54 protein-coding genes (2 of these 54 cut by a window edge) are annotated in these 55,721 nt (G+C 72.3%); 25 read left to right on the top strand and 29 right to left on the bottom strand.

The genetic code is table 11. The features are described from left to right. Positions 1 to 28, top strand: partial view of a response regulator gene (locus I4J89_RS22785; protein WP_196416048.1) — the 3' portion only. It extends 617 nt beyond the left edge of the window; only the last 28 of its 645 coding nucleotides appear in the window; the start codon falls outside the window, past its left edge; it ends in the stop codon at positions 26 to 28. Between the two features lie 78 nt (positions 29 to 106). On the opposite strand, the gene I4J89_RS22780 is transcribed toward I4J89_RS22785, so the two are convergent. After that, complete coding sequence (locus I4J89_RS22780) at positions 107 to 2,998, bottom strand: glycoside hydrolase (protein WP_196416047.1); 2,892 nt, start codon at positions 2,996 to 2,998, stop codon at positions 107 to 109. Between the two features lie 229 nt (positions 2,999 to 3,227). On the opposite strand from I4J89_RS22780, the gene I4J89_RS22775 reads away from it, so the two are divergent. Then, positions 3,228 to 3,728 (top strand): QsdR family transcriptional regulator, encoded by a 501-nt coding sequence (locus I4J89_RS22775; protein WP_196416046.1) that lies wholly within the window; start codon positions 3,228 to 3,230, stop codon positions 3,726 to 3,728. Positions 3,729 to 3,757: 29 nt separating this feature from the next. Here the strand turns inward: I4J89_RS22775 and I4J89_RS22770 are convergent, their stop codons facing one another. From I4J89_RS22770 to I4J89_RS22755, 4 genes are all read right to left on the bottom strand, one after another. Then, complete coding sequence (locus I4J89_RS22770) at positions 3,758 to 4,654, bottom strand: alpha/beta hydrolase family protein (RefSeq protein WP_196416045.1); 897 nt, start codon at positions 4,652 to 4,654, stop codon at positions 3,758 to 3,760. A 192-nt stretch (positions 4,655 to 4,846) separates the two neighbouring features. Continuing rightward, positions 4,847 to 5,227 carry a hypothetical protein gene (locus I4J89_RS22765; RefSeq protein ID WP_196416103.1) on the bottom strand — a complete coding sequence of 127 codons (381 nt, stop codon included), beginning with the start codon at positions 5,225 to 5,227 and terminating at the stop codon, positions 4,847 to 4,849. Between the two features lie 124 nt (positions 5,228 to 5,351). Continuing rightward, positions 5,352 to 6,131 (bottom strand): hypothetical protein, encoded by a 780-nt coding sequence (locus I4J89_RS22760; RefSeq protein ID WP_196416044.1) that lies wholly within the window; start codon positions 6,129 to 6,131, stop codon positions 5,352 to 5,354. Next, positions 6,128 to 6,691 carry an RNA polymerase sigma factor gene (locus tag I4J89_RS22755; protein ID WP_196416043.1) on the bottom strand — a complete coding sequence of 188 codons (564 nt, stop codon included), beginning with the start codon at positions 6,689 to 6,691 and terminating at the stop codon, positions 6,128 to 6,130. Before I4J89_RS22755 ends, I4J89_RS22760 begins: the two co-directional genes overlap by 4 nt. Before the next feature lie 138 nt (positions 6,692 to 6,829). Between I4J89_RS22755 and I4J89_RS22750 the strand changes: the two genes are divergently transcribed. Further along, positions 6,830 to 7,363, top strand: a complete 534-nt coding sequence (locus tag I4J89_RS22750; RefSeq protein ID WP_309238427.1) for a DUF6817 domain-containing protein — start codon at positions 6,830 to 6,832, stop codon at positions 7,361 to 7,363. On the opposite strand, the gene I4J89_RS51565 is transcribed toward I4J89_RS22750, so the two are convergent. From I4J89_RS51565 to I4J89_RS22735, 3 genes are all read right to left on the bottom strand, one after another. Then, on the bottom strand, positions 7,364 to 10,714 hold the full coding sequence (locus I4J89_RS51565; RefSeq protein ID WP_196416042.1) for a CHAT domain-containing protein: 3,351 nt from the start codon (positions 10,712 to 10,714) through the stop codon (positions 7,364 to 7,366). It lies immediately after the preceding gene. A 180-nt stretch (positions 10,715 to 10,894) separates the two neighbouring features. Beyond that, a complete protein-coding gene (locus tag I4J89_RS22740) occupies positions 10,895 to 12,487 on the bottom strand; it encodes a xylulokinase (RefSeq protein WP_196416041.1) in 1,593 nt (530 codons plus the stop codon). Continuing rightward, positions 12,488 to 14,701, bottom strand: a complete 2,214-nt coding sequence (locus I4J89_RS22735; RefSeq protein WP_196416040.1) for an aminotransferase class III-fold pyridoxal phosphate-dependent enzyme — start codon at positions 14,699 to 14,701, stop codon at positions 12,488 to 12,490. Between the two features lie 94 nt (positions 14,702 to 14,795). Between I4J89_RS22735 and I4J89_RS22730 the strand changes: the two genes are divergently transcribed. The 5 genes from I4J89_RS22730 to I4J89_RS22710 are packed head-to-tail and all read left to right on the top strand — an operon-like array spanning position 14,796 to position 18,546. Further along, positions 14,796 to 16,010 carry a PucR family transcriptional regulator gene (locus I4J89_RS22730; RefSeq protein WP_196416039.1) on the top strand — a complete coding sequence of 405 codons (1,215 nt, stop codon included), beginning with the start codon at positions 14,796 to 14,798 and terminating at the stop codon, positions 16,008 to 16,010. Between the two features lie 40 nt (positions 16,011 to 16,050). Beyond that, positions 16,051 to 17,163 (top strand): FAD-dependent monooxygenase, encoded by a 1,113-nt coding sequence (locus I4J89_RS22725; RefSeq protein ID WP_196416038.1) that lies wholly within the window; start codon positions 16,051 to 16,053, stop codon positions 17,161 to 17,163. Then, positions 17,156 to 17,488 (top strand): hypothetical protein, encoded by a 333-nt coding sequence (locus tag I4J89_RS22720; RefSeq protein ID WP_309238426.1) that lies wholly within the window; start codon positions 17,156 to 17,158, stop codon positions 17,486 to 17,488. Before I4J89_RS22725 ends, I4J89_RS22720 begins: the two co-directional genes overlap by 8 nt. Positions 17,489 to 17,491: 3 nt before the next feature. Next, positions 17,492 to 18,199 carry an MOSC domain-containing protein gene (locus I4J89_RS22715; protein ID WP_196416036.1) on the top strand — a complete coding sequence of 236 codons (708 nt, stop codon included), beginning with the start codon at positions 17,492 to 17,494 and terminating at the stop codon, positions 18,197 to 18,199. 44 nt (positions 18,200 to 18,243) lie between these two features. Next, entirely contained in the window at positions 18,244 to 18,546 is a 303-nt protein-coding gene (locus I4J89_RS22710) for a DUF1905 domain-containing protein (protein WP_196416035.1), read from the top strand. On the opposite strand, the gene I4J89_RS22705 is transcribed toward I4J89_RS22710, so the two are convergent. Continuing rightward, positions 18,541 to 19,518: a glutamine--fructose-6-phosphate aminotransferase gene (locus tag I4J89_RS22705; RefSeq protein WP_196416034.1), complete on the bottom strand. Its 978-nt coding sequence runs from the start codon at positions 19,516 to 19,518 to the stop codon at positions 18,541 to 18,543. The genes I4J89_RS22710 and I4J89_RS22705 overlap by 6 nt on opposite strands. A gap of 54 nt (positions 19,519 to 19,572) precedes the next feature. Next, the gene (locus I4J89_RS22700) at positions 19,573 to 20,175 is read right to left on the bottom strand and encodes a TetR/AcrR family transcriptional regulator (protein WP_196416033.1); all 603 of its coding nucleotides are present in this window, start codon (positions 20,173 to 20,175) and stop codon (positions 19,573 to 19,575) included. 66 nt (positions 20,176 to 20,241) lie between these two features. Between I4J89_RS22700 and I4J89_RS22695 the strand changes: the two genes are divergently transcribed. Next, a complete protein-coding gene (locus tag I4J89_RS22695; RefSeq protein ID WP_196416032.1) occupies positions 20,242 to 21,447 on the top strand; it encodes a cytochrome P450 in 1,206 nt (401 codons plus the stop codon). Beyond that, positions 21,444 to 21,638, top strand: a complete 195-nt coding sequence (locus I4J89_RS22690; RefSeq protein WP_309238425.1) for a ferredoxin — start codon at positions 21,444 to 21,446, stop codon at positions 21,636 to 21,638. Before I4J89_RS22695 ends, I4J89_RS22690 begins: the two co-directional genes overlap by 4 nt. On the opposite strand, the gene I4J89_RS22685 is transcribed toward I4J89_RS22690, so the two are convergent. Continuing rightward, positions 21,628 to 22,164, bottom strand: a complete 537-nt coding sequence (locus I4J89_RS22685; protein WP_196416031.1) for a hypothetical protein — start codon at positions 22,162 to 22,164, stop codon at positions 21,628 to 21,630. The two genes, I4J89_RS22690 and I4J89_RS22685, sit on opposite strands and share 11 nt — an antisense overlap. A gap of 203 nt (positions 22,165 to 22,367) precedes the next feature. Between I4J89_RS22685 and I4J89_RS22680 the strand changes: the two genes are divergently transcribed. Continuing rightward, entirely contained in the window at positions 22,368 to 23,210 is an 843-nt protein-coding gene (locus I4J89_RS22680; RefSeq protein ID WP_196416030.1) for a slipin family protein, read from the top strand. Positions 23,211 to 23,336: 126 nt separating this feature from the next. On the opposite strand, the gene I4J89_RS22675 is transcribed toward I4J89_RS22680, so the two are convergent. Next, complete coding sequence (locus I4J89_RS22675) at positions 23,337 to 23,954, bottom strand: NAD(P)-dependent oxidoreductase (RefSeq protein WP_196416029.1); 618 nt, start codon at positions 23,952 to 23,954, stop codon at positions 23,337 to 23,339. Between the two features lie 99 nt (positions 23,955 to 24,053). Here I4J89_RS22675 and I4J89_RS22670 point away from each other — a divergent pair, with 99 nt between their 5' ends. Next, on the top strand, positions 24,054 to 24,401 hold the full coding sequence (locus tag I4J89_RS22670; protein WP_196416028.1) for a winged helix-turn-helix transcriptional regulator: 348 nt from the start codon (positions 24,054 to 24,056) through the stop codon (positions 24,399 to 24,401). Here the strand turns inward: I4J89_RS22670 and I4J89_RS22665 are convergent. Together I4J89_RS22665 and I4J89_RS22660 are read right to left on the bottom strand one after the other, a co-directional pair. Next, on the bottom strand, positions 24,395 to 25,171 hold the full coding sequence (locus I4J89_RS22665) for a class I SAM-dependent methyltransferase (protein ID WP_196416027.1): 777 nt from the start codon (positions 25,169 to 25,171) through the stop codon (positions 24,395 to 24,397). The two genes, I4J89_RS22670 and I4J89_RS22665, sit on opposite strands and share 7 nt — an antisense overlap. Before the next feature lies 1 nt (position 25,172). Further along, positions 25,173 to 25,808 (bottom strand): DUF3159 domain-containing protein, encoded by a 636-nt coding sequence (locus I4J89_RS22660; protein ID WP_196416026.1) that lies wholly within the window; start codon positions 25,806 to 25,808, stop codon positions 25,173 to 25,175. 91 nt (positions 25,809 to 25,899) lie between these two features. Between I4J89_RS22660 and I4J89_RS22655 the strand changes: the two genes are divergently transcribed. Beyond that, positions 25,900 to 27,120 carry an FAD-binding oxidoreductase gene (locus I4J89_RS22655; RefSeq protein ID WP_196416025.1) on the top strand — a complete coding sequence of 407 codons (1,221 nt, stop codon included), beginning with the start codon at positions 25,900 to 25,902 and terminating at the stop codon, positions 27,118 to 27,120. Between the two features lie 16 nt (positions 27,121 to 27,136). Here I4J89_RS22655 and I4J89_RS22650 read toward each other — a convergent pair whose 3' ends face one another. Both I4J89_RS22650 and I4J89_RS49690 read right to left on the bottom strand, forming a co-directional pair. Then, the gene (locus I4J89_RS22650; RefSeq protein WP_196416024.1) at positions 27,137 to 27,511 is read right to left on the bottom strand and encodes a VOC family protein; all 375 of its coding nucleotides are present in this window, start codon (positions 27,509 to 27,511) and stop codon (positions 27,137 to 27,139) included. Next, positions 27,508 to 28,239: an arsenate reductase/protein-tyrosine-phosphatase family protein gene (locus I4J89_RS49690; RefSeq protein WP_309238424.1), complete on the bottom strand. Its 732-nt coding sequence runs from the start codon at positions 28,237 to 28,239 to the stop codon at positions 27,508 to 27,510. The genes I4J89_RS22650 and I4J89_RS49690 overlap by 4 nt, the downstream gene beginning before the upstream one ends. Before the next feature lie 86 nt (positions 28,240 to 28,325). On the opposite strand from I4J89_RS49690, the gene I4J89_RS22640 reads away from it, so the two are divergent. From I4J89_RS22640 to I4J89_RS22630, 3 genes are all read left to right on the top strand, one after another. Further along, positions 28,326 to 28,829, top strand: coding sequence for a hypothetical protein (locus I4J89_RS22640; RefSeq protein ID WP_196416022.1), 504 nt, complete (start codon positions 28,326 to 28,328; stop codon positions 28,827 to 28,829). Between the two features lie 120 nt (positions 28,830 to 28,949). After that, on the top strand, positions 28,950 to 30,548 hold the full coding sequence (locus tag I4J89_RS22635; RefSeq protein ID WP_309238432.1) for an ABC transporter transmembrane domain-containing protein: 1,599 nt from the start codon (positions 28,950 to 28,952) through the stop codon (positions 30,546 to 30,548). After that, on the top strand, positions 30,545 to 32,296 hold the full coding sequence (locus I4J89_RS22630; protein ID WP_196416020.1) for an ABC transporter ATP-binding protein: 1,752 nt from the start codon (positions 30,545 to 30,547) through the stop codon (positions 32,294 to 32,296). Before I4J89_RS22635 ends, I4J89_RS22630 begins: the two co-directional genes overlap by 4 nt. 10 nt (positions 32,297 to 32,306) lie before the next feature. On the opposite strand, the gene I4J89_RS22625 is transcribed toward I4J89_RS22630, so the two are convergent. Further along, a complete protein-coding gene (locus I4J89_RS22625; protein WP_196416019.1) occupies positions 32,307 to 32,693 on the bottom strand; it encodes an STAS domain-containing protein in 387 nt (128 codons plus the stop codon). Between the two features lie 256 nt (positions 32,694 to 32,949). Between I4J89_RS22625 and I4J89_RS22620 the strand changes: the two genes are divergently transcribed. From I4J89_RS22620 to I4J89_RS22610, 3 genes are read left to right on the top strand one after another with little or no spacing between them, the layout of a single operon-like run. Further along, positions 32,950 to 35,964 carry a glycosyl hydrolase 115 family protein gene (locus I4J89_RS22620; RefSeq protein WP_196416018.1) on the top strand — a complete coding sequence of 1,005 codons (3,015 nt, stop codon included), beginning with the start codon at positions 32,950 to 32,952 and terminating at the stop codon, positions 35,962 to 35,964. Positions 35,965 to 35,967: 3 nt separating this feature from the next. Continuing rightward, complete coding sequence (locus I4J89_RS22615) at positions 35,968 to 37,209, top strand: SGNH/GDSL hydrolase family protein (RefSeq protein ID WP_196416017.1); 1,242 nt, start codon at positions 35,968 to 35,970, stop codon at positions 37,207 to 37,209. A gap of 41 nt (positions 37,210 to 37,250) precedes the next feature. After that, positions 37,251 to 39,284: a GGDEF domain-containing protein gene (locus I4J89_RS22610; protein ID WP_196416016.1), complete on the top strand. Its 2,034-nt coding sequence runs from the start codon at positions 37,251 to 37,253 to the stop codon at positions 39,282 to 39,284. On the opposite strand, the gene I4J89_RS22605 is transcribed toward I4J89_RS22610, so the two are convergent. Beyond that, entirely contained in the window at positions 39,235 to 39,816 is a 582-nt protein-coding gene (locus tag I4J89_RS22605) for an NAD(P)H-dependent oxidoreductase (RefSeq protein ID WP_196416015.1), read from the bottom strand. The genes I4J89_RS22610 and I4J89_RS22605 overlap by 50 nt on opposite strands. Before the next feature lie 41 nt (positions 39,817 to 39,857). Between I4J89_RS22605 and I4J89_RS22600 the strand changes: the two genes are divergently transcribed. Next, positions 39,858 to 40,031, top strand: a complete 174-nt coding sequence (locus tag I4J89_RS22600) for a hypothetical protein (RefSeq protein ID WP_196416014.1) — start codon at positions 39,858 to 39,860, stop codon at positions 40,029 to 40,031. Between the two features lie 291 nt (positions 40,032 to 40,322). Here I4J89_RS22600 and I4J89_RS22595 read toward each other — a convergent pair whose 3' ends face one another. The 4 genes from I4J89_RS22595 to I4J89_RS22580 all read right to left on the bottom strand — a co-directional run bounded on the left by I4J89_RS22595 (position 40,323) and on the right by I4J89_RS22580 (position 45,230). Continuing rightward, positions 40,323 to 41,024: a uridine kinase family protein gene (locus tag I4J89_RS22595; RefSeq protein WP_230859390.1), complete on the bottom strand. Its 702-nt coding sequence runs from the start codon at positions 41,022 to 41,024 to the stop codon at positions 40,323 to 40,325. Positions 41,025 to 41,241: 217 nt separating this feature from the next. Next, positions 41,242 to 43,170 (bottom strand): ABC transporter permease, encoded by a 1,929-nt coding sequence (locus I4J89_RS22590; protein WP_230859389.1) that lies wholly within the window; start codon positions 43,168 to 43,170, stop codon positions 41,242 to 41,244. A 1-nt stretch (position 43,171) separates the two neighbouring features. Then, a complete protein-coding gene (locus tag I4J89_RS22585; RefSeq protein ID WP_196416013.1) occupies positions 43,172 to 43,912 on the bottom strand; it encodes an ABC transporter ATP-binding protein in 741 nt (246 codons plus the stop codon). A gap of 70 nt (positions 43,913 to 43,982) precedes the next feature. Further along, on the bottom strand, positions 43,983 to 45,230 hold the full coding sequence (locus I4J89_RS22580; RefSeq protein WP_196416012.1) for a glycosyltransferase: 1,248 nt from the start codon (positions 45,228 to 45,230) through the stop codon (positions 43,983 to 43,985). An 18-nt stretch (positions 45,231 to 45,248) separates the two neighbouring features. On the opposite strand from I4J89_RS22580, the gene I4J89_RS22575 reads away from it, so the two are divergent. Continuing rightward, the gene (locus I4J89_RS22575) at positions 45,249 to 45,722 is read left to right on the top strand and encodes a MarR family winged helix-turn-helix transcriptional regulator (protein WP_196416011.1); all 474 of its coding nucleotides are present in this window, start codon (positions 45,249 to 45,251) and stop codon (positions 45,720 to 45,722) included. Here I4J89_RS22575 and I4J89_RS22570 read toward each other — a convergent pair. Then, complete coding sequence (locus I4J89_RS22570; RefSeq protein WP_196416010.1) at positions 45,709 to 46,086, bottom strand: YccF domain-containing protein; 378 nt, start codon at positions 46,084 to 46,086, stop codon at positions 45,709 to 45,711. The two genes, I4J89_RS22575 and I4J89_RS22570, sit on opposite strands and share 14 nt — an antisense overlap. A gap of 34 nt (positions 46,087 to 46,120) precedes the next feature. Continuing rightward, positions 46,121 to 46,486, bottom strand: coding sequence for a hypothetical protein (locus I4J89_RS22565; protein ID WP_196416009.1), 366 nt, complete (start codon positions 46,484 to 46,486; stop codon positions 46,121 to 46,123). Positions 46,487 to 46,635: 149 nt separating this feature from the next. Between I4J89_RS22565 and I4J89_RS22560 the strand changes: the two genes are divergently transcribed. After that, positions 46,636 to 48,315 carry a SulP family inorganic anion transporter gene (locus tag I4J89_RS22560; protein WP_309238423.1) on the top strand — a complete coding sequence of 560 codons (1,680 nt, stop codon included), beginning with the start codon at positions 46,636 to 46,638 and terminating at the stop codon, positions 48,313 to 48,315. 12 nt (positions 48,316 to 48,327) lie between these two features. After that, on the top strand, positions 48,328 to 49,245 hold the full coding sequence (locus I4J89_RS22555; RefSeq protein ID WP_196416008.1) for a DUF6910 family protein: 918 nt from the start codon (positions 48,328 to 48,330) through the stop codon (positions 49,243 to 49,245). Here the strand turns inward: I4J89_RS22555 and I4J89_RS22550 are convergent. From I4J89_RS22550 to I4J89_RS22535, 4 genes are all read right to left on the bottom strand, one after another. Further along, complete coding sequence (locus I4J89_RS22550; protein ID WP_196416007.1) at positions 49,229 to 49,930, bottom strand: carbonic anhydrase; 702 nt, start codon at positions 49,928 to 49,930, stop codon at positions 49,229 to 49,231. The genes I4J89_RS22555 and I4J89_RS22550 overlap by 17 nt on opposite strands. 159 nt (positions 49,931 to 50,089) lie before the next feature. After that, positions 50,090 to 51,175: a carboxylate-amine ligase gene (locus I4J89_RS22545; protein WP_196416006.1), complete on the bottom strand. Its 1,086-nt coding sequence runs from the start codon at positions 51,173 to 51,175 to the stop codon at positions 50,090 to 50,092. Then, positions 51,172 to 52,119, bottom strand: coding sequence for a methyltransferase (locus tag I4J89_RS22540; RefSeq protein WP_196416005.1), 948 nt, complete (start codon positions 52,117 to 52,119; stop codon positions 51,172 to 51,174). The genes I4J89_RS22545 and I4J89_RS22540 overlap by 4 nt, the downstream gene beginning before the upstream one ends. After that, positions 52,116 to 53,111 (bottom strand): iron-containing redox enzyme family protein, encoded by a 996-nt coding sequence (locus tag I4J89_RS22535; RefSeq protein WP_196416004.1) that lies wholly within the window; start codon positions 53,109 to 53,111, stop codon positions 52,116 to 52,118. The genes I4J89_RS22540 and I4J89_RS22535 overlap by 4 nt, the downstream gene beginning before the upstream one ends. Before the next feature lie 74 nt (positions 53,112 to 53,185). Here I4J89_RS22535 and I4J89_RS22530 point away from each other — a divergent pair, with 74 nt between their 5' ends. Then, positions 53,186 to 53,410, top strand: a complete 225-nt coding sequence (locus tag I4J89_RS22530; RefSeq protein WP_196416003.1) for a CDGSH iron-sulfur domain-containing protein — start codon at positions 53,186 to 53,188, stop codon at positions 53,408 to 53,410. A gap of 30 nt (positions 53,411 to 53,440) precedes the next feature. Beyond that, positions 53,441 to 54,679: a sensor domain-containing phosphodiesterase gene (locus tag I4J89_RS22525; RefSeq protein ID WP_196416002.1), complete on the top strand. Its 1,239-nt coding sequence runs from the start codon at positions 53,441 to 53,443 to the stop codon at positions 54,677 to 54,679. A gap of 107 nt (positions 54,680 to 54,786) precedes the next feature. Here I4J89_RS22525 and I4J89_RS22520 read toward each other — a convergent pair whose 3' ends face one another. Beyond that, positions 54,787 to 55,721: the 3' portion of a sensor histidine kinase gene (locus I4J89_RS22520; RefSeq protein ID WP_309238422.1), read on the bottom strand. The gene runs 601 nt beyond the window's last position; only the last 935 of its 1,536 coding nucleotides appear in the window; its start codon lies off the right edge, out of view — the gene reads right to left on this strand; it ends in the stop codon at positions 54,787 to 54,789.

Below are 55,721 nucleotides of genomic sequence, written 5' to 3'. Positions count from 1 at the left end.
CCACCTGCTGATTCCCCGGCCGGACTAGTCCGTTCCGGACGATGGCCGCCGCCCCGGGCGGCGCGCGGCTCACCGCGCGACTGCCGCAACGGCCGCTCCTGAACCGTCACCTACCAGACCTTGACCGCGCGGGCTCCTTGGCCAGGACCTCGATCTCCGCGACGGTCAGGTAGCCGTTCGGCACCGCGGTCAACACCACGCAGACCGTGTCGGTGCGGCTGCCGACCGCCGCGGAGACGGCGAGTGGGCTCGCCGTGCCCACCGGCACCTCGGTGCCGCCGGCGCAGGTGCCGTCGGCTGCCGGAAGACCCACCCGCAGGCTCTGCGGGAGGCCGCCACCAGCCGCGTTGTCCCGGTAGAAGTGGGTCACCACCCGGGTCACGTCACGCACGCCGGACAGCCGGACGGTGATCGTGTCGGACGGGTTGCGGTCGTTCGGCTTCCAGTTCGACCAGGCCTTGTCGGTGGTGTCGCCGTTGGCCAGGCCGGCCGCCGAGTAGCCACTCTCGGTGAAGGACGCGGTGACCGACGAGATCTCGGCGCCACCCTCGACCGCCTCGGTGACCCGCACCCGGACCGTCGCCGGAACGGTCGTGCCGCCCACCACGGTCGCGGTGCCGGTCAGCGTCACCACGCCGACCGCGTCGAACGCGCCGGGCGGTGCGGCATCCCAGGTCACCGGCAGTTCGGCGCGGCCGCCGTGCCGGCCCAGCCCGGTCACCGTGGCCGGCAGCACCGGTTCGCCGCCGGCATAGGTCGTCGCGTGCGCCGGCCTGGTCCTGGTGAAGACGTCCACGACGACGCGCGCTTCGGCAGCGACCGGCCGACCGAGGACGTCGGTCGCGGTGCCACGGACAGTCACGGTTCCAGGCTTCTTCCACCGCCGTTCCGGCGGCAGCCGCCAGGTGACCGGCAAGGTCGCCCGGCCACCGCCGGCCAGGATGGCGGTCACGGTTTCCGGCAATTCAGGAACGAGACCCGGGATGGTGTACGCCGAAACGACCTCACTCCGCAGCACGGTCTCGTCGCGTACCGCCCAGCGCTGATTGGACCCGGACGTCGGCTGGTAGAGGCCCACCCGGCTACCGTCGGCGGTGGCCTGGCCAGGCACGTCGACCAGCCGCCGCGCCGCCACGTTGATCAGCGTGTAGGTGCCGTCACCGGTGGTCGAGAGCACCCACTGCGCGCCCTCGTCCAGCCCTGCCGCGGCGTCCTCGACGACCACCGCACCGCCCCGGACCGCGAGCCGCTGACCGGTGCCGGCGTTGCTGATCGCGTACCGCTCACGGTTGCTCAGCCCGTCACCCAGCGCGCGGAACGTCCACAGCTGGTCGGCCGCGGCCGGGTCGGTGGTCCGGATGGCGGCGCCGCCGCCGGCCGGCGCGAGCGACCGGCCACTCTGCACCCCTTCGATCCGGTACGCGTGACCGTTCCGCACGTGTCCCGCGGCTGTCCCGGACACCCCGTCGATCAGGAGGGTGGTGACCGACTGGGCCGGCACGGTGATCGCCGCCCGCCCGTCGCGCACCCGGACCGCGGCCTTCTCGACCAGCTTGCCCGCCGCGCTTGTCACGACCGGGGTGACCGTGGCGTTCCGGGAGATCCGGCCGAACTTCGACAGGTCCAGCGTGACGACCCGATCAGATGCGGTCTGGTTGGCGTGCACCGCGGTCGCGCCCCTGCCATCGGCCCGGATCGCGGCGGTGGTGGCGGTGTCGCTGACCTTCACCATCCGATCGCCCGGCCGGATGTAGTGGGTGAAGTTCCGGATAGTGTCGAACTTGGTGTTGGTCCGGATCGGGCAGGTCGTCAGATCATCGCTCTCGTCGCAATCGAACGGAACGTGAATCGAGCCCCACTGCAGGTTGCCCTCGGCCACCATGTTGTCGGCATCCTCGATCGGCTGCCACAGCGCCCAGGCCGACGGCTCCAGCTCGCGGATGTCGTCGATGATCCGCTGGGCCATGCCGAGGCCCGAGTCCATGCTCGTGTAGTCGTTGCCCCAGCTTCCCTCGACCTCGCTCATCCACAGCGGGCGCTGCTCGGCCTTGGCCACGTCCCGTGCCGCGGTGCGCTGGCCGGTGCCGTACGTGTGCACGTTGAGCTGGGCGACCGCGTCCTGGGCGGCCTGCGGGTAGCCGTACCAGTCGGTGACGAAGGTGCCCGGGTTGGTCTCGTCCGGCGCCGACACCTGGGCGTCGGTGGAGGCGGTCGCGAGGCGGTTCTTCAGCGCGGTCACCACCTGGGCCTGCAACGCCGGTCCGGCGTGCGCGCCCTCCTGCCGGCCGCCGGTGGGCTGCCCGTCCGCGCCGAGCGTGGTACGCCAGTAGTCGGTGTTCGGCTCGTTCAGCGGGTCGATCGTGTCGAAGTCGATCCCGTGCGCTTCCTCCAGGTGCTCGGTGACCCGGACCAGGTACTCGGCAAACTGGTCGACCCGGTCGGCGCGGATCTGGTCGGTGTTCGGGTCGAAGCCGCCGCTGACGTACCCGCTGACCGTCTGGAAGTACGGCGGGGAGTTGCTGAACGCCTCCCAGCGGGTGATCCGGTCCTTGATCCGGTCGACCCACCAGCGCTGGGCCGGGTCGGCGTCGAAGTTCCAGTGCGCCGGGTCCTCCGGGTTCCACCACTGTTTGTCCTGCGGCCGGTACGCCTGCGGGGCGTTCCAGAAGCCGGGCACGGCGCCGCCCGGGCGCAGATAGTCGCGCACCGTCGGAGCGTTGCCGCCGCCGATGTTGAAGCGCGCGATGTTCAGGTTCAGGCCGTCCGGGCCGAAGACCAGGTCGACGAGGCGTTCCCGGATCTCGTCCGGGTAGTCGCCGGTGGCCTCGGCCATCCAGACCAGGCTGGTGCCCCAGCCCTGGAACTCGGGCTGCTGATAGGACGGGTCGATGGTGACGGTGACCCCGGCGGCGGCGGCGGTGGTTTCCGGGGGAGCGGCCGTGGCCGGTGTTGCCGTGAGCGCCGCCAGGAGCAGCGTCGTGGCGAGTCGGACGATCATGGACGGCCCCTCATCGACGAGTTGTTTACGTAAACATGGACATGCGTCCTCATCGATGTCAAGGCCCCGGTTGATCCGGCGGCGACGTCTGGCCGTACCAGAAATCGGGCAGGAATGGGGAGCTCGCCGCCGGGTAGTTGTTTTCCGGGCGCGACGCGGCGAATGGGGGTGTGCCTTGCCTGAGAGCCGGCGTGTAATCGCACCGGATGTGTTGCTGCGCGGTGCCGTGATGCATTACCTGCATCATTCCGGATTGGACATGGAGGCGCTGGCCGGTGAATTGTCCATCAGTCGTGCCACGCTTTATCGGGCGGTCGGCAGCCGCGACGCGCTGCTCGGCGAGGTCTTCTGGGCACTCGCGCGGCTGCTCCTGGACGAGGCTCGCGGAGAGGCCACCACCACCGGCCCGGACCGGGTCATCGAGGTTTCCCGGGTGTTCGTGGAGCTGATGTTCTCGGCTCAGCAGCTGCGGCAGTTCGTGGCGGCCGAGCCGCAGGCCGCGGCGCGACTGCTGGTCACTCCGGCCACTGATCTCCAGCACCGGGGCGTGGAGGCGCAGCTGGAGATCTTCCGCGAGTCGGGCCTCACCGGGGACGAGGACGATCTGCGCCGGCGCGCGTACCTTTATGTCCGGCTGCTCGGATCGGTCATGTACAGCGAGTTGCTCGGCGTGGCGGACGTCGAGTTCGACCTGGCCGAACCCGCGCTGCGGGCGCTGCTGCCGGGATGACGGCGGCGCCGCCATCCCGGTCAGTCACCTCAGACGGCGAAGTTGGCGCAGGTGTTGCGGTACTCCTGGACGGCGAGCCCGGTGCCCGGCCCGGGGCAGACGAACTGCTGGTAGCGGGTGTCGTTGTCGACGAAGAGCTTCAGCCAGGCGATGCTGAACTTGGCAATCGTGGTGTTCGAGCTGTTCGGCGCGAAGTGGCTGGCGTTGTTCAGCTCGAGGTACGCCTTGCCCGGCGCGGCCGGCAGGCTGTCGTAGAACGGTTCGGAGTGGCTCCGGACCGACGCGATCGAGTCGTTCTCCGCGCCGACGATGAGCGTCGGCACGGTGTTGCGGCTCCACGACTTGGTCAGGTTCCACGGGGTCAGCGGGATCGCTGCCTGTAGTGACGGGCGGCTGGCGGCGGCCTCCAGGGTGCCGCCTCCGCCCATCGAGTGACCCACCACCGCGACGCGGGTGGCGTCGATGCGGGTCCGCACGCTGCTGCGACCGGTCAGGTAGTCGGCGGCGGCGAGCAGTTGCCGCCCGCGGCTGGCCGGCTGGTCCGACGTGGTCAGCGTGTCGATGTTGAAGACCACGAAGCCCTGCGAGGCGATCCGCGGGGCGATCCAGGCCATGCTCGACTTGGAAGCGGTGTAGCCGGGCGCGATGACCACCGCGCCGAACGTGCCGCTGCTGGTGTCGGTGGGGTAGTAGATGTCGCCACCACCGAAGCCGGACACGGTGGCTCGGGAGACGCTGGACTGCGCGGTGGCGAACGGTCCTCGAACCGCTTCGATGCTGCTGTTGCTGGGGGCCGGGCCCTTCGGGAAGGCGGTGGTTGCGGCGTTCGCGGACGGGATGAGGGTGATGCCGGCGGCGGTCAGGGCGGCTGCGGCGAGCGCGCTCACCACGGCCGGACCGCGCCGGATTCGGGTCCTGGAGGACAATGCTGCTCCCTTGTCGAACGGATTACGGCGGGGAATCGCCCCCCGCTCGCCAAGGGATCTTTGAACTTTCGTGATGCGATTTTCAACGGGTCGGGCGCGCTTTGAGACGGCGGTCCGGACACCAGGGCCGATAATTCTTTTTCTACGCGAAGTCCCATTCAATAAAATTGGAGCGCTCCCACGGCGGGCCTGTCAATTAGGCGTGAAGAGGCCCTGGACGCCCACCACGATCGCGATCACACCGAAGATCGCCAGCAGCAGGGCCCGTCCGGACGGCTCGTCCCGCGTGGCTCCGTCGAGCGGCTTGCGACCGGTGATCCGGTCCCAGAGCAGCGCGAGCCCGACACCGATGCCGACCACCTCGAAGTGGAACAGGTGCGGTCCGGAGGTCAGGTGCACGATCAGGTAGTAACCACCGGCGACCAGCGCCACCACGCCGATCAGCCAGGCCCAGCGGGCGATCCGGTCGGCGAACCGGCCGATGTTGTCGCCGACCGACGGCAGCCGGCGCAGCAGCGGTATCGCCAGCAGCAGACCGCCGAAGATGTTGGCGAGGTCGAGCAGCAGAGCCATCACGGGCTGGGTCCTTCCATCACGAACGTCGATCGGGAGCGTAGCCTTTCCGAACCTTCAGCCCGCCAAACACCGGTGGGCGCGGCCGGAGCCGCGCCCACCACCCCCGAGGTGTGTCGTCTGCTCAGCGCGGCCGCCACGGCTTGGCCGCCGGAATGATGGTGCCGTCGCGCAAGGTGAGGTCGACCGTGAAGATCTCCCGGAGGTGCGTCTTGTCGGCCCATTCGAAGGCCGGGCACGGCCACCAGACCACGTAGCGGCCGTTGCGCACCGTCGCCTGGACGGCGAGGTCACCGGTCCGGATGGTCACGCCGGTGACGTCGGGGCCGACCGCGCCGTCGGTGATGGAGGCCTCCTTGAAGTCGGCGATGGCGCCCTCCATGTACTGGCCGGCCGGCGCGATCTGGGACGGCCCGGAACTGCCGCCGACGCCCCATTTCACATCGTCCACGTCGTCGTCGCCGGGAACGTTGTGCGCCAGGCAGGAACCGGACACGTCCGGGTCGTCGGTGCGGTAGAGCATGGCGACGTACTCGCCGCGCCGTTCGGCGAGCACCAGCTTCGCCCGCTCGATGTCCAGGGAACCGTCCTTCAGGCCGTCCCGGCACTCCGGTCCGACCAGGTCGATCTCGGCGTCGGTCAGGGCGGTCGGCACCGGCGTCCAGGAGGCGTACGCCCGGCCGGCGCCGAGGTTGCCGGGCAGGATGATCGCCGCTCCGGCCGCGGCGGCGACGGCGGCCACCGCGGCGACGAGCAGGCGGCGCCTGGGACGGCGGGCCGGTGCGGGCCGGTCGAACGAGGTGGCCACGATCCGGTCCAAGGTGGCGGCCGCGCGTTCGTGGTCCTCGGCGGTCAGCGGGCCGGCGGCGTCCAGCGTGCGCAGGGTTGCGTCAAGATCGCTCACGACGGGTTCTCCATGGTGTCGAAGCCAAGGGCGGCCAGCGAGCCGGCCGGGCTCGTCTCGGCCTGGTGGAGGTGACCGCGCAGGGCGCGACGGGCACGCAACAGCCGCAGCCGGTACGACGCGGCGGTGATCCCCAGCACGCGGCCGGCCTGCGGTGAGGTGAGATTGTCGAAAACGGTCAGCGCCAGCGCCTCCTGCTCACCGGCGGTCAGCCGTTTCCAGGCGGCGGCCAGGTCCAGCCGCTGGGCGGCGGCCTCGTCCTCGGCCGCACCGGTCTCGGCGGGCGGTGCGGCCTCGGCGATCCGGACCGCCAGGGTGTCCTGCCGTCCGAGGCCCCGGTTGGTGTTGAGCAGACAGTTCCGCGCGATGCCGAAGAGCCAGGCACGCGCGTCGCCGGCCCGCGGCGGTGCCTCCTCCAGGCGGCGCCAGGCCACCAGGAAGGCATCGGCCACCACGTCCTCGGCATGGCTGGGATGGACCCGGCGCCGGGCGAAACGAAGCACGTCGGCGTGGTTGTCGGCGTAGAGCGCCCGGAAGCGCCCTTCTCGGTCTGGCTTCATCGTCCGCACACCCGGTACCTGTCCGGCACGACGGTCACTGTTTCACGTCCGCCGCCCGCACGTTTCGGCACGGGCTGTGACGAACAGCGCACCCTGCGGGGCGGCGAGCCGTCCAAGGTGGCCAATAGGTTGCTGGATATGAGCACTGACGTGCGTGATTGGTTACAGCAACGTGGAGCCGACACGGTCCGGCACCCGGGCGGCACCCTTTACGCCCACCTGTGCCGGGTCGAGGAACGGCTCGGCAAGCTCGGGCACAGCGACCACGTGTGCACCGCCGGGCTGACCCATGCCGCCTACAGCACCGACGGGTTCGATCTCGCGCTCGTCTTCTGGCAGGACCGGGGCGCGTTGCGCGACCTGGTCGGCGCCGAGGCGGAGGAGCTGGTCTACCTGTACGGGTCGTGCGACCGGGACCGCACCTGGGAGCGGCTGGCCGAGACGAAACAGGTCGCCGACCGCTTCACCGGCGAGACCCGGGAGCTGACCACCGAGGAGCTGACGCCCTTCGTCGACCTGAGCATCGTCAACGAGCTCGACGTCTTCGAGCAGGCGCCGGCCGTGCTGGAGAAGAACCGGGTGTACTTCCAGGAGCTGTTCACGGCGTGGCGCCCGCTCGCGTCCGCGCCGGTCGCCGAGGAGGTCGACCGGCTGTTCGCGGTGAGCGGCTGATCACGGTCCGATCAGGACGAACGGTGCCCAGTGCCGCTCGGCGTCGCCCCCGAGCGGCAGCTCGTGCTCCGGTGTCCCGCCCATCGCGGTGTACTCGGCCCGCAGCTGGTCGGCGCTCGCCCGGGCGACGCAGCGCTGAGCCTCCGCCAGCGCGTGTGCCGGCGGGACGCCCTCGGTCACCCCGCGCAGGAAGCGGGCGATCACCACGGGTGCCACGATGTCGTCGACCGGCCACAGCGGCAGGACCACCCGGCGTACCCCGGCGCGGATGAGATCCCGGGTCACCGCGGCCACGTCGTCGCCGAGGGTCATCGTGGTACGCCCGAAGGCGCAGCGCGAGAGCACCACCAGATCGGCGTCGGCCGGCAGGCCGCCCTCGGGCAGCGGCGCGGCGAGCAGGAGCACGTCGTGCCCGCGCAGCCGGTCGCCGGTGGTGTCGAGCACCTCGCCGGACGGGCAGCCGAGGATCGCGGCCGCGGTCCGGGCCTCGACACCGGCGCCGGGAAGCGGGCCGGCCACGACCAGCGGCCGGGCCGGGCGGAGCGACTCGTCCAGGGTGGTGTCCTCGGCGGTGAGCAGTGCCGTGTTCGGCGCGTACGAGACCACCCGCTCCAGGCCGAGCGGCCGGCCGGCGAACGGCAGCGCGTGCACCGGCACGACACGCAGCGGGCCGGACGGAACGACCACGACGCGCCGGTGGTCGCGCAGCACGCTCGCCGCGTCGTGCAGCAGCAGTGCGGCGAGCTCGGTCGCCTCCGTCGCCTGCCCGTGCCCGGAGGCGCAGCGGGCGTGGCAGCCGCGGGCCAGCGCGGCCAGGTGCCCGGCCGCCACGTGCCGGTGGTGGACGTGGACGTCGTCGCTGGTCACCACCCAGCTCATCAGCTCGGCTCCGGCCGTCAGGTAGGCCAGGACCACGGTGTCGCGGGCGAGGCGGCTCTGCATCCGGCGTACGTCGAAGGGTGCCGGTGGGGCCGCGCGGCGCAGCAGGGCGCCGGGGTGGCTTCGTTCCACCTCGAACTCGGCGCGGGTCAGCGCCGCGTCGGCGGCGTCCGCCGCGGCCACCAGCGGCGCGGTGTCGCGGATGGCGGGTGTGTCGATCGCGGCGTGCAGGCGGTGAGCGTGCTCGGTCCACTCGGCGGTGGACCGGCGCCACTGCTGCCACGGTTCGGTGTCGTCCGGGCCGGCCGGCCGCGCGGGGACGGTGAGCGCGTACGCGCGTCCGGCCGTCTCGAAACAGTGCCGGCGCAGGTCGGCGGCGTCGGCCCGGTGGTGTTCGGTACGCGCCAGCGCGGCCTGCGCCTTCGCGGCGAGCAGGTACAGCGCCGCCACGCCGGGCTGGTCGCAGACGGCGGCCCGGTCCGCGTCCCGTGGCAGGGTGGCGGCCAGCTCCTCGACGAAGGCGGCGCCGGTCCGGGCGTGCGCCAGTCCGGCTTTCACGTCGTCGTGCGCGAGGGCGATCTCCGCGGCGGTCAGCGCGTCGTGCCAGCCGCGGCCGGCCCGCTGGGCGCCGCCGGAGCGGGCGAAGGCCAGGGCCGCCGGCGCGAGGTCCCCGGCCCGTACGGCGAGCGGCGCGAGCACCTCGCCGGGTAGCGCGCGATCGCGATCAAGTTCGGTCAGGGCGGTCCGCGCCTCGGCGTACCGTCCGCCGGCCACCAGCACCAGCGGCCGCAGATCCGGTGCGGCGCCGGGCCGTTCGGCGGCCTCCAGGGCCACCCGGTACCACTGCTCGGCCCGCTCCGGCAGCCCTCGATCGGACGCGTGACCGCACCGGGCCAGCGGCACCAGCACGTCGATGACGGCGATCGCCTCGATCGCGGCTCGCGGGCCGCCCGGTCCGCCGAGACGGGGCAGCATCTCCCGCAACAGGTCGCGCAGGCGCAGCAGGCCACGAGCGGCGCGCTCCGCCTCGGCCGATCCGATCCGGCCGCGGTGCGCGTCGACCATGGCGAGGATCGTCTCGAGCTGCTGGGCGCAGGCGACCTCCGGTGGCCCGGCCGCCGGGCCGGGGCAGTGCAGGAGCCGTTCCAGCCGGGTGAGTGCCGGCGCGGCGAGGCCGTGGCGGGACTCGACGGCCGCCAGCGCGGTCACCACGGGCCGGGTGGGCAGCGCCGGATCGGCGCCGAGCAGTGGTAGCGCGGCCAGGTAGCCGAGCCTGGCGCGGGCCACGCTGCCGCGGGCCTGCCAGTGCTCGGCGGCGCGTTGCAGCACCCGGCCCAGCCCGGTGCACCACGCCCGGCTGCCGACCGAGGCGGACCAGGCCAGCACGCCGGCGACCGGGCCGTGCTCGGGCGGCTGCCCGGCCTGGCTCAGCGTCGCCACGTGATCGGCGAACAGTCCCTCGTCGAGGTCGGCGATCAGCAGGTGGACGGCGGCGAGCTGCACGCCTGCGGTGTCGCCGGCGGTGGTCCAGGCGTCGCGGGCGGCGAGCAGGTGCCGGCGGCGGCGCGGCCGGTCACCGGCGAACCAGGCCAGGGTCGCCTGCCGCAGCTCCAGGGCGGCGTGCAGGCGGGGCAACGGCAGCCCGGCGGCCCAGCTGGCCGCGGCGGTGTAGCACTCGGCGGCGCGGTACGGGTCACGCCGGGCCAGGGCGGGGCTGGGGCCGGGCTGCGGAGCCAGGTCGAAGCCGAGGCTCTCCGGGTGCGAGCCGGGGGTGGCCGACCAGTCGCCCTCCACCAGGTAGGTCACGCCGACCAGGCCGGGCAGGTTGAGCAGGGTGACCGCGGTACGGGCCTGGATCAGCAGGTGCCGTGCCTCGGCGTCGAGGCCGATCCGGTGCATCAGGTCGGCGCCGGCGATGTCGCACCAGTGGCCGAGCGCCACCGCGCCGAGCCGGTTCGCCAGGCGGGCCAGGTTCTCCAGGGCCCGCACGCCCTGCACCGCCATCTGCCTGGCGGCGGTCTCATTGCCGGAGCGCAGCAGGGTCTCGGTGACGGCGCGGACGGTCGCCAGGCTCGGTGGGCCGTCGGCGACCAGGTGCTCGATCAGCTCGGTCTCCGGGATGCCGGGCGCCGGCGTGACGAAGGCTCCCGCCGGGTCCATGGTGGTCTCCGCGCCGATGCCGCCGGGGTACCAGTTCCCGTCGAGCTGGAGGGCCCACGCGCGCAGGGCGGACAGATGCCGGTCCGGGCCGCCGGCGACCTTCTCCAGCTCGTCGAGCAGGCGCAAGGCGTGTTTGGCCTCGCCGGCGGAGAGGGCGCCGTAGCAGGCGTCGGTGAGGTGCAGCATCCGGTGCCGCGGGTCGTCGGCGGCGGCGCGCAGCGCGGCGGCGCGCGCCGGACCGGGACGGCCGTGCAGATCCTCGGTGTTCAGCGAGCCGAGGGTCATCCAGCCGGGGCGCAGCGGAACGGTCACGACGGCCTCCCGGAGACCACGAGCCGGGTCCCGGCGACTTGCGGCGGCGGCCGGACGGTGGAGCGCGGGATGCGACGGCCGGGCTCAGAAACGCCGGTGGGAAGCTGTCAAAATAGCCGACCGCACGGACTCCCCGGAAGGCATCTGCCGCCAGCCGACATGCCGTTTCCCCCGACCGGGTCAGCGGGCCGGCCGGTTCAGCCGCCGATACACCGGGGCCAGCCGTTTGTGCAGGTCCTGATAGATCTCGTAGACCTCGTCATAGGTGGCGTGGTCGGCGCCCGGCGTGAAGACGTGGTCGTTGCGGGAGAGTGCCGGCAGGTCGGCAAAGGTGATCATCCCGGCGCCGACCGCGCCGATCCAGCCGGCGCCGCGGGCGTTGACCGCGACCGGGTTGGCGTCGCGGCGGATCTCGATGCCGAGCACGTCGGCGAAGATCTGGCACCACGAGCCGGAGCGGGCCGCGCCGCCGGTGATCACCATCGAGGTGACCGGTGCGCCGAGGAACCGGTCGACCGCCTTGGCCAGCCAGCGGGTGTTCAGCGCGACGCCCTCGAAGACGGCGCGCAGCAGGTCGGAACGGGTGGTGTCGAGGGAGATGTTGAGGAACGCGGCACGCAGGTTCGCGTCGTCGACCGGTGCGCGCTCGCCGTACAGCCAAGGGGTGTAGATGACGCCGTTCGCGCCTGCCGGGACCATCGGGATGATCTTGTCAAAGGCATCGAAGATGGTGCCCTCGTCGCGGCTGATGTGGCCTGCGGAAAGCAGAGGATCGTCGTACTCGACGATCTTGTCGCGCAGCCAGGTGAGGTTGGCGCCGGCGGTGGCCTGCAGCGCGGTCATCAGGTAGCGGTCCGGAATCGCGCACGGGATCGAGGCGATGCCGGTCAGCACGTCGGTCTTCTTCTTCGGTACGTGCGCCGCGATCCAGGACGACGTGCCGAGGTAGAGGTGGGGTTCGTTGTCGCGTACCGTGCCGGCGCCGATCGCGGCCGCGGTGTTGTCGATGGCGCCGGCCACCACCCGCACGGACGCGGGCAGGCCGAGGTGGGCGGCGGCGCCGGGTGCGAGCGTGCCGATCACCTCGGTGCAGGCCACGATCGGCGGGAACTTGTCCCGGTCGATCCCGCTGGCGGCGACCAGCTCGGGGGAGTACCGGATGGCGTCCGCCTTCCGGTTGTCGGTGACCCAGGAGGTGAGGATCGAGTCGACGGTGGCCACCGTGCGGCCGGTGAGCTTCAGGTTGATCCAGTCGAGGACGTTCAGGAAGGTCGCGGTCTTCGCGTACACCTCGGGCATGGCGTCGCGGATCAGCAGCATGTGCGCGGCCGGGTCCTTTCCGGTCACCGACGGCATGCCGCCGGTGAGACGCAGCCAGCGCGCGACTTTCAAGATCGAGATTCCACCGTACGCCGGGAAGCCGCCGAACTGTTTGCGCAGGTGTGCCGCCCCGCGCATGTCCAGCCAGCTGATGCACCGGGTGAGCGGCTCACCGTTCGCGTCCACCGCGATCGTGCCCTCGCCCTGCGTCGAGGAGCAGATCGTGGTCACCGCGCGCAGGTGGTCCGGGTGGTCCCGGCCCAGGTCGGCGACGACCTCGGCCAGGGCGTCCCACCAGGCGAGGGGGTCCTGTTCCGCGCCGCCGCCGGGCAGCACGTGCAGCGGGACCGGGCGTTCGGCCCACCCGGTCACCGCCCCGTCGGCGGCGACCAGGGCGGCCTTCATCCCCGACGTGCCCAGATCGATCGCCAGCACCTGCGGCGCGACGGCCACCTAGACCCCCTCGACCTGCGCGAAGACCTGGTCGAACCGGGTGAGAGCGTCGTCGATGACCTCGTCGGTGTCGGCCATCGAGGTGTACATCCGCGAGCCGGCCAGGGTGATGATGCCGTGTGCCGCGTACGCCGCGCCCATCTGCTCCATCAGCTTCTTGCGGCCCTTGTTCTCCTTGAGCAGCTTGATCGGGCTGCGCATGTCCAGCAGCATCACGCCACTGCACTCCAGGTGCACGATCGAACCCTGGTTGTAGGCGACGTACGGCAGCCCGTACTTGTCGATCAGCTTCTGCAGACCGCGGGTGAGGCGGTCGCCGGCCCGGCCGGCGATGACCGGTGCGTTGGTCCGCGCCATCTCCTTGATCGCGAAGTAGCCGGCCGCGCAGGACAGCGGGTTCGCCGACAGGGTGCCGCCGACCTGGATGTGCGCACCGCTTTTGCCGTCCAGACCGGAGCCGAAGACGCTCATCACCTCGGCCTTGCCGCCGACTCCGCCGGCCATCGGGTAACCGCCGGAGACGGCCTTGCCGAAGACGGTCAGGTCGGGTGTGACGCCGAAGTAGCCGGCCGCGCCGCCCAGCCCGGTACGGAAGCCGGTCACCACCTCGTCGAAGATCAGCATCGCGCCGAACTCGTCGCACAGCTTGCGCACGCCGGCGTTGAAGTCGTGCGGGACCGGTCGGGTGCCGGACTCCGGGCCGAGCGGCTCCACCACGACGGCGGCGGTCCCACCGCGTACCCGGTTCTCGATGAGCTTGCGCCGCAGCGTGCCGAGATCGTGCGGGAAGGACTCCCGGGTACGCCCGGTCGCGCCGAACGGGATGCCCTTGGCGTTCATCCGGAAGCTGCCGGGCACGCGCAGGCCGTACACCATGGTGTCGGACCAGCCGTGATAGGCGCCGCCCACCTTGATCACCATCTTTTTGCCGGTGTGTGCGCGCGCCGCGCGCACCGCGGCCATCACCGCCTCGGTGCCGGAGCCGAGCGACCGGTACATCTCGATGTGCGGCATGTACTGGTTGATGATCTCGGCGAGCTTCAGCTCGTACTCGTGGAACAGGCCGGTGACCGGCCCGCTCTCCTTGATCACCGCGGCCACCTGCTCGTTCACCGGGCCGTAGTTGCTGCCCAGGATGGTCGGGCCGCCGGCCTGCAGGAAGTCGATGTAGACGTTGCCGTCGCGGTCGGTGAGGTACGCGCCCTCGGCCTTGTCGACGGCGAGCGGGAACGGGTAGTTGAAGGCCAGGTTGTGCTGGACGCCGCCGGGGATGCGCTTCTTGGCCCGCTCGGTGATCTCCTTGGAGGCGCGGCACTTGGTCTCGAAGTAGTTCAGCACATCCAGCAGGGCGTCGTGCCGGAGCCCTCGAAGGGGCTGGTCGACGAGGGCCTTGAGGCGGCGCATCGTGTCGTCGACATCTAGGTACTCACTGATCGAGTAACCCAACGACTCTTCGGACATTTCCGTTTTGGCGAGGTCTGCGCTCGGCAGCTCCTCGTCGTCCGGGACCCGGATCGGCTCGACGGCCTCGGTGATCTGCGCGGCGATCCGCTTCTCGTCCTTGCGCAGCTTGCCGAACGCGATCTCCCGGATCGTCACCGGAATCGTGTAGACCTTGCCGGCCTCGCTGGTCAGCGCCATCAGATAGGCGATCGACACCTTCTCCAGCAGCGCCATGTTGAACACCGCCCGGTCCGGGTCGGTGCCCAGCGCCACCACGCCGTGGTTGGCGATGATGAACGCGTTGTCGCCGCTCGCCACCTTCTTCTGCACGTTCTTGGCGAGAAACGAGGTGCCGGACGGCGCGTAGTCGATGATCGCGACCTCTTTGCCGAGGAAGCGGACCTGCTCGTCGGTGAGCGCCGGGATCGGCTTGCGCAGGAAGGCCAGGGCTGACGCGTACGGCTGATGGGTGTGCACGATCGCGTTGACGTCCGGCCGCTCGCGGTAGATGTTCGCGTGCATGCCGCACTCGATCGACGGGACCAGCCCGCCGGCCCCGTCCGGATCCGGGACGTGCTTGCCGTTGAAATCGACGACGCAGACGTCCTCGGGGCGCATCTTGTCGTAGTCGTAGTTGCTCGGCGTGACCGCGTAGAGCTGGTGGCCCGGGATCCGGACCGAGACGTTGCCCTCGGTGGCCTTGAGGTATCCGCGTTCGAGCATGGTGCGACACATGTCGACGACGTGCCGGCGGGACATCAGATGCTTCACCGACTCATCGTCATCCCGTTCCCGGTACGAAGCACCGTCTTTCGGCCAGCAAGATACGACCGCATCTTTATCACCGGGTGACAAAATCGGCGTGATGGACACTCCTTGGCAGCGACTGCCCTCCGATCTCGCGGCCGCGATGCGCCCCCGGCTGCCGGAAGCCGTGCAGGCGATCGCCGGCGCGGTCGGGGAGAACGCGCCGGAGTCGGCCGGCGCGAAGTTCCGGCGGGACGCGTACACCGCGGTGCGGGTCGCTCTGGACCGCTTCGCCGACCTGGCCGGAACCGCTGAGCCGGCGCTGCCTCCGCCGATCCGCGAGGTGTTCGTGGCGCTCGGCGCCGCCGAGGCCCGGGAGAACCGGGGACCGGAGCTGCTGCTCGGCGCCCTGCGCACCGCCGCCCGGATGCTGCTGCGCACCGCCTCCCAGTCCCTGGCGGAGGTGCGGCCGGTGACCGTCGACGAGCTCATCGACCTGGCCGACGCGACAAGTGCGTACGTCGACGAGCTGGCCGCGGCCTGCACCGACGGGCTGGCCCGGCAACTGCGCGAACAGGCCGGCGAGGGCGACCGGCGCCGCCGCCGGGTCGCCGATCTGCTGCTGCGCGGCGGTGCACCGCCCGAGGTGCTGCGCGAGGCGGTCACCGGCATCGGCTGGCCGGCTCCGGACACCGTGGTGCCGGTTCTGCTGCCGCCGGACCAGGCCCGCGACGCCCGGTTCCGGTTCGGCGCCGACGGCGTGGTCGCCGAACGCGGCCGGGACGCCGTCCTGCTGCTGCGGGCCGGGCCCCGCGCCGAACGTGCCGCGCTCACCGAGGCGCTCCAGGGCCGCGACGCGGTGGTCGGCCCGGCTCTGGGCTGGGCCGAGGTGCCGCAGGCGGTCCGGCTCGCCGAGGGCACGCTGGAACTGGCCGGGACGGGCGCCGAACCGGTGTTCACCGACGACCACTTCGCGGCCCTGGCACTGCGCGGCGAACCGGGCGCCCTCGCGGTGCTCTCGGCACGCCGGCTCGCGCCGCTCGCCGCGCTGCGCGCCGGCCAGCGCGAACAACTGCTGGTCACGCTGGAGAGCTGGTTGCGGCACTGGGGATCGCGTACGGCGGTCGCGGCCGAGTTGTACGTGCACCCGCAGACCGTCAGCTACCGCCTCAACCGGCTGCGGGACCTGCTCGGCGACGATCTGGACGACCCGGGCGCCCGGTTCGAGCTGCTGCTGGTGCTCGCGTACCGGACCGGCCCGGCCGGCCGGGTCGTGGGCCGCCTGGGTGTCGGATCGGCGGCAGCCTCCGAAGACCCGCCACGAGAGGCTTGAGCCTTCGCGGCTGCCGCGTGTCGATACGGGGGTGGGACCGATGACAGAAGAGACAGTGCTCGTAGCCGGCGGCGGGATCGCCGGGCTGGCGATGGCGCGGGCTCTGCGCCGGCACGAACTGCCGGTGGAGGTGGCCGAACGCGGCGACGCCGGCCGGACCGGCGGACTGGCGATCAACCTGCCGGGCAACGCGGTGACGGCGTTCGCGGCCCTCGGCCTCGGTGACGGGCTGGCGAAACTGGGCCGGCCGACGCGGCGCCGGGAGTACCGGTCGGCCGCGGGCAAGGTGCTGTTCGCGGTGGACGAGGACGAGTTCTGGGGAGCGCGGGCGCGGCCGCGGTGCGTACGCCGCTCGGATCTGCTCGCCCTGCTGGCCGACGGCCTCGACGCGCCGGTGCGGCAGCCGCTCGCGGTCTCCGCTGTGGACGGTCTCGACGTCACCTTCGACGGCGGCGAGCGGCAGGCGTACGGCTTCGTGGTGGGCGCCGACGGCGTACGCTCGGCCGTCCGCGCCGCCATGTTCGGCGCCACCACCGTCCGTGCCTCGGTGCTCAGCGCCGCCAGCTGGCGCTTCATGGCGCCCAACCCCGGCGTCGACTGCTGGACCGTCTGGTCCGGCGCCGGCGGCGCCTTCCTGCTGATCCCGGTCGACGACACCGAGGTGTACGGCTACGCGTCCGCCACCCGAGGCGGCCCGGTCGACCCCGACCCGTCCTGGCTGCACACCACGTTCGGTGGCTATCCGGAACCGGTCCGCGCCGTCCTCGACAGCGTGGCGAAGAACCCGGAGTCGCTGTTCCACTCACCGATCGAGGAGATCCGCCTGCCGGGCTGGTCGTCCGGTCGCCGGGTGCTGATCGGCGACGCGGCGCACGCCACCGCACCGGTGTGGGCTCAGGGCGCCGCGCTCGCGGCGGAGGACGCGCTGGTCCTGGCCGCGTTGCTCGCCGAGGGAGACTGGGACACCGTCGGCGCCCGGTACGAACAGCGGCGCCGCGAGCGGGTCGCCCACGTGCAGGCCGCGACCGACCGGTTCTCCCGCGCGGCCGGCCTGCCGATCTGGCTGCGCGACCGGCTGCTGCCGCTGATCGGACCGCGCACCTACCGCGAGACGTACGGCGTGCTCCGCGTGGTAGGCAGTGAGGGTGGATGACATTCACATCGATACCAAACTGCGCGCCGACCTCGCGGTGCGGGAGATGCTGGCGGCCACGTTCCGGCTCGCCGCCGACGCCCCGGCCACCGTCACCTCCGGCTGCGGGCAGCAGGTACCGCTGGCGATGACGTCGGGCAACCCCGGCGTCGTCACCTGCCCGTCCTGCCGCGCGTTCGCCCAGCGTGAGCACCTACGGCTCGCCGACCAGGTGGCGGAGTTCGGCCTGATGCCCGGCAGCGCCATCAGCGCCGAGACAGCGATGACGGCCGCCGCGAAACACCGCGAGCTCGCCGCGAAGTTCGCCGGCCCGGTCGGCGGCTGAGCCGTGCGGGTGATCCAGATCCGGCGCTATCCGGTCAAGTCCATGCTCGGCGAGGTGGTCGAGGCCGCGGACGTGGGTGAGCGCGGCCTGGCCGGCGACCGGCTGTGGGCGGTGCGTGACCCGGACGGCAAGTTCGGCAGCGGCAAGAACACCCGCCGCTTCCGGCGGATGCCGGGCCTGTTCGGCCTGCGTGCGTACGCGGGCGAGCCGGCCGTCGTCGAGCTGCCGGACGGCCGGCGGTTCGCCGCCGACGATCCGGACGGGCACCGGGCCGTCGGTGACCTGCTCGGCCGGACGGTGACACTCGCCCCGGAGAGCGGGGTGCCGCACCACGACGAGGGGCCGGTCAGCGTGATCACCACGGCCGCGCTGCGGCGGCTGACCGAGCTCGCCGGCGGGGAACCGGACGGTAGCGGCGTGGACCCGCTGCGGTTCCGCGCCAACCTGCTGATCGACGTGCCCGGCAGCGGCTTCCCCGAGGACGACTGGCCGGGAGGCGAGCTGCGGATCGGCCCGGACCTCGTCCTGCGGCCGGTTCGCGCCCTCACCCGCTGCGTGATGATCGACATGGCGCAGGAACGGGCCGGCGAGCGGAACGACCTGCTCAAGACGCTGGCCGACCGGCACGCGCTGACCTTCGGCGTCTACGCCACCGTCGAACGGCCGGGCCGGGTCGCCTTCGGCGACGCCGTCATTCCGCGCCCTCGCTGAAGGAACCTCGCGGTTTTGTCGGACCCTCGTGGCATGCTGCCGGCGTGAAGGTGGAATTCAAGGCCGAGCTGTGGATCTGGGATGCCCGCCGTGGCGACAGCTGGACCTTCGTGAGCCTGCCGGCGGCGGATTCCGACGAGATCCGCGACCTGACCGCCGGGCAGCCACGTGGCTTCGGCTCGGTGCGGGTGCGCGCCACGATCGGGGGGAGCACCTGGACGACATCGATCTTTCCGGACAGCGGGCGCGGTGCCTATGTGCTGCCGGTCAAGCGGGCGATCCGGGCCGCGGAGAAGCTGAGTTCCGGTGACGTCGCCGGCGTGACCGTCGAGCTGGTCGACCTATGAGGGGTGGCCCAGCCGCCACAGGTCGGGCTCGGCCCAGGCGCCGGTGATCGCGACGTCGGCGTTCTGTCCACGATGGGTGGCCAGGCGCAGGGCGAGCAGCTGCAGGCGTACGGTCATCGGGATCTGCGCCAGGATCTCCCCGATCGTGGTCGGCAGCTGATCGCAGAGAGTGACCACGGGGATGTTCTCCCGCCGCGCGGCGTCCGCCAGGGCGGCGGTCAGCCCTTCGTCGTCGGCGTCCGGCTGGAGGACCAGCAGCTGATCGGCGCTGTGGTAGGGCACGGCATTGCCGTGCAACAGGTGTTCCGCGTCGAAGCCTTCGCAAAGGATCCGGGCGCCTTCGCGGATCTTCAGCGCTCCCTCGCGCGCGGTCACCGACCAGGCGCCGGGTCCGACGATCGCGAGGGCGCGCTCCGGCGCGGTGATCTCCTCGATGCCCGGCTTCGCGATCACGTCGCGGACCTGGGCGGCGATGGCCCGGACCCGGTCCGGCCCGGCGCCGCCGGCGCCGAGGTGGTGGCTGATCTGGGCGAGTACGGTGAGGGCCGCGGTGTAGCTGACGGTGTATGTCTCCGAGCGCTCGACCACTGGCGTGCGGACGGCCTCGGGCCATGTGCTCTCCGGGCCGGTGACGGTGACCAGCGGGAGACCGGCGTCCAGGACGGCGTGCCGGCTGCGCAGGGCGTAGGGCGTCGTCCCGGTGTGGGTGATCACGATGGCGGCGTCGCCGGACCGAAGCAGGCCGGGTGTGGTGGCGAAACTGACGGCGGGGATCCATCGGGCATCGATGCCGGCGCGGAGCAACGCGGCGGCGCCGAGCTCGGCGGCGTGCCGGCTGGTGCCGGTGCCGATCAGCCAGATCCGGCGAGCGCCGCGGAGGCGGTCGGCGGCTTTCGCGGTCAACGCTGGGTCGGCGAGCGACTCGATCACGGCGGGCTGGGCGTCGATCATCGCGGCGAGCTTAGTAGTCACGTCGATCCCCCGGTTTCGCGGATTCCGTTGCGAGAACCATACTGTGCGACGGAATCAGCGCATCGACGCCATCCATAGTCCGGTGAGCGCGTCGATCAGGGCCTCGGCGGTCTCCTCCCACGTGGCGTCGGCGGTGCCGTCGTGCCGGGCGCGTTCCTGTTCGGCGCAGATGTGCACGACCAGCAACCGGGTCATGTCGGTGCGCTGGCGCTGCACCACCGGCGGCAGCGCCGGCGTGCGCAGCCTGATCTCTCGCAGCGTGAGCTGCGTGGACGGGGTGGCGAGGGCCTCCTCGGTGAGTACGGCGCGCAGGGCCGGGTCGGTGCTGGCCTGTGCGGCGAACCGGGCGTACCAGCTCTGCGGGCCGAGCGCGGCGAAGTGGTCGGTGATCGGCCGGACCAGGACGCCGGCCCAGCCGGGCAGCGTGTCCGGTTCGCCGGAAGCGGCGAGCAGCGCGAATCGTCGTTGCTCGATGTCCGCGTTGTGCGGGCGAGCGATGGCCCGCATCAGGTCCGCGCGGGAGCCGAAGTGGTACGCGATGACCGAGTTGTTGGCCTGGCCCGCGGCCTCGCTGATCCGCCGGTTCGAGACCGCGGCGACCCCGTGCAGTGCGAACAGCTGCTCGGCCGTGGCCAGGATCCGCTCCCGGGTTTTCATCCTTGTCACGTTAAGACAGCCGTCTTAGATTGACGACTGTCAGTGGACTGCGACTGAGGGGCGACGATGGACATCGATCTTCCCGAGTACCCGTTCCCGCAGCCGACCGCATTGGAACCGCCTCCGGAGTGGGCCGAGCTGCGGTCCGGATGCCCGGTCGCCGAGGTGCGGCTGGCCAGCGGCGACCCGGCTCTGCTGCTGACCCGGTACTCCGACGTGCGGCAGGTGCTCAGCGACCCCCGGTTCAACCGGCTGCTGAACGCCGAGGACGCCGCCCGAATCACCGCCAACGAGTCCGGTGGCGTGTTCGGCGCCGAGCAGGCCGAGAAGACGCCGACCGGTGAGGCGCACCAGCGCTGGCGGCGGCTCGTCGGGCGCTACTTCACGGCCAAGCGGATGGCCGCCATGCAGCCGCGGATCCAGGCGATGGCCGAGCGGCTGCTCGACGAGATGGTCGCCGGTGGTGCCCCGGCCGACCTGGTCTCGTCGTACGGGTTCCCGCTGCCGGTGTGGGTGATCTGCGACCTGCTCGGTGTGCCGGACAGTGACCGGGCCAAGTTCGCCTACTGGTCGGACCACATGCTCAGCCTGACCCGCTACCAACAGGACGAGATCAACGCCGCGGAGCAGGAGTTCGGCCGGTACATCTGGGCGCACGTCGACGCCAAGCGCGCCGACCCGGGCGACGACCTGATCAGTGAACTGATCGCGGTGGCCGACGCGGAGGACGGGCAGCTGTCCCAGATGGAGCTGGTCGGCACCGCGCAGGGCCTGCTGATCGCCGGGCACGAGACCACCGCCAACATGATCGGCAAGATGACCGCGATGCTGCTGGCCGACCGGTCCCGGTGGGAGCAGCTGGTGGCCGAGCCGGCGCTGGTGCGTACCGCGGTGGAGGAGGCGCTGCGCTTCGACGCCAACCCGGGCTTCGGACTGCCCCGCTACATCACCGAGGAGATCGAGGTCGGTGGCACGAAACTGCCGCCCGGCACGACGGTGATCACCAGCATGGCGGCGGCGAACCGGGACGAGACCGCGTTCGAGAGCGCCGGTGACATGGATCTGCGGCGCGCGCCCAACCCGCACCTGTCCTTCGGCGCCGGGCCGCACTCCTGCATCGGGCAGGCGCTGGCGCGTACCGAGTTGCAGACCGCGCTGACCGTTCTGCTGGACCGGTTGCCCGGCCTGGCCCTGGACGTGAGCCCCGAGGAATTGCCGCGCCGGGAAGGACTGATCATCGGCGGTCTGGAACGCCTCATGGTGCGCTGGTGATCCGGGTCAGCGTCGATCGGGAGAGGTGCTGCGGCGCCGGGCAGTGCGTCCTGCTCGCGCCGGACGTCTTCGACCAGGGCGAGGAGGACGGCATCGTGGTGCTGCTCGAACCGGAGCCGGCCGAGCCGCTGCACGGCATCGTGCGCGAGGCCGAGGCGGTCTGCCCGACCGGCGCGATCACTACCAGCTGAGAAACGTCGTCCACAGCGAGTGCAGAGACCCGGCGAGCAGCGCGACCCCGGTTCCCACACCCACGACGGCGCTCGGGTGCAGCCGCGTCGCGCGGGAGATCGGGATCGTGGCGAGAGCCGTGGCGGTGATCAGTACGCCGACGACGTGGATCGCGGGGTAGTGGAGCAACGCCGCGATCGGGAACATGTGCACCCCGACCACCAAGGCGATCCAGACCGGGATCAGCGATTGCCGCCGTGCCACCCCGAGCAGGGCGGCGCCGATCCCGGCGACGGCGAACTCGATGCCCACGACGATCCCGTAGGTCCGGCCGACCGACTCGTCGAACACCGACCCGTCGGACCAGTGCAGGGCGGCCTGCACGGCACCGCCGGCCATCGCCAGCGCGGAGACGGTCAATGCGGCGTACAGGTACCGGCGCCACGCCGGCGGCGGCGCCTCCAAGGCCCAGCCGAACCAGGCCATCGCGAAGAACCCGAAGATCGCGGCGGTCATCGCGGCATCGCGGACGTACTCGGCGAGCATGGGGTCCCCCAGTCGATATTGCGTTGTGGCTGATCGAGGATTTTGCCACTCTCAATGCGGCCCCGGCGGTTCCAGAAGAAAGCGCCTCCACAGCGGACGCACTGGCGCTCAAACCACGCTCGTCCCGCTGCCTTCCAGGCGACGGATCCTTCCCGTCGGAACCGCTACGGGGCCACCCTTTTTCTTCGCAACAGAGGTGAACCATGTCCAAGACCCGTGAGGTGATCGTCCGGAGCGGTTTCCGTGGCCTGCGCTACGTCGACGGCCGACTCGACCAGGTGCTCGAGCCGGGCCGCTACGAGCTGCCCAAGCGGCGCTACCCGGGACAGCGGGTGCCGGCCGTCGACGTCGTCTTCGTCGACCTGCGCGAGCGCGAGCTCAACATCAAGGGCCAGGAGATCCTGACCGCCGACAAGGTCGCCGTCCGGGTCAACATCATCACGCACTTCCGGGTGGTCGACCCGGTCGCCGCGATGGAGCGCGTGGCCGACTACGTCGACCGGGTCTACAGCGACGTGCAGCTCGCCGCCCGCCGGTCGCTGGCGTCGATGACCCTGGAGGCCATCCTCACCAACCGCAACCAGCTCAGCGAGGACATCCTGCGCGACGTCGAGGGCGTCTCCGCCGGGTACGGCGTCGAGATCATCCGCGCCGACGTGAAGGACCTGGTCTTCCCGGGCAACCTTCAGGACGTCATGAACCGGGTGCTCACCGCCCAGCGGCTGGCCGAGGCGCAGATGGTCGAGGCGCGTACTAAGGCCGACCGGGAGGCACTCGAGGCGACCTCGAAGGCGCACGCCGAGCGCGTCGCCGCGCAGGGCCGCGTCGAGTCCACCCGGCTCGCGGCGGAGGCCGACGCCGAGGCCAAGCGCATCCGTGCCGAGGCCGAGGTGGACGCGCTGCGCCGGCTCGCGGCCGCCGCCGAGGCGTACGCGGAGCACCCGGCCCTGCTGCGGCTGCGCGAGCTGGAGACCCTGGGCGCGCTCGGCGCGAACGCCGCGGCCCGCCTTTACATCGGCTTCGACAAGCACGTTCCCGCGGAGTAAGGGCGCTCGCGCATTCCACCATGCCGGGGTACGCGCCACCCGTCCCGACCACCACACCTTCCGCCGAGCAGCGCGATCAGCTGCCCGCTCCCGGCCGCCCGGCGACCGCCGGGAGCGGGCAGGTGGTCACCGTGATTCGACCCCGATGTGGGTGCGGTGGTTCTTCGGCGTGTCGATCTCGTCGAGCAGCGCGATCGCGAAGTCGGCATAGGTGATGCGGCTGTCGGCCCGCGCCGGGGCCGTCCGGTAGCCGCCGGTGGAGGCGCCACCGTGGTCGAAGTCGCCGGCCGGGCTGACGATCAGCCAGTCCGTCCCGGCGGCCCGCAGCACCTGGTTCCCGGCGGCGTGAGCCAGATAGAACGACCGGTACTCCTGTGGATAGCCGGCCGTGTCCATCAGTGCCGTCCCGTCGCCGGTCGCCAGTACCGAGGCCAGGCCCACCCACACCAGCCGCGGCACCTCCGCGGTGAGCAGGGCGCGGACCGCGGAGGGAAAGAAGTCCTCCGGCGCGGCCGGGTCGTAGACGGCGGCGATCACCGCGTCGTGCCCGGCGGCGATCCGGGCGACACCCGGCCCGTCGGTCACGTCGCCGGCTACCACCCGTACCGCACCGTCCGCCGCGAAGCCGGGGTGCCGGGCCGGGTCGCGGACCACCGCGGTGACCCGATGCCCACGCCGCACCGCCTCGGCGACGGCCGCCCGCCCGGCCCGTCCACCCGCTCCGAAAACCACGATCCCGCTCATCGGCGTACCTCGCCTCCCCGAGCCGGCCCGGACGGCCGGCGACGGCGCGAACTTATCCGGGCACCCGGTATCCGATCGGATACCGAATACGGTGGGACGATGCGGACGCCCCTGGACCCCGACATGTTCGATCCGGTCTGCCCCACCGGCCTGTCACCGATCCGGATCGGCGACAAATGGGCCGGCATGGTCATCCGGTGCCTGGAGGGCGGCCCGCGGCGCTTCTCCGAACTGCGGATCCCGCTGCGCTCGGTCACCGCGCGGACGCTCACCAAGTCGCTGCGCACGCTGGAACGGGACGGGCTGATCACGCGGGCCGGCCAGCCGGTCGAGTACCGCCTGACCGAGCTGGGCCGCAGCCTGCTCGGGCCGATGGACGCCGCCTGCGAGTGGGCCCGCGACCACTGGGACGAACTCCTCGACGCCCGCGAGACCTCGCCTCACTGACGGCGCAGCACGGCGACGTACTCCGGATGCTCCCGCAGCAGCTCGGCCCAGCCCGGCCGCATGGTCGCCGGAGCGAAACTCTCCTCGCCGACGGTGACCGCCGTCAGCCGCAACCCGGTGCCCTCCAGCAGCAGCGTCAGGTCGGCCGGGGAGTAGCAGCGCAGCACCTGGCTGATCTTCTCGTCCGGCCGTCCGGCCTCCCACCAGGTGTCGACCGCGGTGCAGGTCACCGGGTCGAAGGTGGTCACCTCGAACAACTCGTACGCGTAGCCGCGTGCCGGATCCGGCGTCCGGTGGGTCTCGTCACCGTCCCAGCGCGCCCAGACGAAGGGGTTGAACACGTCGATCAGGGCGACGCCGTCCGGCAGCAGCCACTCGGCGGCGATCCGCCGCAACAGCCGGCGCTGGTCGGCGTCCGAACCGACCCCGAAGCCGTTCCAGTACGTGACGGCGCCGAACCGCTCGGGTAGGCGTACCCGATAGAAGTCTTCGTTGACGAGGGTGAGCGAGCCCGGCGCGACGTCCCGGCTGAAGCTGTCGGCGAAGCCGACCCGATCGGTGATCTCCACCGCGGTGACCGAGTGCCCGGCCCGCGCGGTCGCCGCCGCCGTGGTGCCGTAGCCGCAGCCCAGTTCCAGCACCCGGTGCGGCCCGGCGCCGGCGTGCTCGCCCAGCAGGCGCACGCGCCGGTGGTCCCGCTCTGTGATGCGCGCCTCCGCGGGGCCCCACCAGGAACCGGTCCGCGAGTAGAAGCCGGGCACCCAGTCCACGTCAGACTTCCTGACCGACCGGGTGGCGCAGGCCGGGGTGGCCGGCGGGGAGGTTGCGGCGGATCACCCACCAGCTCACCGTCAGGCAGGCGGCCACCAGCGGCCAGCTCAGCGCGACCCGGGCGACGCCCAGCGCGGCCACCAGCCCGGCGCTGTAGAGCGGCAGGAAGACCGCCATCCGGATCAGGTACTGCATGACCCACACCCAGCTGCCCCGCGAGTACGCCCGCAGCAGCGCCGGATCACGCCGCCAGCGGGTCTTCTGGCCGAGCACGGCACCGACGATGACGCCGAGCAGCGGCCAGCGGATCACGATGCTGACCGCCCAGGCCAGCGCGCTCGCCGCGTTGCTGAAGAGCTGGAGCAGGAAGAAGTTCTCGGCCTTGCCGGTACGCAGGGCGATCAGCGCGGCCACGGACACGCCCAGCAGCCCGATCAGGACCGCGCGCGGGCGGTCACCGTTGCGCAGCCGCCAGACCGCGATGCCGATCGCGAAGACGGCCGCACCGATGGTGCCGCCCCAGATCGACTGGCCGCCGAGTAGCCAGCCGGCGACGAATCCGACGGCCGGCAGCGAGGCGTCGATCGCCGCCCGCCGCCCGTCGAGCAACTCCGTCAGCGATTCCGGCTGTGCCATCTTCACCCTGTCTGTTGAGGTTAGGCGAGCCTAACTCAATGGTGTCGCGGTCTCACCGATGAGTTCCGGGCGGGACACCGGTCGTACCGGCATGAGCATTCACCTTTTCCCTGGCGACGACGGCTACGACGAGAACCGCAAGGCGCTGAACCCGGCGCTCGACCCGTACCCGGCCTCCATCGCGCTCGCCACGAGCGCGGCCGACGTCCGCGCGGCCGTGCTCGCCGCCCGCCGGCACCGGTTGCCGTTCGCGGTCCAGGCCACCGGCCACGGCACCCACGTGGCGCACGACGGCGCGCTGCTCCTGCGTACCGGCGGCATGGCCTCGGTGCTGGTGGACCCGGACCGGCGGATCGCCCGGGTGGGGCCGGGCGCGCGCTGGCGCGACGTGCTTGCGGCGGCCGCACCGCTCGGGCTCGCCCCGCTCTCCGGATCGTCGCCGGACGTCGGCGTGACCGGCTACACGCTCGGCGGCGGCCTGGGCTGGCTGGCCCGCAAGTACGGCCTGGCCGCCGACAGCGTGCTGCGCGCCCGGGTGGTCACCGCCGACGGTGACCTGATCACGGCCGACGCCGACCACCACGCCGACCTGTTCTGGGCGCTGCGTGGCGGCGGCGGTTCGTTCGGCGTCGTCACCGACCTGGAGTTCCGCCTCTACCCGGTGTCCCGGGTGTACGCCGGCACGGTCACCTTCGGCCGCGAACGCGCCGCCGAGACCCTCACCCACTACCGGCAGTGGATCGAGCGGGTGCCGGACGAGCTGAGCACCGCGATCGTGCTCACCCGCGACGGCAAGCTGACGATCAAGGCCATGTACGCCGGCGACCCCGACCACGGGCGCCGCCTGCTCGAACCGCTGTGGCGGACCGCCGGCCCGGTACGCGAGGACACCATGCGGGTCGTCGACTACTCCGCCGCGTCGATGGGCGGCACGTTCGCCCGTACCTTCGACCAGGTCCGCACCCTCGCCGACGACCTGGTGCACGCGCTGGTCAGCGAGCCGGACACCACCGTGGAGATCCGGCACTGGGGCGGCCGCATCGCCCGTGACACCGGGGCCGCCGCGCACCGCGACGCTCCGCTCTCGGTCATCCTGGACACGGTGCCGTCCGAGCGGGTCACCGACGCGCTGGGCCACGGCGGCATCGGCAGCAGCTTCCTGAACTTCCTGCCCGACCCGTCCCGGGTGGCGACCGCGTTCACCGCCGCCAACTGGGACGCCCTGGGCCGGGTCAAGGCCGCGTACGACCCGGACCACTTCTTCGGCGCCGGCCTGGCCATCGCACCCGCCGTGGCGCGGGTCTCCGCCTGACGTCCGCGGCCGGCTGTCAGCGGGCGGCGGGCTGGAACAGCTCGACCAGGTTGCCGGCCGGATCGGTGAGCAGGATCTGACTGCCACCGGGACCGGTGACCACGTCGCCGGTGAAAGACACGCCCGCGGCGCGCAGCCGGTCGATCTCGGCGGTCAGGTCGTCGAACTCCAGATGGATGCGGTTGGCGCCGGCGGTCTTCGCGTCGGCGGGGGTGGCCCGGGCGCCGGAGCTGGCCGGGCCGGAGAGCAGCAGCCGCAGCGGGCCGCGGATCACGTCGGCGAAGGCCGGGTTGGCGTTGCCGCCGGCGGTGAACCCCAGGTGCCGGGTGTAGAACTCGACGGCGGCCGGGACGTCGTCGACGAGGTAGCGGACGCTCGCGTACTGACTCATGGCTGTGCCTCCTCCAGAAGCGGTCGCAGGTGCCTGATGCGGGTGTCGATGTCGGCCGCGATGCGGACATGGTCGGCGTAGTCGCCGGGTGCGGGCAGGCTCCAGTGCGCCCGCCGGGGATCGCCGGGGAAGTCGGGGCAGGCCTCGCGGGCCCGGTCGCAGAGGCTGATCACGTAGTCGAAACGGCGGCCGGTGAGCGTGTCCCAGTGCCGGGGCTGCCGTCCGGAGACGTCGATCCCGTACTCGTCGCGGAGCACCCGGACGGTGTGGGGGTGCAGGCCGCCGGTGCGCGGCCGGTTGCCGGCGCTGGTCACCTCGACCCGGTGGCCGGTGCGGTGGCGCAGCAGAGCCTCGGCGATGGGGGAGCGGGCGCTGTTCCCGGTGCAGACGAAGAGCACCCGGGCCCGCGTGATGCCGCCGCCGGTGACGACGGCCGGACGCAGCGCGGGATGGAGGGCCGCGCCGGCGCTGGTCAGGGCGTCCGCGCAGCGGTCCAGATCCAGGTGGTAGTAGGTGTCCCGGCCGTCGAAGGTGCTGCGGGTCGTGGTGGCCAGGCCGCCCTGGCGCAGCAGCCGCAGATGGTAGGAGACCAGGTTCTGCGGCTCGCCGGTCAGCGTGACCAGATCGCGGACGCGGTGGTCGCTCGTGGCGAGCGCGGTCAGCAGCCGCCACCGCAGCGGGTGGGCGGCCAGCCGGAGGAACGCCGGAGGCGGTGAGTGGGACGCCACGCCTCCAAAATACATCAAACTCGTTTGATGGATGTGCCACACGTACGATCAGGCGCCGTTGCCGATCGACAAAGGGGAATTTCGCGATGTATCAAGCCGCTGCCCGCCCGGCGGCGCCGCCGGTGGTGCTGGTCGTTGCGATCGGCTTCGCCGTGCTCGGTGTGCTGAACGTCGTGCGGGTCGCCGTGCAGGTGCCGTACAACCTCTCGCACGGCGACTACAGCGACGGCGCCCGGGTGATCTATGTGGGGCTGAACGGGTTCACCGTCCTGATCTCGGTGTTCATGCTGGTGCTCGCCTACTTCCTGTGGCGGGGCAAGCTCTGGGCCTGGATCACCGGCATCACGATGCTCGCCCTCGCGATGCCGTGGGGAGCGATCTGGCTCCTGGTCCAGCTGGTCGACGGTGGATTCCCGTGGCTCGGGCTGGCCGTCCTGGTACCCGCGCTCGGTCTGCTGCTGGCGATGACCGTTCCGGGTTCGGCGCGGCGCTTCTTCTTCCGGAAACCGGCGTATTCGGTTCCCGCCACCCCGTACCAGCCGGGAGCCTGGCCGGGCCGGCCCGGTGACGTCAATCACCGGCCGTACTGAAGGGACAGATCACCCCTAAACCGGTCGACAATGGCGCGGCGACTGGGCAGCATGACGATCGTGGATGTACGGGGGCCGGGGCGATATCTGTGGTGGCTGGCGCGACAGTGCAAGGGACGGGTGGCCGCCGGGACACTCTTCGGGTCGGCCTGGTTCCTCGCCCTGGCCTTCACGCCGTACCTCATCTCCCGTGCCGTCGACGAGGGTGTGGGGCCGCGCAGCGTGCCCGCACTGCTCGCCTGGACGGCGGCCGTGCTGGTCCTCGGGGCGGTCAGCGCGGGCTTCGGCATCATGCGGCACCGCAGCATGACCAGGCTGCGGCTGGCGGCCGCGTTGCGCACCGCCGACGAGGTGCTGGAGCACGCCACCCGGCTGGGTGCGGCGCTGCCGCGCCGGGTGACCGCCGGTGAGGTGGTCACCATCGGCATCTCCGACGTGTGGACCATCGGCCGGGCGATGAACGTCGGCAGCGTCGGGGTCGCCGCCGCGCTGGCCTGCGCGATGGTCGCGGTGCTGCTGTTCCGGACGTCACCGATGCTCGCCCTAATCGTGCCGGTCGGCGTGCCGGTGCTCGGGCTGGTGGTCGGGCCGCTGCTGAACCGTACGCAGCGGGCCGGATCGCACTATCGCGAGCGGCAGGGCAGGCTGAACGCCCGGCTCGTCGACGTGGTCGGTGGGCTGCGTGTCCTCAACGGGCTCGGCGGCAAGCAGACCCACCTGGAGCGCTACGAGCGGGAGTCGGAGCGCGTACGCGAGCAGGGTTATCGGGTGGGCCGCCCGTCGAGCTGGATCGGCGCGCTCGGCGAGGGCCTGCCGGTGGTCTTCCTCGCGGTGGTGATCTGGCTGGCCGCGCGGCTCGCGGCCGAGGGTGAGCTCACCGTGGGTGAGCTGATGGCGGTGTACGGCTACACGGCGATGCTGGTCATCCCGGTCAGTGTCTTCATCTTCTGCGGCTTCGACCTGGCCCACGGCCTGGTGGCGGCCCGGCGGGTGACCGATTTCCTGCGGTTGCCGGTCGACGACCCGTCCGGCGCGCCCGCACCCGCCGGTCCGGCCGTGCTGCACGACCCGCAGTCCGGGGTGACCGTCGAGCCCGGCCTGCTGACCGCGCTCGCCGGGGCCCGCCCGGCCGACGCCGCCGAGGTGCTCGACCGTCTCGGCCGGTACGGCGCGACCACAGCCACCTGGGACGGCCGCCGCCTGGACGGGATCGCCGTCGCCGAGGTCCGGTCCCGGATCCTGGTCGCCGGCAACGACGCCGACCTGTTCGCCGGCTCGCTGCGGGAGGTGGTGGCCGGGCGGCACGAGCCCGACGACGAGCGGGTCCGCGAGGCGATCCGGGTCGCCGTCGCGCACGACGTGGCGGACGACCTCGGCCGGTCGGTCGAGTGGGGCGGGCGCAACCTGTCCGGCGGGCAGCGGCAGCGGGTCCGGCTGGCCCGGGCCGTCTACACCGATCCGGAGATGCTGCTCGCCGTCGAGCCGACCTCGGCGGTGGACGCGCACACCGAGGTCGCGATCGCGGAGCGGCTCGCCGAGGCCCGGGCCGGGCGGAGCACGGTGGTGGCGACCACCTCGCCGGTGTTCCTGGACCGGGCCGACCTCGTGCACTACCTGGTGGGCGGCCGGGTCGCGGCCTCCGGCGCACATCACGAGCTGCTGGCCACCGAGCCCGGTTACCGGGCCCTGGTCACCCGGGTCTTCGGGGAGGACGAGTGAGCACGGCACTGCCGATCGCGGATCAGCGTACGGTCCGGGCGGCCGCGGTGCGGCTGGTGGCGGCCGACCGGCGGGCCGTCGCCGGGTTGATCACGGTCAGCTCGCTGGCCGCCCTCGCCGCGCTCGGCGGCCCGTGGCTGCTCGGCCGGATCATCGACACGGTGGCCGCCGGCGGCGGTGCCGGGCAGGTGGACCTACTGGCCCTGGGCGTCCTGGGCTGCGCGATCGTGCAGACGCTGCTGTCCAGGTACGCCCTCGCGATCGGCTACCGGTTCGGCGAACGGACCGCCGCCCGGATCCGGGAGAACTTCCTGCGGCGGGCGCTCGGCCTGCCCGCCGCGGTGGCCGAGCGGGTGCCCGCCGGCGACCTCGCGGCGCGGGGGACCACCGATGTCGACGCGGTCGCCACCACGTTGCGCGACATTCTGCCGAGTGTGTTCATCGCCGTCGTCCAGCTGCTCTTCGTCGCGGTCGCCGTGATAGTCCTCGATCCGCTGCTCGGCGTGGTCGGTGTGCTGGGTCTGTCCGGCATCTGGTTCGTGACGCAGTGGTACCTGCGGCGGGCACGGGACGCGTACCTGGCCGAGGGCGCGGCGAACTCGCGGCTGGCCGAGGAGCTGGCGGCGACCACCTCGGGCGCCCGCACCGTCGAGGCGTTCGGGCTGGCCGATCGCCGCCTGACCGCCGGGCGTACGGCGATCGAGGAGACCCGGCACACCCGGCTGGCCACCCTCGCCCTGCGCAGTGTGTTCTTCCCGCTTGCCGAGACGTCGTACGCGGTGCCGACCGTGTTCGCGCTGCTGCTGGGTGGGTTGCTCTACATCGACGGCCAGGTCAGCATCGGCACGGTCGGCGCGGCCGTGCTGTTCATGCGGCAGCTGGTCGGCCCGCTGGACACCATCCTGATCCGGATCGAGCTGATGCAGAGCAGCCTCGCGTCGTTCGCCCGGGTGGAGGGGCTCGGTTCGATCCCGGCCGGCCCGCCGCCCACCACGGCCACCCCGCGCGACGAGGTGATCGAGGTGACCGGCGTGCGGTACGCGTACGACCAGGGCCGCGAGGTGCTCCACGACGTGCGCCTGACGGTCCGGCCGGGGGAGCGGCTGGCGATCGTCGGCCTCTCCGGTGCCGGAAAGTCCACGCTGGGCCGGCTGATCGCCGGGGTGGACCGGCCGTCCGCCGGCTCGGTGACCGTCGGCGGTGTGCCGGTCGCCGATCTGCCGCCCGACGAGTTGCGCCGCCAGGTCGTCCTGGTCACCCAGGAGCACCACGTCTTCCGGGAGTCGCTGCGGGACAACCTGATGGTCGCCGCGTCCGACGACGAACTGCGCCGGGCCCTCGCCACGGTCGGCGCGGACTGGGCCGACGACCTGGACCGTGACCTCGGCGAGCAGCCGCTGGACGGGGCGCAGGCGCAGCAGCTGGCCCTGGCCCGGGTGGTGCTGGCCGACCCGCACACGGTGATCCTGGACGAGGCGACCGCGCTGCTCGACCCGACGGCGGCACGGACCGCCGAGCGGGCCCTGGCGGCGGTGCTGCACGAGCGGACGGTCATCGCGATCGCGCACCGGTTGCAGACCGCGCACGACGCCGATCGGGTGGCGGTGATGGACGACGGCCGGATCATCGAGCTCGGCACGCACGACGAGCTGGTCGCGGCCGGTGGGTCCTACGCGGCGCTGTGGCACTCCTGGCACGGCGAGGGCCGGGCCGGTGACACCGTGCACGCCGGGACGCGCGAGCGGTGATGCTGTCGCGTCATCCACTCGGCCAGCCGGCCGAGCCGGCTCGCGGGATCCTCGACGATCCGGTCGGCGGGTAGTCGAACGGTCCTTCCACGTCCAGCAGCCGGAGGAGCCAGGCCACCATCGGGGAGGCGGCCGCCACCACCACGCGGCATCCGATGAGCGCGCCGTCCGCCCGGACCCGGAGCAGGATCCGGACGACGGCGCAGTCGCAGAACTCCACCGCCGTCATGTCCAGGGCGAGCACCGCCGGCCGCTGGTCGTGCAGGGCGGCGCGCAGCGTGTCGTCGAGCCGGTCCGCGTTGGCCAGGTCGAAGGCGCCGGACAGCCGCGCGGTGACCGTACCGGGGGTGGTCTCGCTGACCAGGACCCGTCCGGGCATCTCCGGCCTGGGAAGCATCGTGGCCGCCTCCTTCCCGCCGGGCCGTCTGTCCTCACCGTAGTCCGGTGCGGACCCGGTGGCGCCGCCGTCACCGTCATCCGTACGACAAGTCCGTGCACGCCGCAACGGGTGACGCCAATAGCGAAAGTTCCGGTCGCCGAATGAATTCTCGCGGCCTGCGGGACGCGGGTTGACGGCATAGATCGGTGGCTATACGTTACGGAGGCGCTATCGGAATGTTTCCGAAACTTTCGGTGCCTGGAGGCGTACCCCCATGCGAAGCTTCCTCGCGAGCGCGACGGCCGTCCTGGTCGCGCTCGTCCTCGTTCCCGCCGGATCCCCATCCGCGACCGCCGCCGCACGCGGCGAGAGCTACGAGAGCTATCTGAGCACCCGGTCCGGACCCGGCCGGTTCCCCCTGGTCGCCCGCGGCGCCGCCGCACCGATCGTGACCGCCGCCGGCGATCACGCCGGTGTGCTGCGCGTGGCCGGCGATCTCCAGTCCGACCTGCACGCCGCCACCGGCGTGCGTCCTACGGTCAGCACCACCGGCGAGATCCCGGCCGGCAGCGAGCCGATCCTGGTCGGGACGATCGGCCGCAGCGCCCTCATCGACCGGCTGGTGAAGTCCGGGCGGCTCGACGTGCGCGGCATCGCCGGCCGCTGGGAGACCTCACTGCAACAGGTCGTGGAGAACCCGCTGCCGGGCGTGCGCCGGGCGTTCGTGATCGCCGGCAGCGATCAGCGCGGCACGATCTACGGCGCCTACGACGTGTCCCGCAAGATCGGCGTCTCGCCCTGGCACTTCTGGGACGACGTGCCGGTTCCGCACTCCGACGCGTGGTACGCGCTACCCGGCCGGCACACCCAGGGCACCCCGAAGGTGAAGTACCGCGGCTTCTTCATCAACGACGAGAACCCGGCCACCGGCACCTGGGCGCCCGGCTACTTCGGCCCCGGCAAGGTCCCCGCCTACCCGGGCGGCCTGAACGCCGACTACTACGCCAAGGTCTTCGAGACCATGCTGCGGCTCAAGGCCAACTACCTGTGGCCGGCCGTCTGGGGCCGGGCGTTCGCCGAGGACGACCCGCTCAACCACGCCACCGCCAGCCGCTACGGCGTGGTGATGGGCACCTCGCACGAGGCGCCGATGATGCGCGGCATCGAGGAGTGGAACCGGCACGCCAAGGCCGCCGTCCGCGACGCCAACGGCAACATCGTCACGCCGGGCAGCGACCCGTACGGCGGGACCGGCGAGTGGAGCTTCCGGCGCAACCGCGACGCGATCGTGGCGTACTGGCGCGACGGCGCGAAGCGGATGGCGGAGCAGGGCTTCGAGGGCGTCATCACGCTGGGCATGCGCGGCAACGGCGACGTCAGCCTGCCGGACGGTGACGGCATCGACCTGATGAGCACGATCATCGAGACCCAGCGGGAGATCCTGCGCGAGTTCGGCCTCCAGGAGGCGCCCCAGGTGCAGACCCTCTACAAGGAGGTGCAGCGCTACTGGGACAAGGGCTACCAGCCGCCGGAGGACGTGACCGTCGTCTTCTGCGACGACAACTGGGGCAACATGCGCAAGCTTCCGCACGCCGGTCTGCCGGCGCGCAGCGGAGGGTACGGGCTGTACTACCACTTCGACTACGTCGGCGACGGGCGCAACTACAAGTGGGTCGACACGATCAACCTGACCAACACGTGGGAGCAGCTGAATCTCGCGTACAGCAAAGGGGTTGATCGTCTCTGGGTGGTCAACGTGGGTGACCTGAAGAACGAAGAGCTACCCACGCAGTTCTTCCTCGACTACGCGTGGAACCCGGACGCGATGCCGCTGCACCGGATCGGCGACTGGGAACGCCGCTACGCGGCGGAGAACTTCGGCCCGGCGCTCGCCGGTGAGATCGCCGAGGTGCTCAGCGAGTACGGCTACCTGCAGTCACGCCGCAAGCCGGAGTCGCTCAACCGCCGGATCTCCGGAGACGCGCAGAACGTCGTCTACAACGATCAGGAGAGCGCGTACACGCTGACCGACTACCGCGAGATGGATCGGGTGGTCGCCGAGTGGCAGAAGCTCGCGGCGAAGGCGGAGCGGATCAAACGCCGGATCCCGGCCGACCGGCAGGACGCGTATTTCCAGCTCGTCGACTATCAGGTGCAGGCGAGCGCCAACCTCTACGAGTTGCGCCGCGCTGAGTTCACCAACATCAGATACGCGGCCGAGGGCCGCGCGGCCACCAACGATCTGGCCGACGAGGCGGAGGCCCGCTTCGCCGAGGACCAGGCGCTGAGCGCCTACTACAACACCGAACTCGCCGGCGGCAAGTGGGCCGGCTGGCAGACCCAACCCAAGATCGGGTACGGCAACGCGGCGCGCTACAACAACGCGTCGTGGCAGCAGCCGCAGACCGACAACCACGTCGCCCTGCCCGACGAGATCTACCCGCACCTCAAGCGGATCGAGGTGCCGTCCGCCGCTGGCCTGGGCGTCGCCCTGGACGGCGGGGACGCGACCACCCTGCCGGAGTTCAGTCCGTGGCAGTCGCAGCCGCAGCAGTTCATCGAGGTCTACAACAAGGGCACGACGCCGTTCGAGTACCGGATCACCGCGGGGCAGCCGTGGGTGAAGGTGACGCCGGCGTCGGGCCGGGTGGACGAGCAGGTCCGGGCCACGGTCTCGGTCGACTGGCGGCGGGCACCGAAGGGCGTCACGACCGTACCGATCACGATCGAAGGCGCGGGTGGCACCCAGGTCGTGCAGGCCCCGGTACGCAACCCGCAGGTGAAGCCGCAAGGCTTCGCGGAAGCGAACGGCTACGTCGCGATCGACGCCGCCCACCACCACCGCAAGACGGGCGCGTGGCGGCTGCTGCCGGACATCGGCAAGAGCACCGACGGCCTGACGCCGCTGAGCGAGGGCGCCAAGCTGGACTACCGGATGACGCTCACCACCACCGGGCCGGTCAAGGTCTCCGCGTGGTTGTCACCGCGCAACAACACGCTGCCCACGCCCGGCCTGCGGTACGCGATCTCGGTCGACGGCCAGCCGGCGCAGACCGTCGACGTCATCGCCGCGACCGGCGCCGACGACACCGCGATGAACCGGCAGTGGGCCCGCAACACCTCCGACAACATCAACATCACCACTACCACGCACACGATCGACAAGCCCGGCGTGCACACGCTCACCTTCCACGCCGTCGATCCGACCGTGATCCTGCAACGGCTGATCGTCGACACCGGTGGCGTGAAGTACAGCTACCTGGGCCCGCCCGAGAGCCGGAGGTACTGAGCCATGCGCAGACGTACCGTTCTGGCCTCCGGGGGAGCCGCCGCCTCCGCCGTCCTGCTCGGCCGGGGCATCGGGCCGAAGTCCCGCTGGGCGCACACGTGGACCGCGATGCCCCAGCTCACCGAACCGCACAACCTGCCGCCCGCGCCCTTCACCGGCACCGACTCGGTACTGGTGAACACCACGCTGCGGCAGACCCTGCGCACCACGATCGGCGGCCGGCAACTGCGGGTCCGGTTCTCCAACGCGTTCGGCGGGGCGGACCTGCCGATCACCGCGGCGGCCGTGGCGCTGCCCGCGGGCGGGGCGGCCGGTGTGCCGGACATCCGCGCGGGCAGCTCCCGCCCGCTCACCTTCGGCGGCCACCGCTCGGTGGTGGTGCCGGTCGGCGCGCAGATGGTGTCCGACCCGGTCGACATGCCGGTGGCCGGCGCGACGAACCTGACCGTGACCACCTATCTGGCCGACGGGCAGGCCACCACCGCGCTGACCTCGCACCCCGGCTCGCGGACCACGTCGTGGCTGGTGCATGGCGACCTCGTCGAGCAGACCGCCCTCGCCGGGGCGACCCCGACGGACCACTGGTACCTGATCAGCGGTGTCGAGGTGACCGCTGCCGGCGCGGCCGGGCTGGTGGTGCTCGGTGACTCGCTGACCGACGGCCGGGGCTCCACCACCAACGGCAACGACCGCTGGCCGGACCAGTTGCTGGCCCGGCTGCGCGGCGACGTGGCGGTGCTCAACCAGGCGGCCGGCGGCAACCGGGTGCTGCGCGACGGGCTGGGACCGAACGCCCTGGCCCGCTTCGACCGCGACGTACTCACCGTCACCGGGGCCACCTGGCTGCTGGTCTTCGAAGGGGTGAACGACATCGGCACGGCCGAGGCGAGCGAAGCCGCACAGCAGCGGGTGGTGGCCGAACTCGTGGGTGCGTACCGGCAGATGGTGCTGCGCGCGCACGCGCAGGACCTGATCGTGTACGGGGCGACGCTCACCCCGTTCGGCGGGAACATCTACGACGACCCGGCGGGCCTGCGCGAACAGTCCCGGCAGGAGGTGAACCGGGCGATCCGGGGCGGGCTGTTCGACGCGTACGTGGACTTCGACGCCGCGGTCCGCGATCCCGCACAGCCCCGCCGGATCGCGGACGCCTACAACGTCGGCGACCACCTGCACCTCAACCCGGCCGGGTACGCGGCCCTGGCCGCGGCGGTGCCTCGCCGGTTGCTGGCGAGGAATCCTTAAGCCGGAGCGCGCCGGGCCGATCATTGCGGGGTCGAGTCCCGGTGGTGGAGGTGTCCGTGCACGAGCAACGGTTGCGGGCGATCCGTGCCGGTGCCCTGTACTGCTCCTCGCCCGCTGTGTTCGCCGCCGTCTACGCGGCGGCCACGTGGGGCGCACCCGGCCGTGGCGCGATGCTCACCGTGGCGTTGACGATCCTGGTCGCCGCCGGCCTCGCCGGGGCGGTCGCGACCAGGCTCGTCGCCTCCCGCTGGTGGATGCTGCCCCAGCACGCCGGTGCGTTCGTCAACCTGACCGGCTACGTCGTCCTCGCTCTTCTCGACGGCGGCATCGCCGGCCCGCTCGGCGCGTTCATCCCGACGTCGACGGTTCTGCTGGCCACCGTGCTGCTGCCGCGGGCCTTCCTGTCCGTGGTGGTGCTCAACGCGATCGGGTACGGGCTGGTCGTCGTCCACGGCGACCCGGCCCCGCCCGGATACTGGCTGGTCCACGCGCTCGGGTTCGGCGCCGCCGCGGTGCTGTGCCTGCGCCACTCGATGGCCCTCGCGTCGCTGCGCCGGCGTCTGGCGGACACGTCCCGGACCGACCCGCTCACCGGATGCCTGAACCGCCGGGGTTTCGACGACCGGGTCGCGGCCGCGCTGGCCTCCGGCGGGCCGGTCACCCTCGTCCTGCTCGACCTGGACCACTTCAAGCAGGTCAACGACGCGCACGGCCACCAGGCCGGTGACGAACTGCTCGCCTGGGTGGGTCACGAGTTGCGCGGCTCGATCTCCGCCCCGGCCGTCGCCGGACGCCTCGGCGGGGACGAGTTCGCGCTGCTGCTGCCCGGCACCGGCAGCGCGGAAGCAGCCCGTGTCGTGGACCGGGTCCGGAACCGGCTGCGGGCCGGGGCGCCGTCCAGTCTCGGGTCCGCGACGTTTCCGCAGGACGCCCGGGACGCCGACGGGCTGGCGAGCGTCGCCGACCGCCGGCTCTACGCGGACAAGGCGGCCGGGGACCGGCGGGCGCCCACCGACGCGGAGGTGGCACAGGCCCGCTCCCGGGCCACCGCGGCCGGACCCGCGGCGACGGTGTCCGGCCGGGAACGGCGGCGGCACTCGATCGCCGACCCGGGCTGGATGTCCATCGCACAGACCTGCGTGGCCCTGGTGTACCTGGCGTTGTTCACCGCCGGCCATCCGCACCGGGGCGCGATGCTGGTGATCTGCCTGTGGGGATTCGCCGCCGGCCTGGCGGTCGTGCTCGGCGCCGACTGGCTCAGCCGCTCCCGCCGGGCCCGGCCGCTGATGCTGGCGTTCTCGGCCAGTTCCTTCGCCAGTCTCGCCGTCATGGCCGTTCTCGACGGCGGGGTGAGCAGCACCCTCGGCGTCGGGATGCTGCTGCCGATCCCGCTGCTCATGCTCGGCATGCGGCCCCGGGTGGCGGCGCCGCTCACGGTCGCCGCCGGCGCGCTCTACGCGGTACTGGCCGTGACCGGGGGCGCGTCCAGCGGCTGGTACGTCGTGACGAACCTGCTCGGTACCGCCGCCACCGCGGTCGCCTGCGCGTTGCAAGGGCGTACCGCCGCGGCGCAGCGCCGCCTGCTGACCCGGCTCGCCCGGGTCGACGTGCTCACCGGTGTGCTCAACCGGCGCGGGTTCGGCGAGCAGTTCACCGCCGAGCTCGGGCACGTACGCCGGCACCGTCTCGGCGCCGCCCTGCTGATCGCCGACCTGGACGAATTCAAAAAGCTCAACGACGAGTACGGGCATGCGGCCGGCGACGAGATGCTGCGCTGGGTCGCCGCCACCATACGATCCGGCGCGCGGCCGCACGACGTGGTCGGGCGGCTCGGCGGCGACGAGTTCGTCATGCTGATCTGCGGCGACCGGCCCGGCGAGGTCGCCGAGCGGCTGCGCGCGGCGCTGGCGGAGCGGATCCGGGTGAGCATCGGCGTCGCCGTGCTGGACCAGGACGGCACCGACTTCGACAGCCTGTACGCGGCCGCTGACGCCCGCCTCTACCAGGAGAAGAAGGCCCGCAAGCTCACAGAGCCCGGCCCAGTTCACGCACCCGCCGCAGGTGCTCTGCTCTGACCTCGGCCCAGCGGCGCGGGTCGTCACCGCGCAGCGTGGAACCACCGAGCACGACGAACTCGCTCCGCTCGGCCCGCCCGCCGATCCGGTCGGTGATCATCGCGGTGCGCATCGCCTGATGAACGCCGGAGGCCTCCAGCTCGGCGACGTCGTACCCGGCGGTGCAGAGCACGAGCGCGGTGCGGGCCGGGCGAAGCCGCATCGGCTTGTAGGCCCACCCCACGCTCCAGACCCGGTCGAACCAGCCCTTGAGCAGCGCCGGGCAGTCGGCCCACCAGACCGGGTAGACGAACACCCACACGTCGGCGGCGTCCAGGCGGGCCTGCTCCGCCGCCACGTCCTCCGGAACCGGGTCACCGTCGCGTCGCTCGAGCTCGGCCCGGCTCAGGTCCGGCCGGAACCCCATCCGGTAGAGATCCGACACCGTGTACGCGTGCCCCGCCTCCGCCAGCCCTTCCCGGAACGCGTCGAGCACTTCCCCGGTGAAGCCGTGCCCACCGGGATGCGCGTAGATGACGTGCACGTTGATCACGCCGGGGATTGTCGCAGCCGGAAACGGGAAACAGCATGGCCATGACCGACCAAGCCGAACCGCGCCCACCGCTCACCCCGGACCCGCCGGCCCCGCCCGGCCAGGAGGACCTGGTGGTGCCGGATCTGCCGCTGCCCAGCCGCGAGGACCGCGAGGTGCCCGAGGGCGCCGACGACGTGACCGAGAAGGCCGGCTCCACCGAGGCGCCCGACTAGGGGCTTCCGTAGTCAGGGTGATCTTGCTTGGCCCAAGCTCAAATGCTGTCTCAACGGCCGCCAGACAGCACCCACGTTGGGCCGGACAAGTCCCTGACCACGAAGGTGCGCTCCCGCCCACCCGATCCACCACGATCCGCAGGCGGCGGCTGAAGGCGAACCGCGACTGCTCGCGTTCGTCGCTGTGACCTTCGGGTGATGGTGTTTCCCGGCGGTCGCGCTGGGGCCGTCAGGGGAAGCTTGGCTTGCGCTGGGAGAGCGGGGACGGGGTCGGCTTCGGCGGGACGCCGGTTACGCGTACCCCGAAGAAGCTGGACCGGTAGAACCTCGATCTAGAAAGGGGGGTGCCGCCACGACCTGGGTTTGCGGGTCGTGGCGCTGGGTGGGGGTGCCGGAGACGACGAAGTCGGCCCGCTCCCAAGGACGGTCGTGGCTGAGGAAGGGAATCTCCTCGGCCATCCACTCGTCCCACTCGTGGCGGGCGGTGGCCGGGTCGAGGCCGTCGCGTTCGATGTCGCGCTGGAGGCCGCGTTCCTCGGCGTGGGCGAAGTCGGACTGGACCCAGACGGCGACGTCGATCAGGTGGATCAGCTCCTGCCGGGAGGCTCCGACTCCCTCGACGAGAACGGCGCTACAACCGGCGGGGACCTCGATACTGCCGGGCCGGCCTCGTTCCCGCCAGGCCGGTGGTGTGAAGCTGACGGCCCCGCCCGCGTGCAGGGGCGTGAGTACGTGATCGGCCATCAGGTCGGACCAGCCGAAGCGGGAGTGCCACCAGGCCACGTCGTCGGTGTGCACTACGGCGGATCCCGGTATCGCGGGCAGCAGCCGGCCGGCCAGGCTGGATTTGCCCGCGCCGCCGCGTCCGTCGATCGCGAGGATCAGCGGGCGGCCGGTGGCCCGGTCGGCGGCTTTGGTCAGCGCGCGGGCGAAGTCGGCGAGCGTCTCGATCCGCCACGGTCCTGCCGGCGGCTCGTCGGGGCCGGGTCTCATCGCATCCTTCGGCGTTCGGGGGAAGAGATCGCCGGTGGCGGCCGGGACGGGCCGCGACCGGCGAGCGGTCGCCGGCCACGCGGACCGTCCAAGCGCGACACCGGGCGGTGGACCTGCGGCCGCCTCAGCCAGTTGGCATCCGGCGACCCAGCGTTAACCTAGGCTGTCTCTGGGTGACCTGTCACCCACGCAAGGTGAACTACTGTGAGTAACGTGTCTACTCCCGGGCGCCGAGCAGCAGCACCGGCCGCTCGCGGGTTGCCGACCATGAGGTGATCACGCTTGTCACGCCGGTGGCCAGCAGGATCGTTGCGGTCAACCCGGCGAACAGCGTCCACGGCGGATCGAGCGTCGCGGTACCGGTCACCGCCGCCGTGGTGTTCAGGACGGCGATGAACGCGCCGCCGGCGGCGACCAGTCCGAGCAGGATCCCGGCGACGCTGACGGCCGACGACTCGGCCAGCGCCGCACGGATCACCTGGCCGCGGGACAGGCCGGTCACCCGTGCCTCGGCGAACTCGCGTCGGCGGGCTGCCGCGCCGATCACCACCGAGTTGACCACGCCGACCAGGGCGTACAGGGCGCCTAGTCCGAGCACCAGCACCATGATCTTGTTGCTGGTGGAGCCGCGCGTCTCGGCGTCGGCGGCGAGCCAGCGGTCGACCGTGGAGACCTTTCCGTGTGCGGTCAGGTCGGGGAGGGCGGTGCCGGGCGTTACGCGTACGAACGTGGCACTCGGCGCCGAGGTGAGCTGAGCCGGCGGCACCATGCCGCGCGGAAGCAGCAGGTCCGCACCGCCGCTGACGGCGGCGGGCACGCCCGCGGCGACCGGAAGGTCGCCCAGGTCGAGACCGGGCAGTTCGACGCGCGTGGTGCCGGCGGAGATGTCGCCGCCCGGACCGGTCGCGGCCGTGCGGTGGTCCAGGCCGAGCAGCGCCTCGCTGCCCGGATGCGTTCGCGCGTACGCCGCGAAGTCCACGACCAGCACGGTGATGGTGCTGGTCTCCCGGTCTTCACCTGCGCCGGTGGTGATCTGGGCGGGCAGCTCGATCTCGGTCGACGCCGAGGCCACCCCGGGCACCGCGGCGATCCGCTCGCCGATCGGCCCGGACGATTCGACGACCAGGTCGGCCGCGGTGGTCCGGCGCAACTGCTCGATGCCGGACGTGGTGAACGAGGCCGACGCCCCGGCCTGCCCCAGGACCAGGGCGACCAGGACGGTCACCGGCGCGGCCACCGAGGCGCTGCGCCGCCGCCCGTCACGCAGGTTGGCCCGGGTCAGCGAGCCGAGCGGGCCGCCCGTGCCGGTCGGGATGAGGCGGGCCACGGCCGGGATGAGCAGCGGGCCGAAGGCGGCGGCCGCCACCGCGGCGCAGAGCGGCACGTTCATCGCCATCGCCTGACCGCCGGCCGGGCCGCCGTGCGGGGCCACGATGGCCAGGGCCAGGGCGCCGCCGAGGAACAGCAGCCCGAGGATCCACCGGCCGGCGGTCATCACCCGGGTCGCCTCGCCGGAGTCGCGCAGGGCGTCGAGCGGGCGTACCCGGGCGGCCCGGTGGGCGGCGGCCATCGCACCGGCGACGGCCAGCACCAGGCCGGTGCCGATGGACGCGCCGAGGATCCACATGCGCCACTGGCCGTGGAAGCCGTCCGGTACGAATCCCATGCGCCGCATCAGCCAGGCCTGCACGGCCATCACGCCGAGCCCGGCCGGGATGCCCAGACCGGCGCCGAGCGTGCCGAGCAGCACCGCCTCACCGAGCAGCAGCCGGCGCAGCTGGCCCCGGCTGCCGCCGACCAGGCGCAGCAGCGCCAGGTCCCGGCGGCGCTGGTCCACGGTGAAGGCGAAGGTCGAGCTGATGATGAAGATCGCCAGAAAGGCGGCGCCGCCCATCACCACGCCGAGCATGGAGACGGCGGCCGTGCGGCCGTCGTCGAAGCGCAGCCGTTCGGTGGGGGACAGGCCGCCGGGCGTGTCCATGGTGGCCGCCGTGATCAGCAGGAGCAGCGAGGACTGCACCAGCGCGACACCGAGGCACACCGACAGGGTCGCGCCGACGAACAGGCTCCAGCGTTCGGCAATGCCTTCCCGCGGCGGAAAACCGAAGGAAACCCGTTCGGCCCCGGCCCGGGCCAGTCGCAACATCTCAGCGCTCCCAGGCCGCGAGCCGCTCGGCGACCGCGTGCGTGTCCGCGCCGGCCAGCCGGTCGACGATCCGCCCGTCGCGGAGGAAGACCACCGCGTCGGCGCGGGCCGCCGCGCCCGGATCGTGGGTCACCATGACGATGCTCTGCCCGGCGTCCGCCATGGCCCGCAGCAGGTCCAGCACGGTACGCGCGGACGTGGAGTCCAGGGCACCGGTGGGTTCGTCGGCGAAGAGCACGTCCGGCCGGGTCACCATGGCCCGGGCGATGGCGACCCGCTGCTGCTGGCCGCCGGACAACTCCCGGGGCCGGTGCCGGACCCGGTCGGCGAGCCCCACCGAGGCGAGGACCGACCGCACCTCGGAGCGGCGGGGCGCGCGGCCGGCGAGTCGCAGGGGCAGCGCCACGTTCTGCTCGGCGGTCAGCGAGCCGATCAGGTTGAAGCTCTGGAAGACGAAGCCGATCCGGGTCCGCCGCAGCTCGGTGAGCTGCTGGTCGCCGGCGTCGGTGATGTCGGTGCCGGCCACCACCACCCGGCCCGCGTCGGCCCGCTCCAGCCCGGCCGCCAGGTGCAGCAGCGTGGACTTGCCCGAGCCGGACGGTCCCATCACCGCGGTCCACCCGCCGCGCGGCAGATCCAGGTCGACGTCGTCGACCGCGCGGATCGCCGCGGAGCCGCGGCCGTAGGTGCGGGTGACCCCGCGCAGCGAGACCGCGGCGGTGGTTTGCACTGTCGTCGTCATGGTTCGACGCTATTGACGAAACCGCTGGTAATCGCTGACGCCTGCACCCCGGTTCGAGGGGGAGAAAACTCTACCGTCCGGGGCCCTGCTGACTGAGGATCGCGTCGGCGGCGTTGCCGGGACCGTCGATCTCGGCGTACAGCTTGCGGATCACCTCGGCGGCCTGCCGGTAGCGGTCGTCGCCGAGCAGTTCCCCGGCGCTTGCCGTCAGGCGCGCGCCGCCGGCGTCACCTGGCCGGACCCAGCGGCCGGCGCCGCGCCGCTCCACCAGGGTGACGTTGAGCCTCTGCTCGGGTTGGAGCGGGAGGCCGAGCAGCGGTACGCCGGCGGCCATCGCGGTCTGCACGCTGCCCTGCCCACCGGCGGTGACGGCCAGGTCGACGCGGGGCATCACCAGGTGGCTCGGCAGGACTCCGGCGACCAGCACCCGGTCGTCGGCGAGGTCACCGAGGTCGTGGACGGTGCCGGCGACCAGGATGCGGGCGCCGAGCGGGCGCAGGGCGCTCACCGTCGCGCGGACCAGGGCGGGGGAGCTGGAGGTGATGGCCACGTAGACGACCGGGCCGGGCCGGTCGAGGAACCGCTCCACCTCGTCGGGCAGCGGGATCGGCAGGTGGGCGAAGAGCGGGCCGGTGACCCGCAGCCGGGTCTCCGGGCGGTAACCGCGGCCCGGCCGCCAGGCCTCGATCCGCTCGGCGGGCAGGCCGAGCACCTCGGGCGCCTCGGTGACCAGGGTGAGGTCGCCGAGGAGCAGGGCGGCGGTGCTGGGCAGTCCGGCGACGCCCAGCTCGGCGGCGACCCGGTTGAAGCCGCCGCAGTAGAACCTCACCCGGTTCAGCAGCGCGGCGGTGAACCGTACGGCCGGCGGCAGCGGGCGGCTCTCGAAGACCGGCGGCACCCAGCTGGCCGAGTGCTCGGTGACCAGGCGGACCCCGGCGAGCCGGCTGGACAGCGTGGCGGTCAGGGAGAAACCGGTGACCACGGTGTCGATGCCGTGGCGGGTGAAGTACTCGGCCTCGGCCGTCGCGTACGCCCGCAGCTCCTGGTCGCTGTAGCCGCTCTGCCGGACCGGGCCGCTGCTCGGCTGCTCGCGCAGGAAGCGTGCGCAGCGCTCGTCGTCCATCCGCGGCCCGACCAGGTCGTAGTCGATGCCGGCGGCGCGCAGCGCGGTCTCGTAGGTGCCGCCGTAGGTGGCCACCCGAGGGGTGATGCCCCGCTGCTGGAGTGCCCGGTAGATCTCGATCATCCGGGACGTCTGTGACAGGTAGGCGCAGTGCGGCAGCAGGCAGATCGATGTAGGTAATATATTGCTGACCATGCGTGTAATATATTGCAGATGTCGGATCAGGAAAAGACCCTCTTCGATCTGGGGGAGAGTTCGCGGCTCACACCCCCGGTGCGCGCCTTCCGGGCCAGCCTGCTGCTGGGACAGCGGCTGCGCTACCTGATGGACGACCGCCTGCGCGCCGACGGGCTCACCACCCAGCAGGCGGCCCTGCTCACCGTGGTGCGGGCGCTGGACCGCCCGGCGCTGACCGAGGCCGCCGCCGCGCTCGGGACCACCCATCAGAACGCGGCCCAGCTCGTCGCCGCGCTGCAACGCAAAGGCATGCTGCGTACCGAGCCGGATCCGGCCGACAAACGCCGCCGCCTCCTCGTGGCGACCGCGGACGGCGCTCGCTACTGGAGCGAGCGGGACGCGGGCGACGAGGAGGCGGTGGCGGACTGGTTCGCGGCGCTGACCCCGGACGAGGTGGCGCAGTTCGCCGCGCTGGCCGAGCGGATCCTGGCCGGACTCAGGGCAGCGTGACGATCTCCCGGCCGAGCGGCCAGAGCGCGGCCGGGACCAGCTTGAAGTTGGCGATGCCGAACGGGATGCCGATGATCGTCACGCACTGGGCGATCCCGGCGAGGATGTGGGCGACCGCGATCCACCAGCCGGCCAGCACCAGCCACAGGATGTTGGCGATGCCGGACGCGACGTGGACGCCGGGACGGCTCTCGATCGTCCGGCCGAACGGCCACATCGCGTAGACGGCCAGCCGCAGCGAGGCGACGCCGAACGGGATCGTCACGATGAGCAGGAAACAGATGAGCGCGGCGATCCCGTACGCGATCCCGAGCGCGAAGCCGAAGAAGATGAACCACAGGATGTTGAGAATGAGGCGTAACACCACCTCAGAGTGACGCACCCGCGCCACTGCGAGATCACCCCGCCTGACTCGCCCCCTCCGGAGCGGCCACCGGCGCCGCCGAGTTCAGGTCGGCCGGTGCGGGCGAACCGGCCTCCGGGTCGGTGCTGCGCCAGGCGGCCACGCCCCGCTGCACGACCAGCACCGTCGCGGCTCCGACCGCCCCGGCCACCAGGATGGTGCCGAGCAGGATGGAGCGGGTACGCCGGCGCGACGGCGGCGGCCCGTACCGCAGAACCGTCCACGCGCCACCGGTCCGGCGGGCCCCCTCGGTGCCGACGATCACAGCTTTACGGCCCGAGTACCGCCCGGCTGCCAGCACAGCGTCGCGCGCCTTGATCGCGGCGATCCTCGGATCGATTTCGTATTTCGCTCGGGACATCGCTATCCACCACCCCTGAGATCGGTTCCGGCCAGCCTGGCCCATCCCGGGACGGACGGCCTCACCCGCGCGGGGTGACTTCGCCGGGGGCCGCCGGATCATCTCGCCGGGGTGATGCCGGTCCAGGTGGGCGTGCCGACACTGGCCGGGTGGTGACCACCGGACGTAGGGGACGATGGCTGCATCGGGTGCTGCCGGAGCGCGGAACCATCCGGAAGGACCTGGTCGCCGGCCTGCCGGGGGCGATCAGCGGCGTACCGGACGGGATGGCCGCGAGCGTGCTGGCCGGAGTGAACCCGGTGCACGGCCTCTACGCGAGCATGGCCGGCCCGATCGGTGGCGGGCTCACCTCGAGCACCCGGCTCATGGTGATCACGACCACGAGCGCGGCGGCCCTCGCGGCCGGCTCCGCGGTGGCCGGGGTGCCCGAGGAGGACCGGCCCGGTGCGATGTTCCTGCTGACCGTGATCGCCGGACTTCTGATGGTCCTGGCCGGGGTCGCCAAGCTGGGCAGGTACACCAGGTTCGTACCGCACTCGGTCATGATCGGATTTCTGTCCGGGGTGGCCGCCAACATCGTCTTCGGGCAGCTCCCGGATCTGGTCGGTGCCGACGTCAGCGGACCGTTCGCGCTGGCCAAGGCGTGGGATCTGATCACCCATCCGACCTTGGCCGATCCGGCCGCGACGCTGGCCGGACTCACCGCGCTGGTCCTGCTGGTGGCGTTGCAGCGGACCCGGGTGGCGGCCTACTCCGCGCTGATCGCCCTGATCGTGCCCAGCCTCGCTGTCGCCCTGCTGCACGCCGGCTCGGTACCCCGGGTACGCGACAACGGCGCCATCCCGAGCGGCCTGCCCACCCCCGTGCTGCCGCGCCTCGAGGACTTCTCGTTCAGCCTGCTGGCCGGCGCCTTCGCGGTCGCCGCGGTCGTTCTGGTGCAGGGCGCCGGAGTCAGCGAGGCCGCACCCAATCCGGACCGCACCCGGTCGAACCCGAACCAGGACTTCGTGGCCCAGGGCATCGGCAACCTGCTCGCCGGGCTGTTCCGCGGCCAGCCGGTCGGTGGCTCGGTCGGCCGTACCGCGCTGAACGTCTCGGCCGGTGCCGCCGGACGATGGGCCGCCGTCTTCTCCGGCATCTGGATGGCCCTGATCCTGCTGCTCTTCGCCGGCACGGTCGGTGCCGTGGTGATGTCGACGCTGGCCGCGGTGCTGATCTTCGCGGCGATCGGGTCGCTGCGTCCCGGTGCGATGCTGGCCATCCTGCGTACCGGGCGGATCTCGCAGATCGCGATGATCTCGACGTTCGTCGCGACGCTGTTCCTGCCGGTGGCCGCGGCCGTCGGGCTGGGCCTGGTCCTCTCCCTGCTCCTGCAGCTCAACCAGGAGGCGATCGACCTGCGGGTGGTCGAGCTGGTGCCGCGCGACGGCGGCGGCTTCGTGGAACGCCCGGCCGGGCGGCGGCTGGACTCGCAGCGGGTCACGCTGCTGGACGTGTACGGCAGCCTGTTCTACGCCGGCGCCCGGACCCTGCAATCCCGGCTGCCCGATCCGACGGGGGCGCGACGGCCGGTCGTGGTGCTCCGGCTGCGCGGCCGGGTGATGCTCGGCGCGACCGCGTTCACCGTGTTCGCCGACTATGCCGAGCGGCTGGCCGACGCCGGTGGGCGGCTCTACCTCAGCGGGGTCGACCCGGCCATGGTGCAGCAGATCCGGCGCAACCGGACGGTCGAGCGGGTGGACGGGGTACGGATCTTCGAGGCGAGCGACGTGGTCGGCGAATCGAGCCTCAAGGCGTACCAGGCCGCCCGCCGGTGGCTGAACTCCTGAGAGGGTGGACCTGTGCGGGTAGAAGTGGACGACATCGCGGCCCTGACCTTCGACGACGGCTCGCCGGTGCGCGCGGCCTCGGCGGTGGCGCCGTTCGGCGACGGGTGGCTGGTCGCGCAGGACGACGCCACCCATGCGGCCTGGCTGCGGCCCGGCACGACGGTCGCGGTACGCGTCGTCGAGTCGATCGACGGTCTCGAGGTGTTCAGCGAGGCGGCCGGCACGAAGCACCTGAAGCCGGACTTCGAGGCGGCCTGTGCGCTCCCGTCCGGGGTGGTGCTGCTCGGCTCCGGTTCGTCGGCGGCGCGGATGCGGGCGTCCCTGGTGACCCTCGCCGCCGACTTCACGGTGGCGGACCTGACTCCGGCGTACCGGAAAGTGGCTCTTGCTCTGGGCCTGAGCCCCGGCCAGCTCAACCTGGAAGGCGCCTGCGTGATCGGCGACCGGCTGCGCTGGTTTCAGCGCGCCAACCTGGCCGCCGGGGCACCGACCGCGAGCGTCGATGTTGATCTAGCGGCACTGCTCGCCGCGATCAGCGGCGCCGGCAGCGCCGACCAGATCAACATCGACGGGGTACGCCGGTACGACCTCGGCGACATCGACGGAGTGGCCCTGGCCGTCACCGACGCGGTCGCCCTCCCCGACGGACGGCTGCTGGTCAGCGCCGCCGCCGAGGACACCCCGAACGCGGTCGACGACGGCCCGGTCGTCGGTGCGGCGATCGCCCTCCTCGACGACTCGCAGGTGGTCGCGGTCGCCGAGCTGCCCGCCGCGGACAAGGTCGAAGGCCTCGCCGTCCGCTCGGCCACGGCCGAGGAGATCCACCTGCTGGCCGTCGTCGACGCGGACGATCCGGTCATCCCGTCCCGCCGCCTGGATCTGCGTATCTCAGAGCTCGCACCCGCACAGCCGGTTACGCGTACCGATTGATGGTCGTCACCAGGCCGGTGTCGAGGTCGTAGCGGGCGCCGACCACCGCGGTCTTGCCGTGCTCGACCGCCTCGCGGATGATCGCGCTCTGCGCGAGCAGGGCTTCGGCCTGGGCGCGGATGTTGGCGCGGACGCCGAGTTCGACGCCGTCGGGCGCGTCGGCGTACGGGGTGAGGATCGGGCGCAGCGCTTCCACCAGGGCGGCGATGTGGCCGGGCGCGGACGTGCCGGTGCGGATCGCGTTCAGCGTGGCGGAGACGGCGCCGCAGCGTTCGTGGCCGAGGACCAGCAGGAGCGGGGGCGCGAACTCCTCCACCGCGTACTCGATGCTGCCGAGCAGCAGGTCGTCGACGAGGTTGCCGGCCACCCGGTTGTCGAACAGGTCACCGATGCCCTGGTCGAAGAGCAGCTCCGGGGCGACGCGCGAGTCGGCGCAGCCCAGGATGACGGCGAACGGGTCCTGTCCGGCGGCGATCTCGCGGATCCGGTCCGGGCCCTGCCGGGGATGGTGTGCACGGCCGGCGACGAACCGGCGGTTGCCGTCGAGCAGAGCGTGCAGCGCTGCCCGGGGCGTCTCGGGCCGGGTGCCCGAGGCGGCGGCCGGGACGGCGGTGAGAGCGATCGAACCGGCTACGGCTCCGCCCGCGGTGAACAGGGCGCGGCGGGGGAGCGAGGACTGCAGCATTGGATCTCCAACCATCGAAGGATGGCGAAATCCTGCTACCGCCCGGGGCGCGGCCCAAGGTATCTATCGCGATGGAGACAGTGAAACGTTCTATCGAATGCTGGCGCGGTGGCCCGCGGCATGCTGGAAAGCGCTTTCCCGCGAAGTGCGTGATCTTCGTTACCCGGCGGCCATCTCCGCGAGCGCTGCGGGAAGGGATCCGGTGCGTGCGTACATCTGCCGCTGGCGGCGTGCGCCGGTGCCCTCGGCGCGCAGCCGGGCCAGCCCGGCGTGGACCACCGCCAGGTCGCCGTGCCGGTCGAGGGCCGGTGTGACCGCCTCCACAAGGTCGTCGACGAGGTCCCACGCCGGTCGCGGTTCGAGCCGGCGCAGGTCCAGCAGGGTGCCGTCGAGGCCCTGGTGTGCCGCGTTCCAGTGGGCCGCCCGCAGCAGGCCGTCGGGTACCTCCGGGGCGGGGACGCCGGCCGCGATGCCGGCCGTGGCGGTGGCGACCAGCGCCCGGACCAGCCCGGCCAGCAGGACGGTGTCGTTCGCGGTCAGGCACACGTCGGTGACTCGTACCTCCACCGTCGGATAGCGGGACGACGGGCGGGCGTACCAGAGCACCAGTCTCTCGTCGAGCATCGCCCCCGAGCCGACCAGCAGCGCCACCGTCCGGTCGAAGTCGGCGGCGGACGCGAACGCCGGCGTCGGGCCGAGGGTCGGCCACCGGTCCAGCTGCATCGAACGCCAGCTCGCGTGGCCGGTGTCCACACCGCCGTGGAACGGCGAGTTGACGCTGAGCGCCTGCACCACCGGCAGCCACGGGCGCAGATGGTTGCCGACCCGGACGGCCAGCTCCCGGTCGGCGACGCCGACGTGGATGTGGCACCCGCAGACGGCCGGATCGCGCACGATCGGGCCGTAGTGCTCGGCGATGGCCTGGTAGCGCGGATTGTCGGTGACCGTCAACCGCGGCTCGGCGACCGGCGTGGCACCCACCGCGACCAGGCAGCAGCCGGCCGCCGAGGCGGCCTCGGCGGCCGCTCGCCGATGCCGCCGCAGATGTTCGCCGACCTCGGACAGCGTGGTGCAGACCGGGGTGACCATCTCCACCATGCTGTGCCGGAATTCCTGCCGGCTCTGCCCGCGCAGGTGGGCCGGGAGCCCCGCCAGCACGGCCGCCGCGGCCGGTACGTTCACTCCGGTCTCCGGGTCGAGCAGCAGGAACTCCTCCTCGACCCCGACGGTCAGCGCCGTGGTCACCGGGCCGGGCGGGTGGCGGTCAGGACCACCACCGCGATCCGCTCGGCGTGGGCGTACGCCGGGCCGTCCAGTTCCTCGTCGTAGACGTCCGGGTCCACCTCCCGGTACGACCAGGTGAGGCCGGTACCGGCCAGGCGCTCGGCGGCCGCTTCGCGCAGCGGGTCCCGGCCCTCGACGATGCCGGTGCCGCTGAACAGCACCAGCGACCCGCCCGGGGCGAGCCGGTCCACGGCCTCCCCGATGATCGCCAGGGAGAGCTCGTAGCCGTGCGATCCGCCGTGCCGGTACGCGCGCCCGGCCGGATCGATCATGAACGGTGGATTGGAGATGATCAGGTCGAAGCTGCCGTCGACGCCGGAGAGCAGATCGCTGTGACACGGCCGTACCCCCGGCACCCCGGCGAGCACCGTGTTGACCTGGGCGAACCGGAGCGCCTCCGGATTGATGTCGACAGCGAACACGTCGGCGTCCGGCGCCCGCTTCGCGACCGTGATCGCCCCGGCGCCGGTGCCGCAGCCGATGTCCACCGCCCGCCGCACCGGCCGGTCGCGGGCTTCGACGTGGGCCGCCGCGGCGTCCGCCATCCGGTACGTGTCCGGCCCGAAGAAGACCGAGTCCTCGGCGTCGGTCGGGAACGCGGAGTGGACGAACAGCTCACCGTCGTACGTGGAGAAACGGACCCGGCTGCGCCACTCGTCACCGGAGCGGATCAGCACACCCGCCTCGTCCATCAGCGTCACGACCCGGTCCGGCAGCACGCCGGGACCGAACGGTCGGCTCCAGCCGAGCACATCGCGCAGGTCGCGCGCCCGGGCGTTGCCGGGGCGCCGGTTGACCCGTTCGTGGGTGGCCGGGGTGACCGTGGTGAACCGGTATCCGCCTGCCTTCAGCTCCCGGCCGAGCTCGATCAGAACTGCTTCCGTGGTGGTCTGTTCCAGGGTCATGCGGCCAGCCTCTCCACGGTCACCGGTCCGGTATGCAACGACGATCGGCCCGCGGCCCAGGAGTCCAGCACTCCCCGCGCCCACCGGGCGTCCAGGGCGAGCGCGCACCGCGCGCCGAACAGTACGTCACCGGCGAGCTCCGGTTCGGCCCGGGCGAATCCGCCGGCGAGGTCGTGTGCGGCGATCTGCTCGTGCACCGCGTCGGCCTCGACGTGCTCGTCGTAGAAGGCGGTCGCGTCGGTGTCACCGCCGAGCCGGCGCAGCCCGTTGCCGTACGCGCGGTTGGGCTGGGTCGAGGTCATCTCGTAGGCGGCGAGGTGACCGATGATGGCGCCCCGGCGACTGCGGTGCAGGCCGAACAGCGACATCAGGTTGTTGGTGGCGAGCGTGGCCGCACCCACCGAGTCGACGTACGCCCCGTAGGTCAGGTCCAGGTCGAACCAGTGCATGGTCTGCTTGAACAGCTCCTGGTGCATGCGGCCGGTGACGCCGCCGCCGTACTCGTCGAGCTGGATCTCGATGAGTGCCGCCTTGGCGTCCCCGGCCAGCCGTGGGATCGCCCAGGTGTGCGGATCAGCCTCCCGAAGGTGATACACCGACCGATGCATGACGAACTCACAGAACTGCTCATATGTCGCTCGTGCACGAAGATATCCGGACAGTGATGGCCCGTCGTCGGCGTCGGCGATCTCCCGCAGGATCGTCGGCACCGTCTCCGGTGCGACCGGCGCGGGCGGGCCCACCAGCTCGTGCAGGGTGGCCTCGAACTCCCGCTCCGCCGCGGCGCGCAGACTCAGCACCGACGGATCCCACTCCCAGGCGTCGTCCACCCCGTCCCACCCGCGGTAGGCGAGCTCGTAACAGACGAAGAGCGTGAGGTGCAGATCCTCCTCGTCGGCGGCAGCCGGACGTGACGGCAGCATGCCGCCCTTCCCGCTGAGTACGTCGATCAGCGCGGCCGACATCGGCCCCCGAGCAGCAGGAAGTTTCATGGCGCACTGGCTTCCCCGCGCACCGGTCCGCAAACGATCTGTTTTCCAGCCGTGATCGAGGGAACAGAACGATCGTGACCGCTTCCATCGTTCCGTACGAGGACGGCCCGCTGATCGTGCGGGGCGACTTCGAGCTGCACACCCCCGACGGCGAATCGATCGATCCGGGCCGCGGCACGATCGCCCTGTGCCGGTGCGGGCGGTCGGCCATCAAGCCGTTCTGTGACGGCACCCACAAGGCGGTCCGATTCCAGGCCCCGAGCGGCCGCCAGACACCCAGCCCGCGCCGTAACGATTGACTCCGGGAGCCGGCTGCCGATAGGTCTCCTGTGCAGCACATCCACGATCTGCTCGACCTACGCGCCGTCACCCCGGTCTTCCAGCCGCTGATCGACCTGGCCACCGGCCGCGTGGTCGGTTACGAAGCGCTCAGCCGCGGCCCGGCCGGCTCACCGTGGGAGTCGCCGGCCGCGCTGTTCGCCGCTGCCCGGGCGGCCGGGCGGGAGGCGGAACTGGACTGGATCTGCCGGGCGGTGGCCTACCGGGCGGCCCTTGCGGCGGGTTTCGGCCCGGAACTCACCCTCTTCGTCAACATGGAGCCCACCGCGTGGCGGGCCGGCTGCCCGGCAGACCTGGTGCCGATCTTCGATGCGGCCCGTGACCGGCTGCGAGTGGTCACCGAGATGACCGAGCGGGCCATCGCCGCGGACCCCGCCGCACTGTTGTCGGCCGCGGAGAGCTGCCGGGAGGCCGGCTGGGGCGTCGCGCTCGACGACGTCGGAGCCGACCCGATGTCGCTGGCGCTGATGCCCTTCGTGCACCCCGACGTGGTGAAGCTGGACATGGGACTGCTGCACGCGCCGGACGATCCGGCCACCGCGCGGGTGGTGGCGGCGGTGTCCGCGTACGCCGAGACCAGCGGCGCCGTCGTGCTCGCCGAAGGGATCGAGACCGCGCGGCACCTGGCGGTCGCCCGCACGATGGGCGCCACGGTCGGCCAGGGCTGGCATTTCGGCCGGCCCGCGCCGCTGCCGGAGACCACCCCGGCCGCCGCGCGCCTGCCGTTGCTGCCCGCCCCGGCCCGTGGCGACCGGACGCCGTTCGAGATCGTGAGTGCCGTGCGGCCTGTCACGCGTACCACGAAAGCCCAGCTCATGCCGCTCAGCCGGCACCTGGAAGCACTGGCCGGCAGCGGCCCGGAGCCGCCCGTGCTCCTCGCCTGCTTCCAGGAGGCGCGGCACTTCACCGCGCACACCGCGGCGCGCTTCCAGCGCGTCGCCGCACACAGCCCGCTGGTCGCCGCCCTCGGCATCGGCCTGCCCGCCGAGCCGGCGCCCGGCGTGCGCGGCGCCAGCCTCGGCGACGACCGCCTGCGCGGCGAATGGAACGTCATCGTCGTCGGCCCACACCGGGCCGCCGCGCTGGTGGCCCGGGACCTCGGCGACAACGGCCCGGAGGCCGACCGCCGCTTCGACTTCGCCCTCACCCACGACCGCGGCCTGGCCGCCGAGGCGGCCCGCTCGCTGCTGCATCAGCTTGCGCCGGTCAACGTCCCGGCCTTGCTTTAGGGGTACGCGTCGCCGGCCGCCCCGCCGGATCCGGACCGTCCCGCCCGGCCACACGAGCCGGGTGCCCATCCGGGCCCCAGCGCGGCCGCCGGGCCCGGGCGGGCGGTTCAGGCCGCGGGCGCGGACTCCGCGAGGGACGCCGGCGGCTCGGCCGGCGTCAGGGCCGGCAGGGTGAAGGTCAGGCCGGCGCCGCCGGTGTACGTGCGGTCCAGCTCGATGGTGCCGCCGTGGTACTCGACGACCCGCTTGCAGATGGCCAACCCGATGCCGGTGCCGCTGTACTCCTCGCGGGAGTGCAGGCGCTGGAAGATGACGAAGATCTTGTCGGCGAACTGAGGGTCGATGCCGATGCCGTTGTCCCGGACCGTGAACGTCCAGATCCCGCCGGTATCGGTGGCGGTGATCTCCACCTGCGGCGGGCGGTCCGGGTGATGGAACTTCAGGGCGTTGCTGAGCAGGTTCTGCCACAGCATGGTCAGCAGCGTCGCGTCGCCGGGCACGGTCGGCAGCGGTGGCCGCACGATGCGCGCGCCGGTCTCGTCGACGCGTGCCGCGAGGATCTGCTCCACCTGGTCCAGCACGTCGTTCAGGTCGACCGGGCGGTTGCCGTCGTAGACCCGCCCGATCCGGGAGAACGCGAGCAGGTCGTTGATCAGTCGCTGCATCCGGGTCGCGCCGTCCACCGCGAAGCCGATGTACTGCTGGGCGCGTTCGTCCAGCGCGTCCGCGTAGCGGCGTTGCAGCATCTGGCAGAACGACGCCACCTTGCGCAGCGGCTCCTGGAGGTCGTGCGAGGCGACGTAGGCGAACTGCTCCAGGTCCGCGTTGGAGCGGCGCAACTCCTCGTGCGCCTGCCGGCTTTCGACCAGCGCGTCGACGAGCCGGCCGCGCATCGCCTCCACGTCCCGCCCGAGGTCGACCAGGTCAGCGGGCCCGCGCGGGGAGAACCGGTGCTCGAAGTCGCCGGCGGCGACTCGGCGGACCGCGTCGCCGAGCTGACCCAACGGACGCAGGACGACCACCCGCAGCAGCACGGCGATCG

The organism is Actinoplanes aureus (assembly GCF_015704865.1).
Taxonomy (GTDB): domain Bacteria; phylum Actinomycetota; class Actinomycetes; order Mycobacteriales; family Micromonosporaceae; genus Actinoplanes; species Actinoplanes aureus.
The sequence above is the reverse complement of the archived record's forward strand: the minus strand, read 5'-3'. Positions and strand labels throughout refer to the sequence as shown.

What these genes read in the sequence shown, in the direction of transcription:
- I4J89_RS22620 (WP_196416018.1), top strand. Translation starts at nt 32,950, where the DNA reads ATGCGAAGCTTCCTCGCGAGCGCGACGGCCGTCCTGGTCGCGCTCGTC.
- I4J89_RS22615 (WP_196416017.1), top strand. Translation starts at nt 35,968, where the DNA reads ATGCGCAGACGTACCGTTCTGGCCTCCGGGGGAGCCGCCGCCTCCGCC.
- I4J89_RS22695 (WP_196416032.1), top strand. Translation starts at nt 20,242, where the DNA reads ATGGACATCGATCTTCCCGAGTACCCGTTCCCGCAGCCGACCGCATTG.
- I4J89_RS22670 (WP_196416028.1), top strand. Translation starts at nt 24,054, where the DNA reads ATGCGGACGCCCCTGGACCCCGACATGTTCGATCCGGTCTGCCCCACC.
- I4J89_RS22595 (WP_230859390.1), bottom strand. Translation starts at nt 41,024, where the DNA reads ATGAGACCCGGCCCCGACGAGCCGCCGGCAGGACCGTGGCGGATCGAG.
- I4J89_RS22750 (WP_309238427.1), top strand. Translation starts at nt 6,830, where the DNA reads ATGAGCACTGACGTGCGTGATTGGTTACAGCAACGTGGAGCCGACACG.
- I4J89_RS22700 (WP_196416033.1), bottom strand. Translation starts at nt 20,175, where the DNA reads ATGAAAACCCGGGAGCGGATCCTGGCCACGGCCGAGCAGCTGTTCGCA.
- I4J89_RS22650 (WP_196416024.1), bottom strand. Translation starts at nt 27,511, where the DNA reads ATGAGTCAGTACGCGAGCGTCCGCTACCTCGTCGACGACGTCCCGGCC.
- I4J89_RS22780 (WP_196416047.1), bottom strand. Translation starts at nt 2,998, where the DNA reads ATGATCGTCCGACTCGCCACGACGCTGCTCCTGGCGGCGCTCACGGCA.
- I4J89_RS22575 (WP_196416011.1), top strand. Translation starts at nt 45,249, where the DNA reads ATGTCGGATCAGGAAAAGACCCTCTTCGATCTGGGGGAGAGTTCGCGG.
- I4J89_RS22730 (WP_196416039.1), top strand. Translation starts at nt 14,796, where the DNA reads ATGGACACTCCTTGGCAGCGACTGCCCTCCGATCTCGCGGCCGCGATG.
- I4J89_RS22655 (WP_196416025.1), top strand. Translation starts at nt 25,900, where the DNA reads ATGAGCATTCACCTTTTCCCTGGCGACGACGGCTACGACGAGAACCGC.
- I4J89_RS22540 (WP_196416005.1), bottom strand. Translation starts at nt 52,119, where the DNA reads ATGACCCTGGAACAGACCACCACGGAAGCAGTTCTGATCGAGCTCGGC.
- I4J89_RS22550 (WP_196416007.1), bottom strand. Translation starts at nt 49,930, where the DNA reads ATGCTGCAGTCCTCGCTCCCCCGCCGCGCCCTGTTCACCGCGGGCGGA.
- I4J89_RS22640 (WP_196416022.1), top strand. Translation starts at nt 28,326, where the DNA reads ATGTATCAAGCCGCTGCCCGCCCGGCGGCGCCGCCGGTGGTGCTGGTC.
- I4J89_RS22660 (WP_196416026.1), bottom strand. Translation starts at nt 25,808, where the DNA reads ATGGCACAGCCGGAATCGCTGACGGAGTTGCTCGACGGGCGGCGGGCG.
- I4J89_RS22565 (WP_196416009.1), bottom strand. Translation starts at nt 46,486, where the DNA reads ATGTCCCGAGCGAAATACGAAATCGATCCGAGGATCGCCGCGATCAAG.
- I4J89_RS22590 (WP_230859389.1), bottom strand. Translation starts at nt 43,170, where the DNA reads ATGTTGCGACTGGCCCGGGCCGGGGCCGAACGGGTTTCCTTCGGTTTT.
- I4J89_RS22725 (WP_196416038.1), top strand. Translation starts at nt 16,051, where the DNA reads ATGACAGAAGAGACAGTGCTCGTAGCCGGCGGCGGGATCGCCGGGCTG.
- I4J89_RS22775 (WP_196416046.1), top strand. Translation starts at nt 3,228, where the DNA reads ATGCATTACCTGCATCATTCCGGATTGGACATGGAGGCGCTGGCCGGT.
- I4J89_RS22535 (WP_196416004.1), bottom strand. Translation starts at nt 53,111, where the DNA reads ATGAAACTTCCTGCTGCTCGGGGGCCGATGTCGGCCGCGCTGATCGAC.
- I4J89_RS22680 (WP_196416030.1), top strand. Translation starts at nt 22,368, where the DNA reads ATGTCCAAGACCCGTGAGGTGATCGTCCGGAGCGGTTTCCGTGGCCTG.
- I4J89_RS22580 (WP_196416012.1), bottom strand. Translation starts at nt 45,230, where the DNA reads ATGGTCAGCAATATATTACCTACATCGATCTGCCTGCTGCCGCACTGC.
- I4J89_RS22600 (WP_196416014.1), top strand. Translation starts at nt 39,858, where the DNA reads ATGACCGACCAAGCCGAACCGCGCCCACCGCTCACCCCGGACCCGCCG.
- I4J89_RS22585 (WP_196416013.1), bottom strand. Translation starts at nt 43,912, where the DNA reads ATGACGACGACAGTGCAAACCACCGCCGCGGTCTCGCTGCGCGGGGTC.
- I4J89_RS22675 (WP_196416029.1), bottom strand. Translation starts at nt 23,954, where the DNA reads ATGAGCGGGATCGTGGTTTTCGGAGCGGGTGGACGGGCCGGGCGGGCG.
- I4J89_RS22685 (WP_196416031.1), bottom strand. Translation starts at nt 22,164, where the DNA reads ATGCTCGCCGAGTACGTCCGCGATGCCGCGATGACCGCCGCGATCTTC.
- I4J89_RS22755 (WP_196416043.1), bottom strand. Translation starts at nt 6,691, where the DNA reads ATGAAGCCAGACCGAGAAGGGCGCTTCCGGGCGCTCTACGCCGACAAC.
- I4J89_RS22625 (WP_196416019.1), bottom strand. Translation starts at nt 32,693, where the DNA reads ATGCTTCCCAGGCCGGAGATGCCCGGACGGGTCCTGGTCAGCGAGACC.
- I4J89_RS22765 (WP_196416103.1), bottom strand. Translation starts at nt 5,227, where the DNA reads ATGGCTCTGCTGCTCGACCTCGCCAACATCTTCGGCGGTCTGCTGCTG.